This window comes from Granulicatella sp. (genome assembly GCF_057274575.1).
Window position 1 is genome coordinate 110007 of record NZ_DBHISP010000002.1, and the last position, 57671, is coordinate 167677.

The following is a 57671-nucleotide window of genomic DNA, read 5'->3' on the forward strand; positions in this document are numbered from 1 at the left end:
ACTGACTTTTGGTCCTTTGCTTCCAGCAGCATAATTTGGGAACTCTTCAGCAATTTCGCTGTCCCAAGTTTGTCGAATCATATCTACATATTTCCAAGAAGCGGCAACTTCTTCCCAATGAGTGAAGTTTGTCATATCACCTTCGATACAGTCTAAAATTAAACGTTCATAAGCTTCTGGACTTCTTAGAGAGAATGTTTCATCAAAGATTTTTTCTAAATGACTCGTTTGTAGTGCAATGGTATTTCCGACTGCTTTCGAATTAATCACAAAACAGAAGCCCTCACGAGGAGTGATGTGAATTGAAATACGGTTTGAAGGACATCCTTCTACTCCACAGAATAATGGAGAACTTGCTTCCTTAAATACAACATCGATTATCGTTTCTTTGGAATTTAAGCTCTTCCCTGTACGAACATAGAAAGGAACTCCTTGCCAACGTTCATTATCAATTAATACTTTTCCTGCAACAAATGTTTCCATATTCGAATCATCTGCTACATTTGCATCCTCTCGATATCCCTGTTTCAATCCATCTTCGGAAGGTCCATATTGACCACGGACAAAGTTTTCCTTCACTTCTTCGGCAGTATATGGTCGAAGTTGTTCTAAAACTTTGATTTTATTTTTACGGATGTCTCCAAATGAAACAGGTGGCTCCATCGCCACTAAAGCAAGGATTTGTAAAATATGGTTTTGAACCATATCACGAAGTGCACCACTAGTATCGTAATAGCCTCCACGCTCTTCTACACTTACTTGCTCTAACAATGAAATTTGGACATGGTCAATATTTTCTTTATTCCATAATGCCTCAAAAACACGATTTGCAAATCGAACCGCTGAAATATTTTGGATCATTTCTTTTCCTAAATAATGATCGATTCGATAAATTTGATTTTCATCAAATGATTGACGAAGTTGATTATTCAACTCCTGTGCTGATTCAAAATCTTTACCGAATGGTTTTTCAATAATTAAGCGATTATAACCATTTGGTGTTAGTAATTGTTCTGCTTTCAAATGCTCTGTAATCGTCCCAAAGAAATTCGGTGCCATTGCTAGATAAAAGACCCGATTTCCATTGATTTGATAAGTCTCGTCTAATCTTTCAGAAAGCTCTTTTAAAACAACATAATGATGAGTATCATTCACATTATGCGATTGATAGTAAAAATGAGAAAGGAATTGCTTTAATTCTTCTTCTGTCTTCACTAATGACTGAACGGATTTTTTTACAACATCTCTGAAATACTCGTTAGTCCACTCTCTACGTGCTGTCCCAATCACTGCGAAATGATTTTTGATAAATCCTTTTTGAAATAAACGGAATAGCGCTGGATAAAGCTTACGGTGTGCTAAATCGCCTGTTGCTCCAAACAGTGTAATGAGTACATCTTGTTCGCGCATGAGTTGTCCTCCTTGAATCAATATGCAAGCTTATAGCCTGCTTAACGTTAAATACTACTTTTCTAGTTTAAGTTATAAGAATAGAAAAGTAAACTATAAAACGCCCTTCCTTAAGACAAAGAGAGCGATTCATTAGTTATTTTAGAATCGGCAACTTCACTTTAAAAACTGTTCCCTGGTCTAAACGGGATGTCAGACTGATACTTCCGTTGTATCCTTCTATCAATTCTTTTGCAATTGAGAGACCTAATCCATTCCCTCCACGTTCTCTTGAACGTGCTTTATCAACTCGATAGAATCTTGAGAACACTTTCTTTTTATCTTCCTCACTTAACCCCATTCCAAAATCTTGAATTCCAATTTCCACTTGATCCGCTACTGTTGATAAGCTAACGATAATTTCTTTACGATTCGTTGAATATTTGACCGCATTATCCAACAAAATAATAATGACTTGTTCAAAATGATTTCTATAGATAGGCGACAATAAGTCAGCTTTTGAATCAATATCCAAGACAAATGTAAAGTCTGGATACAATACTTTAAAATTAGCCACTATTTGGGTTAAAGTATCCACCACTTCTGTAGTCGCATCTTTATACTGCTCTCTTACTTGAGGGGCTCTAGACAAGTCGAGCATTTCTTGGACAAGTGTTTTCATACGTTTAATTTCTGCTAATGAAGCTTCTAAGGACTCTTCAAGTACCTCTGGATCATCCTTTCCCCATCGATTCAACAGTTTGAGATGCCCTTCGACAATCGCTACTGGCGTTCGTAACTCATGGGAAACATCCTCCACGAAATGTTTTTGCTGAGATATATAAAAACTAATTTTATCTAGTAATTCATTAAACTGTTGAGAAACTACTGCGAATTCATCATTTTTCTTAGGAATAATCAGCCGCTTACTATCAATATTTTCTTCATTAATGGACGCTATAATATCATGAATTTGTTCGATAGGTTTGGAAATAAGTCTAGAGATGAAATAAGCCAACCCAATAGCTACCAAAGCTTCCATAATCAACAATTGGATATATAATTTCTGCAATTGTTTTTTCATTTCTGTTAATTTTGCCATCCGATTAATAATTTGCAAATGACCAATTAGCAAACGATTCGTTCTCGATAAAATCGGCATTGTTACTTGAATGCTTTCTTCTCCTGTCGATAAAGGAACGAATTTGGTTTCTAGCGTACTAGATACTTGCAAAGGATCTTGCCATTGTTGCGTTTGGAAGATTAGTTCCCTACTTGTATCAAATACACGAATGTTTAATTCCTCATTCATTGGATAAAAGCTACTGTTCTTTTTATAGATACCGTTTTGTTCTTGTTCATACTGCTCTGCTTCATTTAAGATAGAAACAATATCCGAAGTCGTTAAATTTTCAAACTTTCTCGAAAGTAAGTCAACAACTACTTGAGCATAAACAATGGTTTGATTTTTTTCGTTTTCACGTAAAGTCATAATTTGACCTTGCATAAGAATAGTAGTTAATATTCCTAACAAGGCAAAAATGGTGGCTGAAATAACCAACCACCATTTTTTTGCTACAGATTTATGTTGATTATTTGAGTTCATAATCTTTTCCTCAACTTCTCATTACATAACCCGTACCACGGACTGTTTGAATGTAACTTTCCTTTCCAGGAATATCTATTTTATTACGGATATATCGTACATAAACATCGATAACATTCGTCTCAACTTCATTTTTATATCCCCAGACTTTTTTCAACAAGATTTCCCTTGATAAAACAATATCAATATTCTCCATTAATAGAAGAAGAAGTTCATACTCTTTTTTAGTTAAGTCAATAACTTCGCCATCTCTTCGCACTACACGATTTTCAACTTCAATGACTAAATCACGGTATTCTACTTTTGTTTGTTTTATATTACGAGATTGTTCTTCCATTTGTAGACGTCTAAATAACGCACGTAATCTAGCTAATATTTCTTCGATTTCAAATGGTTTCACAACATAGTCATCAGCACCTTGATCCAGCCCGACCACTCGATCCATCACCGAATCACGAGCCGTCATAATGATGACCGGTGTTTGTTTTACTTGTCGTAGTCTACGAACAACTTCTAATCCATTCATTTCTGGTAACATTAAATCTAATAAAATAGCATCCCAAGACTCATCAATAGCTGTTTGTAATCCAGTTCTTCCATCTGAGCAAACTTTTGTTTCATATCCTTCGTGCTGTAGTTCTAATTCTACAAAGCGGCTTAAATTTTTTTCATCTTCAATAATTAAAATTCGTTGATTCCCTTGCATCTTTAAACTCCCTTCCATTATTTTTCCTGACAAAATTATCATAACATATTCATGAGTTTCTTAACAGAATTTAATGAAATTTTCTATCACTTTTATATATTTTAATTTACTCTGATTACTTCAATCAAAAAAGTCCTAGCCACATTGGCTAGGACCTAGTCGTTTTTAATTATTGTTCAATTTCTTTTTCTTGTGCCCATTCAAAGTGGAATGTTCCTGGTTTGTCTACACGGTTATAAGTATGTGCTCCGAAGTAGTCACGTTGTGCTTGAATTAAGTTTGCAGGCAATGTTTCTGAACGATATGAATCATAGTATGCTAATGCACTTGAGAATGTTGGAACTGGAATACCAGCACGAACAGCCGTTACAACAACATCACGAACTGCATCTTGATAAGATTCTGTTACATATAAGAAATATTTATCTAATAATAGGTTCTTCAATTGAGGGTCACGTTCGAACGCATCTGTAATCTTTTGTAGGAATTGCGCACGGATGATACATCCAGCACGGAAGATTTTCGCGATTTCGCCGTAGTTTAATTCCCAATCAAACTCTTCACTTGCTACACGCATTTGAGCAAATCCTTGCGCATAACTCATAATTTTAGAGAAGTATAATCCTTTACGAACTTGTTCGATCAAGGCTTGACGTTCTGAATTTGTTAATTCAGGAATCTTCGTTACTGCTAATTCTTTACTTGCTGCAACACGTTCTTCTTTCAATGTAGAAACGAAACGTGCAAATACAGATTCCGTAATCAATGGAAGGGGTATCCCTAAGTCTAATGCGCTTTGTGAAGCCCATTTACCAGTACCTTTATTTCCAGCAGTATCCATGATTACATCAACCATTGGGCGACCTGTCTCAGGATCTTTTTTCGTTAAAATATCCGCTGTGATTTCGATTAAGTAGCTATCTAATTCGCCTTGGTTCCATTCTTTAAAGACTTCAGCGCATTCTTCTACAGATAGCCCACCAACACGACGAAGGATATCGTAACTTTCAGCGATTAATTGCATGTCCCCATATTCGATCCCGTTGTGAACCATTTTTACGTAGTGACCTGCTCCGTTTGGTCCAATGTAAGTGACACATGGAGCGCCATCGTCTGCTTTAGCAGAGATTTCTTCTAAAATTGGTGCTACTAAGTCATAAGCATCTTTTTGTCCACCAGGCATGATGGAAGGTCCTTTTAAGGCTCCCTCTTCTCCACCAGATACACCAGTACCGATAAAATTAATTCCTGAGTTTGCAAGCTCTTCATTACGACGAATTGTATCTTTGAAGAATGTATTTCCTCCATCGATTAAAATATCGCCTTTATCTAGATGTGGAAGCAAACTTTGAATGGTCTTATCTGTAGCTTCACCAGCTTTTACCATTAATAAGATTCTTCTTGGTTTTTCTAAAGATTGTACAAATTCTTCTACTGTATAAGTTGGCACTAATTTTTTTTCTGGATGTAGTGCAACAACCTCATTTGTTTTAGATGATGAACGGTTGAAAATTGAAACACTATATCCACGACTTTCAATATTTAACGCCAAGTTACGTCCCATTACGGCCATACCAACGACACCAATTTGTTGTTTTGACATGAAACTTCCTCCAATTTGATTTATTTAACATGTATATGTTATCAAAAAAAAAGTTCTTTTGAAAGGCTTTTGGCCCTTTTTCTTTTTATACGGATATTTTCATTTCAATAATTTTCATACTTCATCTAATATAGATAATATTTCAGACTAGTAATTCCATCTTTTTTACGGTAAACTAGTAATGAAAATAGATAAAAGGAGCGAGTTTGTTGGTCAGAAAAAAACGTAATCTTTCTACAGTTGAAAAGTTGACACGTGTCGTAGCAGTTCTAATGTTAATCGGTACCTTAGGAGTTATCCTCTTACAATTAGTTTTAACTGTACTTAATTATAAATAGTCCTAAAAAAGCTTAACAGTCTATTAACTGTTAAGCTTTTATTGTATCTATTTACTAACTTTAAATATATAATAATTAGAATTGTTTACTTTTTTATAAATAATGTAGGCATCATTAAGTTCAAAATTCTCTTTCTTTAAAGATAACTCAAAAATATTTTCTTTCTTACTGAAATCATAATACCTATCATTCATCTTTAAATATGCAAACTCAATCTCTTTATTTTCATCTTGAAACTCAATCGTATTAATTAGGTCCTCACTAATAGAAACCTCTTTTTTATCTGTTTCAATCATCTCTAAATGGTTATTAATTGGAGGATTCAGATGAACAGAGTCCATTTTTTCAGTTGCAAAATATTGTTCATGAATAGTGTATTCAGCTACTTCAAAAACTACAATATCTGGTTGAAAAATATTAAAATAATAATCAACATCAAATATATTTTCATAATTATGAACAGCCACGTACTCCTTAAATCGATCTGCTAAAAATTTCTCTCTCCCATTCAAATAACTTCCTTGAAAAACAAGTACATTGGGTAAGTTAGAAGACTCAGATTCATTCTTTATATAACTAAAATGATTTTGTTGATAGTCCCGTTTGACTAAACTATCAAATTCTTCAGTTAAATCTATATAATCTTTATTTTTCAACTCATAAACAGGAACCATTTCATTCACTTCTATTTTTGAAGTAGGTAAATATTGCTCAAATTCTTCGCCAATTGTGAAATCATCTTTATAATGTGGCCTCACTTTTGGAAAATTCTTTGAAATCCATTCTAAAAGATTATTTGTCCCGTAAAAAGCTCCATTATCATTCCAGTGGCCAACGTCATATTGCTTATTATAAACTAATTCTGTCTTCTTTTTTTCTTTTAAAATATCAATATTGTCTATCCATTGAATATTAGCTTCTGACAATCTGTTTTCCACTTGATCTAACCATAAACGATTATAATTGGTTCCTTTAGGTAATTTATCTGTATATACTGAAGTCTTCTCAGGGTTGATGAGAATATAGAATTTTGCTCCTCTAGACTCAACATACTTAGCAACTTTTTGAATTGTTTGAACAAATTTATCTGTATGTTCATTATAACTTTTTTGGTATATATCAAAGAAAATATAATCATCTTCTCCATAAATATAATCAGGGTGAACTAGTGTATGGAACATCTTTAAGTGTATGTCGCTATACCAAGTAATCATTTCTTCTCTAAATCCTAGACGGTCAGAAAGATACTTATTGAAAGTTTCGACAGTATCCGTATTAATAGTTTCTAGAGAAGGAAAATTAGTTAACTTACGATTATCAATTTTAGAAATAAAATCTTTTTCCCAATTAAAGAATGCTAGTGGTAACAATATCAAAACCATAAAAATAGTAATTACGATATTTTTGATTTTTTTCATAATAAGTATTTGCACCTCCTAAAATTGGAAATAAAGAAACGGAGTATAAGAAGAATTAACCATAAACAAGATTGCTAATACGAAAATTGTTAGTAACACAATTTCTTTAACTATCAATCCTAGATTGTTTTTCTCAGTCCATTCTTTAATATTTTTAAAGAATGTTGTTTCAGGAATTACGCTACATATCATTGCAACAATTAATATAACTATTAATTTAAAACTCAAAAAATATTCAAAATTGAAAAATATATCTCCAACGGGATATCCAAATATAGATTGAATATAAATTAGTAATTCCTGCGACGAAGGTAACATAAAAATAATCCATGAAAAGTACACGAAAAGCATCGTGATGATCCATTTTATCAGCTTAGGAGTATGAATGTACCATTTTTTATTTCTAATATATTTTTCAAGCATACTAATGATTCCGTGTAAGAGGCCCCAAATAACAAAATTCCAAGTAGAACCGTGCCAAATACCCGTAATTACAAATACTATAAAGAGATTTAAATACACATTTTTTTTGTTTCCCCCTAATGGAATATAAATGTAATTTTTAAACCATGCCCCTAAGGACACATGCCATCTTCTCCAAAATTCACCAATCGATGTTGAAATGTATGGATGATTAAAGTTTTCAAATAAATTAAACCCAAATATATTACTAATACCTATAGCGATATCTGAATAGCCCGAAAAATCATAATAAATTTGGAAAAAATAACAAAGTGCTCCAAACAGAGCTGTAGGTGAATCTATTCCAAAATTTAAATTATAAGTGATTTTTAGAACCGTAGCTCCTAAAGTATCAGCTATAATCGCTTTTTTTGCAAAACCTACCATTATTCGATTAATCCCTTTAAAAAAGAGCTCTGAACTATGTAGTCGTTTTTCTAGTTGAGGCGCAAAATCTCTCCACAAAACGATTGGTCCCGATAACACTTTTGGAAAGAAAAAAATAAATAAAAATACCTCTAATAGTGATTTTGATTTTTCTCGATTCGTATAAACATCAACTAAATATGAAATAGCTTCAAAAGTAATAAAAGATAGTCCTAATGGCATGGCTACAGAATCTAAAAAGTGATTGTTAAATACACGTGAGAAAAAACCAGTATATTTAAAATAACTTAAGAGTAAGACTAATGAAGCGATTTCTAAACCCAGAAGGCCCTTCGTTTTCTTAAATTCAAGGAGCTTTGCAAATAAATGTATAGTAGCAGTTAATCCTAAAACTAACACAAGTGGTCTAAGTCCCCCAAAAGAATAGAAAGCAAGACTTACTAATATCAAAATACTATTTTGAAGGGATATTTTTTTAAAGGGTATTGACAAATAATAGATGATAATCGATAGTGGCAATAACGCAAAAATAAACGGTGTACTTGTAAATGACATATTAATCTCCTATTCGTAATTTCTCTTACCAAAATATAAAACTCTAGAAAGGAAACAATGGTAATTCTTTATTGGTACGAAATCGTTATACCACCTTTGTTCTTTAGATGCAAAAAGATTAAAAAACTTCTCCCGTTATAGGTTCTAATTTTTCAGGAAATGGATATAAATATTCAGCTAATTCTTTATTAATAACTTCAATTTCTCTCTCATAATCAGTACTGCGGCTAAATATTCTTAAGTTGTTTATGGATTGATTTGGATTTAAATAGGCTTTTGGTAATGTATGATCATTTGAATCTAAATTCAGATAAGATTCTATTTTTGAAACTACATCATCATAATGGATAATCAAATCTTCAAAATTAATTCTTAAACAATGTCCCTTCGTTTCTATCTCTGATTCACGAACAGCTCTGTAATATTTACAAAAATCATGTACATCTAAAGGATAGGGCACCTCACTCCCCATGGGTGCCCAATAGTATTTATTAGAAATATATACATCTCTAGGATCTCTTTGAACAAGTATAGGGAAAACATTTTCTATTTCATATTTCTCAAAGGAACTTAGATTATGAGGAAGTAACAGTTGGTCTAAAACGATGTCTTGATTATTGGTATTAATTTCATTAATAACATTTCTTATAAATTGTTTACTTTTTTCGTAAAATTCTTTTTCAGACAGAATACTTATTTCAAGTTTTTGTACATTCTTCTTTTTGGGTTGTATCTTCAAATTTAATAATTTAGATCCTCGATTCCTCAAAGACCTCATTAAATAAACTAGATAAGACGGTTTGTCATATATATACCAATTTCCTTCAAAACTAACTGTATTAATAGAATTAAGATATTCGTCAACTATTTCCAGAAAATCTTTCGACACCGCATGATTATATCCTGCTGGCCACCAACCTCGATATACAAATAAGTTTCGCATTAAACTTCTAAATGTCTTTATAGCCTCATCGCTTCGAATGGCATTATTATTATGTAATAATTTCTGTTCTAAATCAAAAAGTCCTCCAGGAGCGTGCAAAAAAATATATTCAAAATCTGCGTTTTTGGTGTTTAAACATGGATACTCACGCAATAAATCCGTAACTGCTGAAGAACCGCTCCCCATATATCCTGTCGGAATAATGATTTTATGCTCACTCATTGTCATTGAATCCCTTCTAATATTTCTTCAAATTTCTTTACTTGCTCGGAAACATCAAATTTACTCACTAGTTTTCTACAATTTTCTGGTTGGATTATTCTGTCCTCTTTACTCTTTGAAAGTTCTTTTATTAAATAATCTCTACAGTCATTTTTACAAGCAGAGACAAAACCACACTCTCCATTATTGGATAATTCCATTGTTCCTCCAACTGGCGTGCTCACAAATCCTACTCCTAATGATAGCCCCTCAACAAATACTGTTGGAAACCCTTCAGCATGAGATAGCATAACGATAAAAGATGCAGATTTGATATAAGGATAGGGATTAGAAACATAACCCAGAGGAATTAAATTGTTTTCTAGCGAGTGCTCTTTAATAAAACTTTGAACATACTCATCTAATTCTCCTGATCCAAGTAAATAGAGTTTTTTATTTGGAAAACGATCCACAATACCTAAAAATAAATCCAACAATTCAAGGATTCCTTTACTTTTTTCCACTCTGCCGAGAAACAAAAGGCTATCTTCTTCAATAGAAAACTCGGGAGATTCATTTGATTTTAAAGAAATCTCACTAAAATCATATCCGTTGTTCAACAAAATCATTTTATTTGTATACATCGGAAACACTTTCTTCAGTGAATCATAAGTAAGATCAGATATTGCAACAATTTTATTCACATTTTTTAACGAGGCTATCATCTTTTTTTTATTTCGTTCTTCTTCGAGAAGATTATAGACACTCCCATGATTCCAAGCAATTGTCTTTGCATCTTTACTTAAGCAAAAAACAGGGTATAGGTAATTGAAAGCAATCTCATAATCATACGTCTTATTTTTTGTTCGCATAGCTCTCAAAATAAATGGTGCATACTTTAGAAATTGCCATTTTATAAAATTAACTATTTTGTTGTCTTTAAAAGAATTCATAATCGGTTTTAATATCTTTGTATTCGAATGAATTTTTTCAGTATGGTTTCCAAATTTTCCAATTTCTAAGATATCAATTTCATATTCTTCTTGAGGTAGCGCTCGAGTAAGAGTAGAAAGCATTTTTTCTGCTCCTCCCCCCATACTAAATGTCCAAGTAATAAATAAAATTTTTCTCATAATTACTTACCTCAAAACTTTAGTTAATAAACTTAATATAAACTTCAATCGATATTTGATACAATAAATCAACATTCTTCTTGAAAAGCTAATTTTATTGAAATATTTGTTTTTGCTCCATTGGGGGAAAAAATCATTTAAATAGCTAAGATAGTCCTCTAATAACTGGGCATTAGGATTAATTCGAAAAACATCCATATAATTAACATAAAGTAAGTTATGAATACCCCAATATTCTAACTCAGCTTTAAAATCCTCAAATGCAAAAGAAGCACGATAATCATTCAAAACATCATTAAAGACATCAAAAATTTCTTTACGTCTATCTAAATTTGTGTTACGCATAATCGACCCATCAGTCAGATAATACTTATAAATAGATATCTTATAAGTATAAATTTGTGATGCAGCTTTTAAAATTTTTAAATTCCAGTTAAAATCTTCATATAATTTATTTGTTAAAAAATAAATTCCTTGCTGTTTTAAGAAACTTGTTTGAAACACAAAATGCCAGCTAGCTGTGTCTTGTAATAATAATTCTTTATTCTTATTTAAACTAGTTTTTAATTCTTCTTGCACACAATCATTATTAGTAATAAAACGTCCTTTACTATCAAATGTTCTGTAATTAAAGACATTAATTTCCCCTAGTTCTAGCGAAGATAAGTTTTTGAGCGAATCTTCTTCTAATTCATCATCAACATCAATCATCCAAAGATAATCCGTATCACATAGTTCAATTGATTTATTTCGTACAGACGAAAGTCCACCATTTTCTTTATCAATAATTTCAATATAATCATAAACGGAATAATCATTTAATATCTCTAAACTGTTGTCTTTTGAACCATCATTGATTGCTAAAACTGTTAATTTGAAATTTGAATTGTCAACATTACTATAAGCTTTAATGATGGAGTCTAGGCAACGTTTAATATATGGACTTCCATTGTAAATTGCTATACTAATTGTTAAGTTCATAACTTACCTCCAGAATTATATCACTTAATTCTACCGTAATATTTTTTAATTGTCTAATCTTGATTAATCAAGATTAGATAATTCTGGTTAAAAAGTACGTTCATTACAATGAACGTACTTTTTTTAACCCACAAATCTTTTTACAAATGAAAGAATCTCTTTTACATCCTCTTTATGAATAATATATGTAACAGTAGTGATAACAATAACTGCTACAATAAATACACCTATACCTAAACCAATCCATTGAAAATAACTATAAATCACAATATCTTTCATTAAATACAATAAGGAAGCAGATGTTGCAACAATCGTGGAGATAAACATTATCATTCGTTTTAACGTTGGAGTTAATATTCCTTTAATTAAATATTTATTTACGTAAAGCAAAAGATCCGTATTTCGGTATAAATAAGCTGTAATCGTTCCTAGCAAAATTCCGTATACCTTAAAAATCGGAATTAGGGCAATTGAAACAACAATATTAATTGTGGCCTCTGCCAAAGCTCTAAATTGAGTTTGCTTATAATGTCCTGCGGCAGCGACTACTGTTACTGTTGGGATTCTAATTCCCTGACAAACTACAATTATCGAAAAAAGAACAACAAATCCAAAATTGATATAATTGGCATCTGTAAAGCTAGCCGTATAGACTTGAATAAAAGGTCCTAACAATACTGTAAAACAAATATAAATAATAGAGATAATGTAAAAAGTTATAAGCTCAAATTTTCTAAAAACACTTTTTATTTTTGTTTCATCTTTACTTACTAATAAATCTCCAAAACTTGCTTGTACTCCAGAAGTGATAGAACTTATGATATTAATGACAGATAACGCTATTAAATTATAAACACCGTAAATGCTTACTTCTACTAATGAACCCGCCCCCATAAATACTGTAATTAAAAATAAATCTGTATTGTAGAGAACTACTGAAGAAATTTGATGGTACAAAACTCCCCAACGTTGTGGTAAATCTACTTTTTCTTTACTTCTACCAAATTTAAGTTGTGGATAGGTCTTTCTAAAATATAAATACACCATCAGTAATCTTGCTGCAATAACAACTGCGCCCATTGAACGAACTATCAAATAATGGACATTATTTTGAATTAAGAACAAAATAACTACGGTACTTACAATTTGAGACACTGCTTGTAGCATATCTAAAATATATATTTTTTGATCAGCAATTAAAAGTACCTTGTATTTGGAGAATAGAAAGAATTCAATCACTCCACCCGCAGATAATACAATAATTAACAATCTAACTTCTGTTATAGGAACTTGTTGTGCAACCAAATAAGGATAGAAAATAATAATTAATGTTACTAAAAGTAAATATATAAAGCCAGATTTAATAAAAAATTTCCTGCTGGAATCTAATATATCCTCAATTTTCTTATAACTCCTGTCTTGAAGTGGTGCATAAAGCATAGCTACAGATGCTGCGCTAATTCCACCTTCGACAATTGCCAAACTTGAAATAATTTGGTCAACAGCGCCTACTAATCCATTCACAGTAGAACCATATACTTCAATAAAAATATTTTTTACTAGAAAGCCACACAGCATTACAGTAAGTTGCAACAATACCCCCACGAGAATATTGACAATTGATTTTTGTGTTCGCATAATATTTACCTTTCAAAGATGTTAATCTAACCTATTATATCAGAAGACTAGCGTGAATACAGTAATCTTACTATTAAGAATTCATAAAAAAGAACATGCATCTGAACTAAACCTATTATCGGTTTTTCAAATGCATATCCATTTTTTGATGAATTTATTTTATTTTCTATCAAAACTTACATTTGTAGATAATAAATAACCTAACATAAAGTATAAGAACATTTGTTGATAGTCATTATTCACAAAAATAGAATCTAAAAAGGCGCTGGCAACAATTAAAGCAACTAATCCCATAAAAATAAAATTAATTTGGATATTATCACGAACTATTTTTCTGGAAAGATAGAAGAATGCATTAATAAACCATATTGCTAAAGCTACGAAACCAACTGCTCCAAAACTGAAGAATAAGTGAACAAAACTATTGTGAAAAGCTCTTCCCGCCTTCATTTCAGGCACATTAAGATTAGGATACCTTGACGCTGCTTGCTTTTGCATCGCTGGTCCAAAGCCAAACAATGGAGAATTCATGGAAAGATGTAATGCATCCTTCCAAATTGTGAATCGTCCATTCCCAAATTCCGTAGAAGAATCTTCCTTCGCTAGCGATGTATTCTTTTTAATTTGATTTAGATTAAGTGAAATTTCATTTAAATTATCAACATACTGCTTTAGAATCTCTTTTTCTGAGGTATCATTTAATTTTAGAAATGTATTTGTCTTATTAATGATCAAAATTTTGGTAGGATTATTTTGCTCTAGTGCAACAAAAGAAGAAAATTTAAGTGCTTGAATTAATGTCATAAAAATTAATGAAAAAGCTCCTAATTTAAAAATAGTTCTTCGTGCCAGTTTACTTTGTTCTTTGTGAAAAATCATTTTAACAATCATTAAAATAACATAGAAAATAACACTAGTATAAAATGCTAATTCTGCCCCTCTAGAATTGCTTAAGCTAAACATCGTTAATTCTACAATTATGAAAATTGAAAGACAAACTTTCTCAACCTTAGTTTTAAGCCCTACCTTATACCAAAGGAAAAATCCTAAGAATAAGAAAGTTAAACTATAGACAGCCGCATAATTCGGATCACTATAAAGTCCATATAAAAGAAGCGTAAATTTCTTTGATTCAAGTTCTACATATCTAACTCCTGCATAATAAAGTACATTATTATCACCAATAATAAATATACTAATATTAAACAAATACATAATGACCGAAGCTAAACTAATAAAGAATTTAAAAATAAATGAAGGATAAAAAATCCATTTGAATATTTGAGATTCTTTATACTTTTTCGATAATAATTGATATGCTGGCAAAAATATTACCATTACAAATATCGTAAGAGCACTAGTTTTAATAGACTCTCCCGAGATATACTGAATATTGTATAAAACGGTAGTTATTATGGCAGCAAAAAATCCTATTAGTATCAAATATACTTTATTCTTAAAAAAGTTGTACATAAATTTATAATGATACAAGGCTATCAAAATACCCCATATCATTAAAACATAGTGAAAATATTTATAAAACACAACTATGTTAGGTACAAAAAATTCTATTTTCGGCTTCAATGAAAAGAGAAAATATATACTAAAAAATATGACTGGATTTTTTAGTAGTATTTCCTTAATCCTTTCAAACATTTAATCACTCCTATTGTATTTTAATATGCTTATCAAACTAATTGTCTACTCATTTGCAATTCTGTTATTCGTTTGTTTTAAAACAAATCTATAAAGCGATTCATTTAAATTCAATAATACTAATGCCACTTTAAGCTTTTTATGAACTTTAGAAAAAATAATTTTTCTACTATTCGAACGAAAATACGATTTAATATATTTATAATCTGGTAATTTCTTATATTCTTTTACCTCCAAAATTTGGTTTAAAATGGATAAATACGCTAAGCATTTTCTCTGTTCCATTAGCTGTATATATTCAGGAAAGTTATTATGAACATATTTTTCAAGCTTATCGACAATTTCAATATAATCCATATCCTTATGAGAAAATGGTTTAGTAGTAATGCTGCCTTCTCTTATAAAATAAAAATATAATGAATCGCTAATTATGACAATTTTTTTAAGAATTTTTATCAAGTCTAAACTATAATAAGCATCCTCATATATTTTCCCTACAGAAAATTTAACTTTTCTAGCAATATCTGCTTTAATCAACTTACACCATGCTGAACCATATACTCTTTGATTTAGTAAATACTCTTCTAAATATTTTTTAGCATCCACTTCCATTTTAAATGGATTTCCATTATAAAAATCAATGGTTGTATTCTTATATACCCTTGTAACTGTACACTCAGACATATCTGCGTTTGATGTTATAATAGCGTTTAATAATTTTTCATACATCAATTCATGTACATAATCATCACTATCCACAAAACCAATATATTCACCATTTGCTTTTTCAACACCATAATTTCTAGCGTCAGAAAGTCCACCATTTGGTTTATGAAACACTTTTATTCTTTCATCTTTTTGTGCCAATTCTTCACATAGAGATCCACTCGCATCTGTAGAACCATCATTTATTAATAATATTTCAATATTTCGGTATGTTTGTTTCACTAATGTGTTCACACAATTTTCTAAATATTTTTCGACATTGTATACTGGAACAATGACACTGATTAAAGGTTCGTTCATCTCTATCTCCTATTTAGTTTTTCAATATATTTTTTTAACACTATCTTATATAACCCAATATTTATATCAATTAAAATGACACATAATTTTCTAGCTTTTGTAATATATGGGTTTCTAATTAGTTTAAATATATTAGCCTTAAAATATCGATGATACTTAGGAAAATGACTATTTCTTTTATATTCTTTTTCCTGAATGATAGCATTAAATACTGAAAGATATGCATACATTTTTCTACATTCCGCTTCTTCAAGCAATTCTGGATAGGATTCCTGAACATAAAGATAAATTTTATCAATGATTTCGGTTAAATCGAGCATTCTTTCAGAAAAAGAAGAATTAGTAATGCTACCCTCTCTCATATAGTAATTATACAAGGGGGCATCACAAATAACATACTTATTAGCAGCTTGGATTAAATCTAATGAATAAAATGTATCTTCATATAGTTTGCCCACGGGAAAAAATATTTTTTTTGCTATATCTTTTTGAATCATCTTAGTGCAAACTGATCCAAATAATTTATGCATTGTTAAATATTCTTTCAAATACTCTTTTCTATCTAAGACATCAACATATTTTTCCTGAGAAAAAAGTTGTACATGAGAGGGATAGCATATTTTCATATTACATTCTGAAACTTCTGCATTATTTTTTTTAATTATTTTATACAAAACTTCAATCATGGTTTCTTCAATATCATCATCACTGTCAACAAACGTTATATAATTGCCAGTAGCTTTGGCAACTCCGAAATTTCTAGTATCAGACAAACCGCCATTTTCTTTATGAAACACCTTTATTCTATAGTCCATCCTAGCGAACTCATGGCACAACTGAAGACTCTTATCTTTTGAGCCATCATCAATAAGCAAAATTTCTAGATTAGAATATGTTTGTTTTATTAGCGAATTTACGCATCTTTCCAGATGTTGCTCCATATTATAAACTGGAACAACTATACTAATTTTATCTTCCATATGCTCCCCCACAATAAATCATTTATGGTATTGTTAGATAATATAAGTCCTCTCTTTGTTGTAAAAGAGGATATGTTTTCACTGCTGATTTTTCAAGCAATTTCCTAATAGAGTTGCTTGTCTTCAACAACACTTCATCAGTTGCATAAGAATAGTATACTTCTTGACCTTCATTATTCTTTAATAAAAGTTGTCTTTCATCCATAAAGGCTTGACTAAGGTTTTCACTTGTTAAAGCTGGACCATAGGTATTTTTAAGAGCCATAACTTGACCAATAGGTACATCTGTTTTTACATTTTTACTAACAGCATTCATCAATTGTTCAAAATTTGTAATTGAACTAAAGCTCATTAATTTTTCTACTAATTTTTCTATAACTATTCTTTGACGTTTTTGTCGTCCGTAATCTCCATCTGGATCATCGTACCTCATACGAGCAAAACGTAAAGCACTTTCTCCATCTATTAATTCCGTTTTACCTTCAATAAAAGTACGATTTTCATAAGTAAATGTTAATGGACTAGTTACCTCAATGCCACCAACAGCATCAACGAATTCAATCAAACCTTCCATATTAATTTGTACATAAAAATCAATAGCCGTATCGAACAACTTCTCTACAGAATTAATAACCATTGTCGCTTTACCATATGCATAAGCATGATTTAATTTATCATAAATCTTAGCTCCTACAATTTCAGTATAGGTATCTCGAGGAATACTAAGTAATTGAGATTTCTTTTGAGTAGGATTAATAGTTAATAACAGCATTGTATCTGAACGTCCATCTTCTTCAGTACGTCCATAAGCTCCATTATCAATTCCTAATAATAAGACATTAATCGGTTTTGCATTTTTTATAATCTCATTTGCTTCTTGTTCAGTACGATTTCCAACACCTTGAGTAATTAAATTAATTGTATGATTGATTTTACTCGCATAATAAGTCCCTACTATGGCAATAATAGCAAAAAGAAAAATTAAAATAAAGGTAATTCGCCCTTTACGTTTTTTCTTTTGTTGACGTCTGCGACTTAATCTACTCCATTCGTTAGTTTCGTTCATATTATCTCTCCATTACTTCTTTTAAGGTTTTGGGTCAGTCGAGGGTTGTGCAGGTGCAACTACTTCTCTTGTAGTTGGTATTTCTTGCGTAGTTGGCACTTGAGTTTTCGGCAACTCTGGAACTGCAGTCACATTCGGTAACTCAGTTACAGGTGCTTCTGTTGTGTTTATAGTAGTAGGATTTTGTTTCGTAGGAGAAACTGTTGTCTCCTTCTCATTTGGTCTAATTGGAGTAACATTTGGCTCTACATATGTTTCACCTTGTTCTTCTACATCCGTATTTCTTTGTGGAGTATTTTGTTCAATATTGACTGAAGATTGAACTTCTTTTGTTTCAATATGTTTTAATACATCTATCGTTTCTAAGTCCAAAGATTTACGTAAAACATTAGAGATTCGCAATTTTTCTTGTTCTGGGATAACAAAATAATAAACACCATTTATCATTGCTCCATTTCCACTAATCGTATGAGAGTCAAAATGTTGCAATGCTTCTTTATGTGTTTGAGCTACTTGAAACAATTTTTCAACTGTAAAATTAGTTTTAACAGAGTTTTCGAGAGTTTGAAGAATCTCTTCATATTTCGTAATTGAATTTAAAGACAATAATTTTTCAACCAATTTCTGTATAATATATTGTTGACGTTTTTGACGACCAATATCGCCTTCTGGATCATCATATCGCATACGAGAATAACGAAGTGCTGCTTCACCATCTACATGGCGAATGACACCTTCCTCAAAATATTCTTCTTCATAAGTAAACGTAAGATTTGGAGTGATTTGTAATCCTCCAACAGCATCGACAAGTCCAATTAATCCATTCATATCAACAGTTACATAATAATCAATAGGTACATTCAACATGTTTTGTACACTATTAATAGAAAACTGTTCTTTCCCAAAAGCATATGCATGGTTTAATTTGTCAAAAGTTCCATAGCCAATAATTTCTGTATAAGAGTCACGTGGAATACTAACCATTGTTGTTTTCTTCTGTTTTGGATTAATTGTCACTAACAACATAGTATCAGCACGACCTACTTCAGTGTCACGTCCATATGCTCCATTATCGATTCCCAGAAGAAGTACAGAAATACTATCCATATCCGTAACTTCCTTTTCACGAAGTTGTACGGTTTCTACTTTTTTATGAATCGCATCCTCTGTTTTAGAAATTCTACTTAAGATAAATACAGTTCCTGCAACAAGTATAGAAAATAGAGCAAAAAATGTAGCAAAAATCATTTTTCTTCTTTTTCTATTTTTTCTTTGTTTTTTTCTATTTGATAATTTTTCTTCACTGACTCTCATAAACATACACTCCAATAATTATTACAATTAGTTTATTATATCATAAATCCAATAAAACGAATGATTTTTTATAGATTTTTTAACTTATCGTCATTCAGAAAATAATTTTTTTTAAAATCAAATCCAAATATCCAACCTTTAATTGTTCCAATGCCATATGCAAAATGAATTGAAATCATAATGAAAGGAATTAATAACAAAGTTGAATTAAATCTCTGCCTAGAAATTTCAAAAGCAGACAACCCAAAAACAGCAATTAAATATAACGAAAATATCGTTATTAAAGGAATAAAACTAACACCTGTTAGCATCATTAAAACTAGTAGTAAAGAAACAAATATTCCCGGTGCAAAATGAAATATTGACAAACATTCTCGACAAACATGCGAAGTCAATCCAATCCAATAGCCGTTTGCAAATTTTTGTTGAATCATCTTTGTCAATGTTGGACGAATATATTGAAAAGACTCGATTGAAGTGTCGTACCAAATTTTAAATCCATTTTTACGAATACGGTAGTGATATTCGTTATCTTCTGTACGCGTTAATTTCTCGTCAAAATAACCGACGGTATCGACTACATCACGATGATACATTCCTTGAAAAACAGAATCAACGTAACGACTGGTATCCCCTTTTCTGTAGTTAGCAATACTGCTTCCAAGTGCAGATTCTTCAACAATATGTAATGTTTTTGAAAAATTATCTTCCGCTTGGACAATCGTTGGTCTTTTGCCTCCACAAACTTTTTGCCCTGATTCAATCACTTTGACATTGGCTTCAATAAAGTTTATAGGAATTTGTGAGTGTGCATCTACTTTTAAGAAACACTCTCCCTCTGAATTTTTAAATCCTAAGTTCAATCCGGTATTCAGTGTTTTTCTTGGATTATCAAGAATCTTCACCCCATAAAATAAGTGCTCGTTTTCATTTTTAAATTGATCCATTAAGGTACGAGTATTGTCTGTAGACATCGCATTTACTAACACTACTTCAATATTTTTTAATGGATACGTTTGTTTTGTTAAACTGTCAAAAATTTCAGATAAGTAATCTTGCTCATTATAAGCACTAATATTTACGGAAACTAACATTTTTCCACCTCTTTGTATATGATAAAAGGATTGAGATAACTATCCCAATCCTTTATATTTTATTTCTTTTTATTCGCAATATCAATCAATTCATCGTGTAATTCTTGTTCAGAATAACTTTCAAAATTTTCAATGAAATTATACACACGATTAATCTTAGAATTATCCGCAATTCCGATGTGAATCTTTGGAAAGACTTGTTTTGGATTTACTTCACCTTCGTTTAGTAACTCTTCATACATCTTCTCTCCTGGTCGTAATCCTGTAAACTTAATTTCAATATCTCCTTCATTGAACCCTGAAAGACGAATTAAGTTTTTTGCTAAGTCCACAATCTTCACTGGTTGTCCCATATCTAATACGAAGATTTCTCCACCACGAGCGAGCGAACCTGCTTGAATCACTAATTGAGCTGCTTCTGGAATAGTCATAAAGTAACGAACAATTTCCGGATGCGTTACTGTAATTGGTCCACCTTCAGAAATTTGCTTCTTGAAGAGCGGAATTACTGAACCACGAGACCCTAACACATTCCCGAAACGAACCGCTACAAATTTAGTATATTCACTACGTGTTGCCATGTCTTGAACAATCATTTCACATAAACGTTTCGTAGCTCCCATGATATTTGGTGGGTTAACGGCCTTGTCTGTTGAAACCATTACGAATGCTTTCACTCGTGAATGACTTGCTGCTTCAGCTACATTTCTAGTCCCAAGAATGTTATTTTTAACTGCTTCACGAGGGTTAATTTCCATTAACGGGACGTGTTTATGAGCTGCTGCATGGTAAACCACATCAGGTTTGTATTTATCCATCACTTCAAAGATTCGTTTACGATCTTGCACATCAGCAATCACTGGTGTAATCGTGAAGTGTTGGGAGTATTTTCCAACTAATTCCATATTTAATTGATAAATACTATTTTCACCATGTCCTAAAATAATGATTTCTTTTGGTTTGAATTTTGCTACTTGACGGCAAATTTCTGAACCAATCGATCCACCAGCACCCGTTACAAGAATCTTCTTACCACGAAGTTGCTTTTCAATCATCGTTTGATCCAATTGAACAGGATCACGACCTAATAAGTCTTCAATTTCAACATTTCTTAGTTGTTGTACGTGTAAGTTCCCACTCATCACATCATCAATGTTAGGTAATATCACACATTCCGCACCTGTTTTACGAGCGACATCATACACTTCATTTAATTTCTTAATTGGAAGAGATGGCATCGCAATAACAACTTTAGTAATCCCCATCGTATCAACAATACGTTCGATATCTTTGATAGCCCCTAAAATACGAACTCCGTAAATATCTTTGCGTAATTTATCTGGGTCATCATCCACAAAGGCGATTGGGTCCATACGCATTGCAGGGTGCATCAACATTTGACGAACTAATAACGTTCCGGCTGCACCAGCTCCAACGATTAACGTTGGTTTTGCATTTTCCATCACTGTGCTATCCGCAAAAAATTCACGGAATACACGCATCGATAATCGAACTCCGCCAATGGAAATTACCAGTAATAACCAGCAAACAATTAGAAATTGCCATGTTACTTTCGTATCGAAGAAGGCTAATCCTGAAATAGTCGAAACAATCACTGTTGCCGACACACATTTTACAACTGTAATTACTTCATAGACACTTGCATATTCCCAATCTCTCCAATAAAGATTAAAGAAATAAGAAAAAACATAATAGGCTACTAAAGATAAAATCGCTGTAATGGTTAACCCATGAATATTACGGATTAATCCTTCTGTTACTAATCGAAACCCAAGAAATACTGAACCGACAACAAGTAGCGAGTCAACGATGAATAATAATAAAATCCTTAATCGATTATTCATTTTATTCTCCTCTCTAGTCTATCCAAGCTCTTCTTGAATCACTTCTAAGTAGTTTTGAATAATATAATCAACATCTTCATCACTTAATAAGCCGTGTAGTGGTAATGTCACTTCATTTTCGAAGAAGCTATAAGCATTTGGATAATCTTCCATGCGGAATCCCATATTTTGGTAAGCCGTTAATAGTGGAAGTGGCTTGTAGTGAACATTACATGAAATTCCACGTTCAGCCATTTTAATAATAATTTCGCCACGTTGATTATAGGAAGCACCTTTAATACGAGTGATATATAAATGCCGTGAAGACTGATAGTTTTCACCTTCGTGCTGTAATACTTGAATACGTGAATCAACTGCTAATCCGGCATCTAATCGTCGAACAATTTCTTTTCTACGCTCTAGTAATTGAGGGTAACGTTCTAATTGACCTAATCCAATAGCCGCCATCACATCAGCCATATTGCATTTATATCCTGGAATGACAATGTCATATTCCCAAGAACCTGGTTTAATTTTTGCTAAAGCATCTTTCGTTTGGCCATGTAATGAATATACTTGGAATTCCTTGTACATTGCTTCTGAATCCAACTCATTCGCTGGATTCCAAGTAATACATCCACCCTCAGCTGTTGTTAAATTTTTAACTGCATGGAAAGAGAATGATGCAAAGTCTGCTAATTGAGCTACGGAAACACCATCACGAGTTGTTCCAATCGCATGTGCACAGTCTGAAACGACAACAATACGATTGAAGTGACGTTGTAAGTTTGTCTTTGGCTTAAACAAGTTTCGTTTAGATTCAACCACTTCAAAAATACGACGATAATCACATGGGACACCTGCTAATTCTACAGGAATAACCACTTTTGTATTTTCAGTAATTGCTTCTGCAAGAGCATCATAATTCATTTCAAAATGATCTTCTTGAATATCCACCATTACTGGTGTTGCCCCAACGTGTTCAATAACGCTACAAGAAGCTGTATACGTAAATGCTGGAACAATCACTTCATCTCCAGGTCCAACGCCTAGTACACGTAACGCTAATTCTAAAGCAGCTGTTGCTGAGTTTAAGCACACTACTTTTTCTGTTCCCATATACTCTGCTAATTGACGTTCAAATTCTTTGGTTTTTGGGCCTGTTGTAATCCAACCAGACTTTAATACCTCGATAACATTATTAATTTCCTTTTCTGAAATATCAGGCGGTGAAAATGGAATATTTCTAACTTTCATGTTGTTCCCTCCAAGTTATTTTAAAACAGCAATCACAGTTTTTACCATAATTGCGATATCATTTTTTAAACTACATTCACTTAAATAATCAATATTGTATTGCATTTTTTCAGGTAAGATATGTTGGATGTATGCTTCATCCACACTCAACCCTTGCTCAGTCCACTTTGCAATTTTTTCAGCTTCATGTCTAAATTCAATGGCAGCCATTGAGGTAACTCCTGCCGGAAGCAAGAGCGTTGTTTGCATTTCTGGAGTATAAGCATCTACATATTTTTGAACTTCAGGTCTAGCTCCTACAAAAGACATATCTCCAATTAATACATTCAGTAGCTGAGCTACTTCATCAAGACGATAATTACGAACACGATGTCCAACCTTTGTAATACGTGGATCGTGGTCTTGTGTGACAAGCGGCCCTACTTTATCTGCATTAAGCACCATCGTCCTGAATTTAAAAATTTTAAATATCCGCCCATTTGTCGTAACGCGTTCCTGTCTATAAAACACAGGTCCACCATCTTCTAATTTGATTGCAATTGCAATGACTATAAATACAATTGATAAAGGGATAAGTAGGAACAATGAAACTACAATATCAAAAATTCGTTTTGAAATCAGATAGCCTTTTCGCTGTTGAATCTCCTTCTGTGTTTTAATTACGAGTTCATTTCGCATAAATTCTGGCAATGAAATATTCTCGTCCATAAAATCTCCTTTCATGCCTAGTTGACCTTTTCCATTATACCATATTTTCTTAAATTGCGGTAAATTTCTCTGTAAATCTAAAAATTATTTTTAGAAAAAAACAAACCAATCTAACAAGCTTGTTAAATTGGTCTATCATTCTTTTCTTTATTCACTATTGAATAACATTTGTATCCAATAAAGACTTCCAAATTCCAAGAGCCAAATCGTCTTTTGAGCACTCTGGAAGCTGGATTTGTTTTCCACTTTTTGTAATAATGGTTACTTCATGTTTATCTGCATTAAAGCCTATTAGTGAACTAGAAACATCGTTTGCAATAATTGCATCGGCTTTTTTCTTTTCTAATTTAACTTTAGCATATTCAAGTACTTTTTGAGTTTCTGCCGCAAAACCAATCACAACTTGTCCTTCTTTTTTCGAATGAGCTAGCCCCTTTAAAATATCTGGATTTTCTGCCAAATCTAGTTTTAATCCTAATTCATTGTGTTGCTTTTTAATTTTTTGTTCTGAACAATTGGCAACATAGTAATCAGAAACAGCTGCTACCATCACGGCTACATCCGTTGTTGGAAAATGAGAAGTGACTACCTCTTCCATTTCGCGAGCTGATTCTACATACGTTACCTCTACTCCAAACGGAAGTTTCAATTGTTTTGTCGTTGATACTAATTGTACCTTAGCCCCTAGAATCGATGCAGCTTTTGCGAGTGCATACCCCATCTTTCCAGAAGAGTCATTTGAAATATAGCGAACTGGATCAATTCTTTCTTTTGTTCCGCCTGCAGTGATTAATACTGACTTTCCTTTCAAAGGAGACTTACTTGTTCTTCTGCTTTCCAGAAAAGTAATTTGTTCAAAAATTTCTTCAGGTTCTGGTAAGCGTCCTTTTCCGTTATATCCTTCTGCTAAAAATCCAGAAGCTGGTTCAATGACTACTTTCCCATCTGCTTTAAGCTGTGTCACATTACGGACAGTTGCAGGATTTTCCCACATATGCTCATTCATTGCAGGAGCGATATAAATCGGAGCCGTTGTTGCTAGTAAAGTACTTGTAACGAAATTATCAGCAATTCCATTTGCCATTTTGGCAATAGTATTAGCTGTTGCAGGAACTACCACCGCCACATCTGTGTGATCCGCCAAATGAATATGTTGCACCTTGTTCGCTTCATCTTCTTCAAAGGTATCTAAATAAACTTTATTTTTGGTTAGTACTTGAAAAGTTAGAGGTGTAATAAACTCACATGCGCTTTTTGTCATCGCAACGGAAACTTCTGCCCCTTCTTTTACAAACAAACGGACAAGTTTAGCCACTTTATACGCTGCAATTCCACCAGTGATCAAGACAGTTACTCTCTTATTTTTCCACATACACTATCCTCTTTTCTTAGAAACCAATAGTAAAACAGATGCAATAATCGGTGTCATAATAGAAGCCGCTATTGCTTCTGCAATTCCATTTGACATTACAATCCCCATGAGAATCAGTGGTAATTCAGCTACTGTTTTTCCTGTTAATTCTGCATATTGTCCTGCCATCAGTAGATAAATCAAACCTAAAACCAAAATTGTATTCATCAAGCTCCCTAAAAAACCTGATAAAGCCATTCTTAATTTGTCAGAAGTAATTGTTTTATTTGTTTTATGATAAAACAAGGCAATGAGTCCTCCCATTAACAACCTTGGAAGTATTGAAATGAAAGGATTTGTAAATATCATAAAAGTTATTGCACTTCCTGAAGTAAATGCCCGTAAAAAAGAACTGAATCCCCACGAGAATCCAAGAAGAAAACCTGCTTTAGGCCCTAAAACAATTCCTCCAACAATAACGGTAATATGGATAATGGTAATATCCAAAATAAATAAGGGTAAGTTCCCTAAAAATGGTACAAAACTTTGCAAAATAATAATGGCAATAAACATCGCACTTAATACCATTTGAAAAGTTTTTTCTCTTTTCATATTGTCACCTCTAGTCTTAATGATTGTATTATACTAAGCTTTCTACTCCCAATCAACGCAAAAAAACTGAAAATAGCTTCAAAATTCATATTATTTCAGCTATTTTCAGTTTTTTTAAAATGCATTATATATAAAATCATTGACAGAAGTAAAATCCGTAAAAATACTGTATAACAAAATAGACCTAATGATAACAAAAAAAATAATTGTTCAACTAAACAGATTATCCAATTTTTGAACCCATTTTTCAATTCTTTTTTTCATTGAAAGGACCCCTTATAACCCCTATCTTTATTTTCTACTTGCAAAGTATATCACATTCCCGTGCCGATAAATATACTCTTAAAAGACTTTTAATAGATTTATTACCTTTTTATAGAATAAGTTCAATATAAAAAACACCTGAGGTTTCCCTCAGATGTTCAGGCTATCTATTTATTAGATTTTTGATAAAGCTTCTTCAACTAATGCTTCAACTTCTTGAACAGTTGCACATTCGTTAATGGCTTTAGCTGCTAATGCTTGCATTTCACTTAATGTTAATTTAGAAATCAAGCTACGTGTTTTTAGAACACTTGATGCAGACATTGAGAACTCGTCTAATCCAAGACCTACTAATAGAGGCACAGCTGTTTGATCCCCAGCCATTTCTCCACACATTCCAGCCCATTTGCCTTCTTTGTGTGCTGAATCAATAACGTGTTTGATTAACGTTAAGATTGATGGGTTATATGGTTGGTATAAGTATGAAACGCGTTCGTTCATACGGTCAGCAGCCATTGTGTATTGGATTAAGTCGTTCGTTCCGATACTGAAAAAGTCCACTTCTTTAGCGAATTGGTGAGCTAAAACTGCTGCTGCAGGAATTTCAATCATGATACCCACTTGGATATCATCGCTGACTGCAACACCTTCTGCGATTAATTTAGCTTTTTCTTCTTCTAATAATGCTTTAGCACCACGGAAATCATTTAATGTGGCAATCATTGGGAACATGATACGTAATTTACCGTATACAGAAGCACGTAATAACGCACGTAATTGTGTACGGAACATTTCAGGTTCGTTTAATGAAATACGAATTGCACGATATCCTAAGAATGGGTTCATTTCGTGTGGTAATGGTAAGTATGGTAACTCTTTATCCCCACCGATATCCATTGTACGAACGACAACAGGTTTTCCATTCATGCCTTCTAAAACAGCTTTGTAAGCTTCAAATTGATCTTCTTCTGTTGGCATTTCGTGAGAATCCATATATAAGAATTCTGTACGGTATAAACCAACACCTTCTGCACCATTGTTTACAACACCTTCTAAGTCTTTTGGTGTACCAATGTTTGCAGCCAATTCAACTTGATGGCCATCTTTAGTGTAAGTTTTTGAATCTTTTAATTTTTCCCATTCAGCTTGTTGAGCCGCAAATGCTTCCGCTTTAGCACGGTATTCAGCAACCACTTCTTCAGATGGGTTAAGGAATACATCTCCTGATAAACCATCCACGATAATGATATCTCCGTCTTTAGCAATTGAAGTCACTTCTTTAGTACCAACGATTGCTGGAATTTCTAAAGAACGCGCCATAATCGCTGAGTGAGAAGTACGTCCACCAATATCAGTAACGAAAGCTTTAACGTATTGGCGATTTAATTGAGCTGTATCGCTCGGTGTTAAATCGGCAGCTACGATAATCACTTCATCTTTGATAGTTGCTGGGCTAGGAATTTTAACGCCTAAAAGGTGAGCTAAGACACGTTTAGATACGTCACGAATGTCCGCAGCACGTTCTTGCATATAAGGGTTATCTTCCATTCCTGCAAAAATAGAAATAAACATATCTGTTACTTCTTTTAATGCAGATTCCGCATTCACTTTGTTAGATGTAATGCTATCTTTTACTTGTCCAATTAATTCTGGATCGCTTAAAACCATTAAGTGAGCATCGAATACTTGTGCTTCTTCTTCACCCAAGTTTTTTAAAGCTGTTTCCTTGATTAATTCGACATCTTTGATTGACGCTGCTAATGCATCATCCAAGCGTGAAACTTCTTTTTCTGAATCTTCTACAGTCACTTTTGTCACTGTTAAATCTGGTTCAGTCAAAGTATATACTTTGGCAATTGCAATACCATCACTAGCAGCAATCCCTTGTAATGTTGGTTTCATATTATTCAGCTAATCCTTCTTTTTTCATTGTTTCGTCAATTCCTGCTAATGCTTCTGCTTCGTCAGCACCTTCAGCAGTAATCACTACGTCAGCACCTTGGCCAACACCTAATGACATAACGCCCATGATTGATTTTAAGTTAACAGATTTTCCTTTGTATTCTAATTGGATATCTGAACTATATTTGCTTGCTGTTTGAACTAATAAAGTTGCTGGGCGAGCGTGGATTCCTGTTTCTGCGATTACATGATATTCTTTCTTTTCCATATTGAAAGTCTCCTTTGAAAGTAAATTTTGTTTTAAGAAATGTACATTCGAGAGCATGTAGTCCTCAAAAATACAACCCTTTCATTTAATAAGGTTACCATTTTTTTTCGATTTTAACAACTATTTCAATATATTTTTTAAAAGCACTTTCATCTTACTGAGAGCAAGCTATTCATCCTTTTTCAAAAAAATTAAATTTTCAAAAAAAGAGAGATGAAATAATATTAAAAACGCTGTATAATAATATTAATATTCGACATAAATAAAGGAGGCTGTGTCTAAAATGAAACTTATCGATATTACTAATTCTCACTCTCAACTTGTCAATGAACAGTTAGCTAACACGGATGCTTTCTATATCAAAATATACTCTCTTGGCCAAACAACTGTTTTCTATGCTGACGCTGCCACTCACCGTGATATTGTCATCTTAAATAAAAAAAGACGCATTAAAGATGTTGAAATTGAATTTGTCGTTCATCGTTTGTTCCATATGGAACCTGACGGCCTTGATATTATCCATGCAGATAACTTTGTTGAAATTAGTATCCCTGTGGAGAAAAAACGACCCTCATTTAATTAATGAAAGCAATCAAAAACCGCTAATGAAGCAATTTCATTAGCGGTACTCTTTTTTATATTGAGCCGAAAAAGACCATATATGGTCTTTTATGCTGATTTAGATTCCAACCATGTCTAAATAGAGGCGATGTGAATAACTATCTGTCATCCCTGAGATAAAGTCTGTTGCTAAAAGAAGACGTAAGTATAATTTTTCTACTTCACTCTTTCCTTTAGCAAAATAATGATACGAGCGTCTCTGACTTTCAGAAATGATACCAATCTTCTTCAATTCTACATAGTCTAATTGGCGATTTGTGTCATACGCAACTAAAGAAGGCACGAAACTATCTAATAAATAGGTCAACGTCGTATAGCCTGCAATTTCTAGTCTCAAAATCCCTTTATGATCATAAATTTGTTCTTCAGAAAGTTTTCGAAGGATGAAATATAAATCTTCAGCCCAAGAATTTTTGAATAAATCTTGGTTAAACGTTCCTTCCATAATTTCATCATAATGATTCACAAAATTATGACGTGCTCCATCGATTAATTTATCTCGTAAATCCACAAAGAAACGATTCACACTGAAAACTTCTTCATCGATAGTCGTTAATATTTCACGAGTATGAACGGAATGTGGTGCGTTATATGCATCATTACTCAAATTAGCTAGTAGAAATTCTCGCACATCTCTAAAAGAAATCACGCCTTTCCCAATCGCATCTTCCATATCTGCAACCAAATATGCAATGTCATCTGCTGCTTCTAAAATAAAGGTCAGTGGATGTCGATTAGTGCCTGTTCCCGTAATTTCCGTCACTGTTTTAAACGCATCTTCTTCTGAATAGAAATACCCAACTTTCTTAGAAGTTATTTCCTTTGTTTTTTTATAAGAAGAGGGGTAAGTATATTTTAAAATCGTATTTAAAGTAGCCACTGTTAAATCCAAACCTTCAAATTTTCCTTTGAAATCATGAAGTTTCGAAACAATACGTAGGGATTGAGCATTCCCTTCAAAACGATAAAAATCATTTACATATGGACTTGATAAAAACTCATCCGCAACATCACTTCGTTCTCTCAAGATATTAGGAAGATTTTTCTTAAACCATTGACGGATAATATCTTCTCCAAAATGTCCGTACGGAGGGTTTCCTAAATCATGAACTAAACTCGCACATTCAACAATTTTCAAGACATCTTCTTGTCTATCAATCATTTCTTGACGACTGCTATCAGGTTGCTTTTTAACTTCTTCCTGTAAAAGAATCACAATTTCTTTAGCCAAGGACCTCGCCACCATAGCAACTTCTAATGAGTGCGTCAGTCTCGTATGGATAAAATCAAGTCTTTCTAAAGGAAATACTTGCGTTTTATCTTGCAAACGTCTAAAAGCCGGACTCGTTACAATGCGCTTGTAATCATCATCAAATTCATTGCGATGAGTTGCTTTTTTCCCAGAAATACGTTTTGTTGATAATAATTTAGACCATTCCATACATCATACCCCTTCCGTTACCTTTCACCATTATACCAAAAGTTCGTCCGCCTTTGGAATTTTGCGCATTTGGTTGAGATAAACTGTGATACAAATTATGAATGAAATAAAATCTGAAACAGGTCCTGAGAAAATAAGTCCATCGACTCCGAACAATGTTGAAAGGAGTAGCATCACTGGAAGGAGAACAAATAATTGACGTGTAAGAGATAAAATCGCCCCTAATTTCGCTTTTCCAATCGCTGGGAAAAATGTTGTCACAATAATGGTTATCCCATTAATGAAAGTGAAGAATAAGTAAGCACGCGCATATCGAACGCCAAATTCATAGTAGAGAGCGTCCCCGCTACCAAACATTTGAATGAGTTGGAGTGGGAAAACTTCGAATAGTATCCATAGTATTGTCGATAAAATCAAAGTCACTTTTAATAGCAAGTTCATTGTTTCATGGACACGTGAATATTTCTTTGCACCATAGTTAAATCCTAAAATCGGTTGTGCTCCTTGATTTAACCCGATCACAACAGCAATGAAAATAACGAAAATTTTACTTACAACACCCCCGACTGCAATCGGAATATCACTACCGTAAACTGATTGTGCACCATACGTACGAAGTAAGTTGTTCGATGTGATTTGGACGATGGTCGCAGATATTTGGAAGATGAACGATGTTAACCCAAGGGACGCAATGACTTTTACATCTTCAAAGGATAATTTAAAATCGCTTTTCTCAAAATGAACCGATCTAAACCGTGGAATGTACGCCACTAATACGAGTGCTGAGACAATTTGACTGATGACCGTTGCCCAGGCAGCTCCAGCAATCCCCATATTAAATCCAAAAATAAATAAAGGATCTAACACTGTATTTAACAACGCTCCTATAATAATCGCCATCATCGAATAAGTAGCTCTACCATCTGCACGAACGAGTGGATTAAACCCAATTGAAAACATAAAGAATGGAATCCCGAGCGCTGTAATGCCAGCATATTCACTGGCATACCCTAAAATTTGATCGGTTGCACCAAATAAATTCAGTAAAGGTTGCAAGAACAAGAGTACAATGCTCATAATCATTAATCCAGCTGTTAAAAGTAACACAACTGCCGTTCCTGTCACTTCACGCGCATGTTTATCTTCCTTTCGTCCTAGCGCCAAGTTAAAGTTCGAAGCTGCACCAATTCCTACCATTAATCCAATCGCCATACAGATTGTCGTAATTGGAAAAGCAATATTTGTAGCCGCATTCCCTAAATACCCTACCCCTTGTCCAATAAATACTTGGTCAACGATATTATAGAGGGCGTTTACCACATTCGCGACAATCGCAGGAATCGCCATTTTCCGAACCAATGTAGTAATTTTTTCAACCCCTAACGGATTTTGTTTTTCTTCAACTACCATTCAAACTCTCCTTTTCAATCAGTTATATATACGCATAAAAAAAGTCCCTCCACACGCGGAGAGATCTACCAATACATTTATCTTAACTTTGCAACCTAAATTTGTCAAACATCCACTCCCGCTATTTCGGTTTCAGAAACTCCAGCGGACACTCCATAAAAAAGCAGCAACGGACGCTACATAAAATAAGCACTCACGGACGCTCCAATTTTAGCGATAACTAATTTTTCGCAAGACTCGTCTTTTTTATCCGCATTTTGATTTATGGCGGTTTAAGAAGCAGCGTTCACTTTATAAAATATACGAATAAAATTTTTAAACGCGTTCTGAAGAATCATGCGGATGTTTTCATAAAAGTAGTAATGGGGAATGATATCAAAACGAATTAGCGGGAGTTAGGAATTTATTCCTTACTCCTGCTTTTGAGGCTTTGTAGGTGAGAGACCTAAGGCTCGAACCGGTATCCCATTACAACTTTTATGAAAACATCCGCATTGATTCGAAAGAACGAGACCACTATAAAAAGACAAATCCCTTATATTTTATTAAGTAGCGATCAGATTCTTCTTAAACCATCCAGCCATAAATCAAAACCTTCGGTTTTATATTTATATTTAAGCACAAAAAAGACTCGTATTGCTACGAGCCTTTGAAAAATTAGTCTTCAAGCGGACGAGAGAAGTTTGCAATCTCACGTTGTACTAACTCTAGATATGCTTCTACAGTCATTGATTTAGTTTCTTTAGAACCATAACGACGAACTGTTACTGTACCTTCTTCAACCTCTTTGTCCCCAATTACTAATTGATAAGGAATCTTTTGAGTTTGAGATGCACGAATCTTGTAACCCATCTTCTCATTACGATCGTCTAATTCAACACGTAATCCTAAACGAGCCATTTTTTCTTTTAACTCACGTGCAGCATCATAATGATGTTCCACACTTACAGGAATGATTGTTGCTTGAACTGGAGCTAACCATGTCGGGAACGCTCCTTTATATTCTTCGATTAAGTACGCTACGAAACGTTCTGCAGTTGAAACAACCCCACGATGGATAACCACTGGACGGTGAGTGTTATCTCCATCTTCCCCAACATAGGTTAAGTCGAAGCGTTCTGGTAATAAGAAGTCTAATTGGATTGTAGACATTGTCTCTTCTAATCCCATTGCTGTACGGAATTGAATATCTAATTTAGGACCGTAGAATGCTGCTTCGCCGATAGCTTCGAAGTATTCTAATCCCATTTCATCCATTGCTTCTTTTAACATTGTTTCTGCTTTGTTCCACATTTCATCATCATCGAAGTATTTATGTTTATCTTCAGGATCACGATAGCTTAAACGGAAACGGTAGTCTTTAACGTTGAAGTCACTATATACTTCGCGTATTAAGTCTAAGATACGTTTGAATTCGTCTTTAATTTGGTCTGGACGAACGAATGTATGTCCATCGTTAAGAGTCATTTCACGTACACGTTGTAAACCGGATAGTGCACCTGATTTTTCATAACGGTGCATCATTCCTAATTCAGCAATACGAATTGGTAATTCACGGTAGCTGTGGATGTGGTTTTTATAAACCATCATGTGGTGAGGACAGTTCATTGGACGTAATACTAATAATTCGCCATCACCCATGTCCATTGGTGGGAACATATCTTCTTGATAGTGAGCCCAGTGACCTGAAGTTTTGTAAAGACCTACATCAGCCATAACTGGAGTGTACACGTGTTGGTATCCAAGGCTGATTTCTTTATCCACAATGTAACGTTCAATTGTTCGACGGATTGTAGCCCCTTTTGGTAACCAGAATGGTAATCCTGAACCAACTTCTTGGCTAATCATAAATAAGTCTAATTCTTTCCCTAGTTTACGGTGATCACGTTCTTTGGCTTCTTCACGCATCTTCAAGAATTCTTTTAAGTCTGCTTTATCGAAGAATGCTGTACCGTAAACACGTTGCATCATCTTGTTGTTAGAGTCACCTCTCCAGTAAGCTCCTGCAAGTGATAATAATTTGAAGACTTGAATACGTCCTGTTGAAGGAACGTGGATACCACGACATAAGTCAACGAAATCTTCTTGTTGGTAAACAGTGATTGTTTCGCCTTCAGCTAAACCATTAATTAACTCTACTTTATAAGGGTCATTTGCGAAGATTTCTAGTGCTTCCTTACGGCTTACTTCACGGCGAACGATTGGGTAGTTTTCTTTAACGATTTTCATCATTTCAGCTTCCACTTCTGGGAGAGCATCTTCTGTTAATTGATTTGGCATATCAGTATCGTAGTAGAATCCTGTTTCAATCGCTGGTCCTACCCCAAAGTGAATTCCTGGGTATAAACGAGTTAATGCATGTGCTAATAAGTGTGCTGTTGAGTGACGTAAGATTCCTAATGCATCTTCGTGATCTGGTGTAACGATTTCGATAGAAGCATCTTCTTCGATAGCGCGATCGAAGTCTACTAATTCTCCGTTCACTTTACCTGCTAATGCTTTTTTAGCTAAGCTTTTACTAATGCTTTCTGCAACTTCTTTTACTGTAATTCCTTTTGGAAACTCTTTAACTGCACTATCCGGAAAAGTAATTTTAATCATTGACATTTTCTTCCTTCTTTCCTTTTGAAAATTCTAAACCAAACAAAAAACCCCATAGTCTGCTACTGCAAACTATGGGACGTCATTCTCTACGTGGTTCCACCCAAATTCATTTGTCTCTCATTGACAAACCTTAAACGGACTAACGCTCCGATACGCCTTACTCTACTCATTTCAAGTAAGGATTCAAAAGTGGTAAAACTATTCCGGACAAAGTGTTGCACCAACCCACTTTTCTCTAAAATGTAACCAAGAGATAGTTTCTTGTCTTTTTCATCATTTTCAAAATATTTAGTTCATTAGTATTTAACCACTAATCTATTTTATTTTCAAGCATTTTAGTTAAGATGGATTTCTGTGGTTAATACCATCTACAAAATACTCTTTTGCTAAGAAACGAATCCGTTCTATTAAACGTTTTGCTTTAAGAAGTTCTTGGTCTCCTTTGTTTGAATGCGCAAAGTGGACTTCTAATTCATCAATCGTGAAGTTCGATGTGAAAAACGTTGGTAATTCTTGCAACATACGATGCTGTAAAATCACCATCAATACTTCATCTCTAAACCATGCACTATTCATTTCGGCACCGATATCATCTAAAACTAAAATAGGTGTGTTTTTAATCGTCATTAGTTTTGATTCAACCGAATTTGTCGCAATCGCCTGTTTAATTTCCGAACTATAAGTTGGAACATTGACTAAAGTCGTTTCAATCCCATGTTCAGACAACTCATTCGCTAATGCCCCCATCATATAAGTCTTTCCAACTCCAAAAGGTCCTGCTAAGTATAAACCTTTTTGATAATGGGTATCCTCTGGTTTGTATCCTTCGATGAATTTCAATAATTCTCCAATGACCTCTTGTCGTTCTTGCGTAAGCGCCGTATCTGAGAAACGTGCTTCTGCAATATTCTTCGGCATATTAATCGAGTGAATCAATCTTTTACGTTTGCGTTCTCTTTCCTGGCGAATCGCTTCTTCTGTGCGACTATAGTTGACTAAAATAAAACCATTATGCACTTCAAGTGACGGTTCTAACCCTGGAGCTTTTACGGCTTGGTGATTTTTTCTGGCATCTCTTTCCATAATGAATTCTAACAACGCAGAGGTTCCTTTACGAACGGCTTGCGGATCTAATTCATTTTTATGACAATCTAAAAACGATTGAACTTCTTCATCAGAGAATATTTTTTCTTCGATGGCTTTTAAATTAGGAATCCTTTGATCCGCCTCTCTTTGATTTAATAATCCTTTAAAACCTTCCATTGTGGTCACCTCCATTATTGTTGTTCTTTTTGTTGACTCGTTTTTAATTTTGCAATTTGATCGGCCAAATGATTTGAAACTTGTTCTGGTTGGCTCTTACTTGGTGCAGGCGTTTGTTTTTCCTTTGACTTGGACTCTTTCGCCCACTCTGGTAATTGCTCTTGATAACCACTATTTTTTCTGTAGTTATTCTTACCCGCATTATGCAATTGCTGTTTCCGCTTAACCTCTCTTTGTAAATCACGGTTCCTTACAGCATCTATCGCCTCTTTAGCGCTTTGAATCCCTTTGGTTGCCCAGTCGTTAGCAATCGCATCTACAAAGTTCCTTGCAAGCGTCGCATGATCCAACTGAACTAGCGTATAGTGGAATAAAATATTCAACACTTCATTTGGCAGACCACTCACAGAGACAAGATCAAAAATTAATTGTCTCTCCGCTTTAGAAACATACCCTTTTTTCTGCGTCTTTATACTTGAGACAAAATCAATGGGGGATAATTCTTTTGAAGCTTGAATTAACATCCCGATTGCATCATCTTCTACCGAAGAGACTTCCTCAGGCTTTTCAGATTTTTCTTTCATTTCTTCTGTGACAGAATGATTTTCCTTCTCTCTCATTAGGTTCACTTTATTTTGAGCAGCTTCTTGACCTAGTTTCAGTAAGAATTCTTCATCAATCACTTTAGTCGATAAATCTGATGCAATCACTAGGAATTGAGCGATTTCTGATTCAGAAAAGCCATACGCTTTATACAATACATCAACGATTCTTTTGACTTCCTTTGTTAAAGAATCCAAATCAACAAATTCCGTCTTCAACAGTCCTTCAATCAAGTCCCAATCGACTTCAGATGAAAATTCCATTGGCGATTGTTGTTTTACATCCATCACCATTCTTTTTTCTTGAGAGAGATTTCTGGTATAAGACTCCATATTGTACGGAAGGCGGTACACTTCTTCAAATTGAGCGCTTGTTGAATCTCCTAAATCTCCTACATTAGTAGCTAAAAATCTCTGCTTCAGTTTTTCAAACCGATGATTTCCCACCTGATTCAATAATAAAGTGGACAGAAGCGCATCTTTAAAAAAGAGTCTTGGAGAAGTTGGCGCTATCAATTCCATCGTATAGGTTTGAGGACGAGAAGCAGTAGGTTCTTTATGATATGACTTCAAAAGTCCTATGCCTTCTAGTCTAGATTTAGCTAAATGAAAGTCTGGCATCCCTAAATTTGTCATGGATAGTAATTCAGAAATTGAAAATACTTCGCTCTGATAGGCAGATGGAGATAATTCACCGTATAAAGTAGCATACAAAAGTGTGGCTTCTTTTCCAATAAACGGAGCATATAATTGCATTAAAAATTGTATTTCTCTTTCAGTAATCCAAACGGGTTGAATGACTAAAATTCCGTCCATTGGTTTATATTTGGACCACGGAAATTCTTTTGACTGCATTCCTTCAATTCCTTTCTTTAATCTTTATTGTCCATTTCAAAAGACATACGTTCTAATTCTTTTAAGAACATTTTTCGGTCTGTAAACTGACGGTACACGCTGGCAAAACGAATATAAGCAATATCGTCAATTTTAGATAAATGATCCATGACCATTTCCCCAATTAAAGTGCTGGATACTTCATTTTCCCCTTCTTGGTTAATCGAACGTTCAATTTCATTAACAATGGTTTCTAACTGTCCCAACGAAACAGGACGTTTTTCAGCTGAACGAACTAATCCATTTAATAATTTTTCACGACTAAATTCTTCACGATTGCCATTTCTTTTGATGACGAGTAATGGTGCTTTTTCTAAACGTTCAAAAGTCGTAAAGCGGTAGCCACATTCTTCACACTCTCTTCTTCTACGAATCGAACGTCCATCATCTGCTGGACGACTATCTACTACACGAGAACCATTATTTTTACATTTTGGACATTGCATAAAAAACACCTCTCCTTATTGTGCTTATTCGATTAATTATATCATTTTTGTCGGAAATTTTCGAGTAGCCACTGATGAACTCTAGCTTCTAATTCTTCAATGGACCCTTCATTAGTCCAAACAATATCCGCCTTTTGAACCTTTTCTTCTAAAGTCATTTGAGATTCTATTCTCTTTAGAGCTTCCTCTTTAGATAATCCATTGCGATTTTTTAGGCGTTGAATCTGAGTTTCCACTGAAACAGCCACTACGATTATGTCATCACAGAGAGTCTCATAATGCATCTCAAATAACAGCGGGATATCTAGAATAATGAGCGGGTGGTTTTGTTTTTTTGCCTCTTGTATTTGAAGTTCAATTTCCGTTCTAATCAGAGGTTGAAGCAAGTCGTTGACCTCCTTCAAAACAGAAGCATCACTGAACATTTTTCTGCCTAATTGCGTTCTGTCTAATGAACCATCGTCTAGTAAAATAGAGTTCCCGAATCGTTTTGTAAGAGATATCAGTCCTACTGAATCTTTTTCAACAACTTTTCTTGCGACGACATCTGCATCGATAATCGGAACGCCAACTTTTTTAAATATATTCGAAACGGTTGATTTCCCACTAGCAATCCCACCTGTTAATCCGATTACTCTCATCTTTTCCCTCCAATAGTTCTTGTAAAACCTATGTTAGTTCAAAACGGCCATTGTCGCAAGTTCTTTTCACGTCAAAACTTGAAAAGATACAAAAAACCGCACCCTCGCTTGGAGAATGCGGTATGTCTATTATAGACGTTCGTTTAATTCTTTTGCTAAGTCTTCGAATCCTGGTTTTCCAAGTAAAGCAAACATGTTTTTCTTGTATGCTTCTACCCCTGGTTGGTCAAATGGATTTACACCATTTAAGTAACCAGAAATTCCAACTGCGATTTCGAAGAAGTAGATTAAATGTCCTAATGTGTAAGCTGACATATCAGGAATGTTCACTACAAAGTTTGGAACTTGACCATCTGTATGCGCTAGTAATGTTCCTTGGAAAGCTTTTGTATTGACGAAGTCCATTGTTTTTCCTTGTAAGTATCCTAATCCATCTAAATCTTCTTCTGTTTCAGGAATTGTTACTTCTTCATTTGGTTTGCCCACTTTGATTACTGTTTCGAAGATGTTACGACGACCTTCTTGGATGTATTGTCCTAGTGAGTGTAAATCCGTTGAGAAGTTTGCACTTGAAGGATAAATTCCTTTGAAGTCTTTCCCTTCAGATTCACCAAATAATTGTTTCCACCATTCAGAGAAGTATTGTAATGTTGGTTCGTAGTTAATGAGTAACTCAGTCACTTTTCCTTTTCGGTATAACACATTACGTGCTACAGCGTATTGGTAAGCTTCGTTTTCTTTTAAGTTTGGTGAGCTATATGCCACACGTGCATCTTCAGCTCCTTGCATTAATGCATCTACATCTGCACCAGTAACTGCGATTGGAAGTAAGCCTACAGCTGTTAACACTGTAAAACGTCCACCGACATCATCAGGAATTACAAATGTTTGGTATCCTTCCACATCTGCTTCAGATTTTAATGCTCCACGAGCGCGGTCAGTTGTAGCGTAAATACGATTTACAGCTTCTTCTTTACCATATTTCTTAATTAATAAATCTTTAAATACACGGAAAGCAATCGCTGGTTCTGTAGTTGTACCAGATTTAGAAATGACGTTCACTGAGAAATCACGATCTCCAATTAAGTCGAGTAACCCTTGTAAGTAAGTTGAGCTAATGCTGTTTCCTGCAAATAATACTTGAGGAGTTTTACGTTTGTCACTTGGTAAGTAGTTATAGAAAGCGTGATTTAAGAAATCAATCGCTGCGCGAGCTCCTAAGTATGAACCACCGATACCAATCACCACTAATACTTCAGATTCTTCTTGAATCTTTTTAGCAGCTGCTTTAATACGAGCAAATTCTTCTTTGTCATAGTCGCGAGGTAAGTTAATCCAACCTGTGAAGTCGTTTCCTGCTCCTAATCCTTCTCTCAAGTCTTTATCTAATGCAGTCACAGTAGATTGCAAGTGATCGATTTCTTCTTGATTAAAGAAACCTAATGCTTTTGAATAATCAAATGAAATATGTCCCATTTGAATGCCTCCTTAAAATTTTTTATATTCGTCAAACAGATTGTTAAAAAAACGAATCTATTAACTCTTATTTTTATCTTTTACAAATTTTTCTTGAGCTTCTTCAATCCATATTGGTAGTTTCTTGGCTAAGCTAGAAAAACCAATCGATGGAGTGTAACGTTTACGATTTTTCTTAATGCGCTGTGGAAAGTCCGGTACATCTAATTTTTCAAGTGCTCGAATCGATAAACTAATCTTATTTGAGAATTCATCGACGTCAATGACTTTCGCTGTCACTTCCTGTCCTACTTTCACAAAATCATGCACATTATCCATATATCCATGCTTACACTCAGAAATATGAATCAATCCTTGCGTATCTTCGTCTAGCTCTAAGAAAACTCCGTAATTTTGTACACCTGTTACTTTTGCAGTAACAATGTCACCAATTCTAAAAGTTTTATTCATAGGACCTCCCTACGCGTTAACTTCCATGGATTCAATCACAACATCTTCAAGTGGACGATCTTGTCCATTTCTTTTAACGCCCTCAATTTTAAGAACGGTATCCATTCCTTCAACAACGCGACCAAAGACAGTATGACGATGATCTAACCATGGTGTACCACCAATTTTAGCATATTCTTCAACGATTTCTTCAGGCCAACCGCCATCTTTTAATTGTTTTAACATTTGAGCTGGTACTTGTTTTGCTGTAACGATGAAAAATTGTGATCCATTTGTATTTGGACCCGCATTTGCCATTGAAAGAGCTCCATATAAGTTAAACGCTTCTCTTGAAAACTCATCCTCAAAAGTACGGCCATAAATCGACTCGCCACCCATCCCTGTTCCAGTTGGGTCGCCCCCTTGAATCATGAAATCTTCAATAACACGGTGGAAGATTACTCCGTTATAATAGCCATTTTTAGCGTGTGTTACAAAGTTTTCTACCGTTTTAGGCGCAATTTCAGGGAATAATTCCAATTTGAAATCTCCATGATTTGTATGCACCGTTACAAGTGGATTACTTGTATTTAATTCATTTAATTGTGGAAATTGACTCATTCTTCCATCTCCTTTTACTTCATTATGATGAATTGCTCATCTAACCTCTTCTATTAAACCACAAAAGCCAAACCGGTGCAATTTAGCCTTTATACAAAACTTAAGAAAAAAATCATTTCATTCTACAAATTTCCTTAGTGATTTTGATGAATTCATGGTATAGTAGATTAGTATAAAAAAAGAAAGAGTGTAGTTGAATGACAATATTTCAGAATTATCCATTAGTCGCTTCTATTTGTTCGATTCTGTTTGCACAATTTGTTAAATTTCCTATTGCCTATTTTTCAAAGAAACCAGATGCTCATGTTTCTTTAGTAACGAGTACTGGTGGAATGCCTAGCTCTCATTCTGCAGCAGTTAGCTCTTTGATTACTGCTTTAATTATCGAATATGGATTCACTTCTCCTTTAGTAGCTATTGCCACTACTTTTGGCTTAATCGTTATGTTCGATGCGATGGCGGTAAGACGACAAAGCGGTGAACAAGGGATTTTATTACAAAAATTATACGAAGAACATTTGCGAGAAGAGTCTAGTTTTCTAAAGCATGTTGAAATTGAATCGGAAGACGATCCCATCAATATTTTCGACACAGAAGAAAATAAAAAATTAATCATTAAAAAGTATTTAGGTCACAAACCAGTAGAGGTCTTTGCCGGGGTATTAACAGGAATAATAATGGCCTTTATTTTAAGAATGTTTTATTAATCGGAGGTACAAGGTGACTCAAGAGATTGTTGATATTATTATTATCGGCGGTGGGCCTGTCGGGCTTTTCACCGCTTTTTACGCTGGTCTACGCCAAGCTTCTGTTAAAATTATAGAAAGTTTACCGGAATTAGGCGGACAACCATGGATGTTATATCCTGAAAAAAAAATCTATGACATCCCTGCTTTCCCTGAAATTCAAGCAGGAGCATTAATTGAAAACTTATTAGCACAATTAGAAAGATTCCCAAACACTCAGTACTGTTTAGAAGAAGAAGCTCTTGAATTAAACAAAACTGAGTTTGGCTATGAAGTAATCACTTCAAAACAAACCCATTTAGCAAAAACGGTGATTATCGCCTGCGGAAATGGAGCCTTTCGACCAAGAAAACTAGAAATTGATGAAGCTTTACAATATGAAGGTAAAAATTTACATTTTTTTGTCAATAACCTAGAACGCTTTAGAGACCATACTGTCGCTATCTGTGGAGGTGGAGACTCTGCTGTAGACTGGGCGCTTGCCTTGGAACCCATTGCAAAAAAAGTTTCTATTATTCATCGTCGGCCTCAGTTTCGAGCTCAAGAACATAGCGTAAAACAACTTGAAGAATCGAGCGTTGAAATGTTAACCCCTTATCTTCCTGAGCAAATAATCGGGAATGGTGAGAAAATTCAATCCGTTGTACTAAAACACGCTAAAGGCGAAGATCAAATCGAAATTCCTGTTGACGATTTCATTGTGAACTATGGCTTCTCTTCTTCTATCGGGGGCATGAAAAATTGGGGATTTGAAGTTCAAAGAAATTGTATTGTGACAAATAGCCAAATGGAAACCACACTTCCTGGTGTCTTTGCGGTTGGAGATATCGCAACATATGACGGCAAAGTAAAAATCATTGCTACTGGATTTGGTGAAGCACCCGTAGCCATTAATGCTGCGATGACGTATGTGAACCCAAATAGTCGACCAAGCACGATTCACAGTTCATCCATGTTCTAACCGTTTACAAAATTTTAAAAAACGCTCAATTCATTTGGGCGTTTTTCTTTTTTTGTGTTAAAATAAAAAGCTACTCTTTTTAAAAGGGTTTCATAATTAATAAAAAGGAGGATTTTTATGAAAAGCCCAAAAGAATTACACGAACGTTCTTTAGAATTGTTATCTGAACGTGGTGTAGACATAGAACAAATTGCTGATTTAGTTTATTTCTTACAAGAAAAATATGTTCCAGGTTTGACAAAGGAAGAATGCCTAAGTAATGTTCACAGCGTTTTAAAGAAACGTGAAGTACAAAATGCTGTCATTACAGGAATTGAAATGGATAAACTTGCTGAGGAAAAGAAATTACATCCATTATTAAACGATGTCCTATCTGAAGACGAGCCACTATATGGAGTCGATGAAATCTTAGCATTATCAATCGTGAACGTATATGGTTCTATTGGATTTACAAACTATGGTTATATCGACAAAGTAAAACCAGGAATTCTTAAAAACTTAGATGATAAATCAACTGGTAAAGTAAACATCTTCTTAGATGACTTAGTAGGAGCTATCGCAGCCGCTGCAGCAAGCCGTCTAGCACACAGCATTCCAGCAAAAGAAGAATTAGACTAATCATGCAAACATGCAAAAAGGATGAAACACAGCACTTCATCCTTTTCTATAAAAATAACGTTATACCGTATACGGTATAACGTTATTTTTTTACACTATTCTCCTAAATGAGTCCAGCAAATTATTCAACTTTCAAAGTATCCATTTTACTATATTTTAAAAGAAAAATTAGTACGCAGACTGATAATACGGAAATGAGACTTCCGACTTTCAGCCCTGGCGGATTATACGCCCAAACAATTTCATGTTCACCTCTCGTCAGTGTAACGCCCATAAACAAATCTAGTGATTTTTTCACCTCTTGTTTTTTTCCATCAACCAATACACTCCATCCAGAATGATGAGGAATCGTAAAGGTCGCAAATCCTTGATTCGAATCTGTAACTGTTACATGTGCTTTAACAGTCGAATTAGAGTAAGAATCAATCGTAATAGAATTTTCTTTTTTGGTTTGTTCTAAAGCATTTGCGAGTGTTGGAATATCCAGTTCATAAAATTTAATGTCTTGAACATTCCATTCTTTGACCTTTCCTTTTTGAAAAGAGAAATTTAAGGATGAAGCAAGATTTCCATTTCCAATTGGCCAAAGCTGATTCGAATGGAAGCGAACTTCATAAGAATAATTCGTCCCTTCAAGCATCACTTTAGATTTATTAATATTTCCTGATTGCGATACAGGGATTTGAACAAAATAAAGTTTATTTGGATTCATCGGTATCGTCCACTGTATTTGTGTCTCTTGTCCTTCATTAATCGCAGTAAACTTTTCTCCAGACTGTTCTAGATTTTTAACAATTGGTTTAGGGGTCGTGATTTCCTTGAGAGCTGAAGTGGAGTTTAATTCAATGACTTCCAATAATTGATTGAGATTCGAAACTGGAGCATTTTGATTGAAGTGAACATTTCTTGCCTTCGATTCATTGGTCAAAAAGCCTAAGGAGAAAACATAAGGATTATGATAGACTGTATATTTTTCAAATGTATCTTCTTTTAAATACAGGCCTCTCATATCAGGGAAAGCCGTTTTCTCATCTCCTGTCATCATTACTCTAGAAACACCGAGCATTGAATCGAGAATGACATTTCGATTGCTATAATTAGCGACTGATTGAGAAGTAGCCAAGCCTAATTGTCCCAACTTTTGAATCAACGAATACTCTAAGCTAGAAGTAAAGTGAGAGCCTCCATTGTAACCAAACGCAATTGGAAAATTGGCATAGGACAGACCTTTATGAATTTCCATTCGCTGAAAATCATAGCGAGATTGTCCATATTTTTCGTCAAACTTGGAGGCTAGTGTCATTTGCTCTTGTATACTATCGCGATTGACAAAATAAGGAACTCTTCTTAAGCCAATAAAGGCGTTTAATGCGAGTTCAAGCAACACAATTCCACTCAATAACTGATATCTTCTTTGAATATTAATTTTTGGAATAAAAACAATCATTAAAATGACTGTCCAGATGACGAAAGCGAGTATTTTTTGTGAGGCATCCACAATTTTTAGAGAAGTCATCACAGAAGCGACTAGGATACTCCCAAATCCGACAGATGTCACTATTACATGAGTCCAATTAAATTCGGCTTTCCATTTTATTAAGCTCTCTGAAGCAAGTACAAATAGAAACGAATTAGCAATCCAAGAATTTCTAAAATAAAATCCTACTGGTCTTTGGCCCATATGCCAAAGTTGATCTAATCCTTGAATATGAAAAGACAATATCATAGTAACTAGCACAATGGACGCTATGATTTTTTCCCTTAGGGTAATTTCCCTGCAGGCATAAAAAGAGAACAGCCCAAATAATCCTAGACTCCCTACAAATAGCTGAGGAAGTGCTTGTGGATCTCCCCATTCTTTTTCCCCGAAAGATCCTACGATAAATTTTTGACTCATTGAAACTAAGTCATTAACCGCTTTAAAGGACCATTCAAATGTATTACTAGCGCTGGCTTTACTTTCTAATAATGCACTAAAAACAGGCAACAACCAAAAAGAAGCGATCCCTACACCAATGAGAGAAAAAAGAGCTACTCGCATGATTTTTGCAAAAATTTCTTTCCATGATTTTTCTTCAGAAAAAGCGATATACATTGTGTATAGAATAATCAAAAGACACATCATATATCCTGTATAGAAATTGGTAATCAAAATCAATGCTAAAAATACCGGAAGTTTAATGGATTTCTTTCCATAAACAACATCCTCAATCCCCAAAAAGATAAAAGGTACGTACACCAAATTATCTAAAAAATTAGGATTATAATGCTGAGAAATGATAAAACCACTTAAAGCATAAGATGTACATAATCCAACAGCGAGCCAATATCGTTTCGATACAGCTTGATATTTTTTCTCTATAAAATAACCAAATACCACTCCCATAACTCCAAAACGAATTAAAGGAATGATATAACTGATGACATGAAAACTCGAGATAGGAAAAAGGACATATAATAAAGTGAACGGACTTAAACTATTAAATCCCCACACACTCGGCATTGCCCCTCCTAATGATTTTTCAAATGACCAAAATAATCCGCTAAAATCGCCATTCCAAAACATTTTATGTAATCCTATGTATAATGGAAAGTATTGCGAAAGAAAATCTCCACTATGAATAGAATTTTTTGAAAAAGGGGTCAAACCTAAACATAGGAAGACCCCAAACATCAATATAAATGGAATAAAAAATAACGAACTATACTTTAATTTCAATTTTGAAATTGTCATTACAGTCTACTCCTACTGGATTAAATCCACTTTTTATAAATTGCAACTCCGTAAATTACGATAGAAAAAACAGAAATAATTAAGCCTGCCATTAAGCCATCTGGTAAATAGGTCATCTCAATAGTATGTTCCCCAGAAATAATTGGGAAGGCTAATAAACTATCCCAAATTTTCTTAGTTCCAACTACTTTTCCATCTACCTTCACTGTCCATCCTCTATCATATGGAATACTTGTCATCATCCAAGTACTATCATCCGTAATCCTTACAGTTCCTTTAAAACTACTTTGATTCCAGTGTTCTACTTGTATGCCTTGGCGTTGTCGTTCTTCAATAACGCGATTGGCTAAAGCGCCATTCGTTCTTGCTAGACGTAAACCTGAAAGATTAAACTCTTCATTCGAATCAATTTCAATCGTTAAATCTACTGCTTTTCCAAGTGAGTTGTGAGCAATTTGAATTAATTGTGCTTGCTGGAATTTATTTTGGAAATCATAACTATTTCCATTCAGCAAAATTCTAACATTATTTTTATTCGAATGAGAAAGAATCTGAGGAATCGATACCCAATAATCTTCAGAAGACTGTGGAATTAAATGATACGTAATTTTTCCTGGTTTTGAGGAATCAATTCGTCGATACGTTTCAGGTTTTGAAGAATCAAACACTTCCATGTTTTCCAATTTCACATCATTAGCTGCTAGAATAGTTAAATAAGACTCACTAGTTTGTCCCATTGCTTGAACAATTTTATTATGATTTTGAATAGGTTGATGATTTTGAAGTTTAACCTTCGTCGTTTCATCATTCACCCCAAAAGCAATCGGTAAGATTGGACCTCCTTGATAAGTGATCGTTCTAGTTGCTTCAAACACAGGTTCTTTAGTCGTAATATCTTTTCTGGTCACCATATTTCCAAAAACATACATTTTAGAGGTATCCGGATATTCTTTCGTATATACAGGTTTTGGAGCCACTAAATATTTCACAGAGAACAAAGCATCTTGGAAAGGCGTTCCTTGATAATAAGTGGTCGCGTTAATTCCGTTATTTCCTAATCGATCAAATAAATCTCTTGTACTATTTTCTAAGTTAGAACTAAACACAGATAAACCTGGATAGTCCACCATAAATGGATCATTTTTACTTAAGTTAAATGATTTATTAATACGATAAAAATCAGAATGATCCGGCCTAATCGGATTAATCGCTTCTTTTAATTGAAGTACAGCATCATGATACTTATAGGCATCTGTATACCCGACTCTAGACTGGACGATAGCAGCATTTGCCGTCAGTTCAACTACCGTGAGAGCTGCAATAACGACCCATGGTTTCTTTACCTTTGTCCAGAACAAAGCCAGAAGGATAAACATATAAATTCCGATTGTGGCTATGCGTTGCCAAACCGTCAAGAATGAATGAGTTTGATACTGGACAATCACAAAAATAATGGCTATACCGACAAATAAAATACTCGCTTCTTTTGGAGTAAAGCGTTCCATTTCTCTTAAACTTAAATAAGAAAGATAGATCAAGAAGAAAGCAATAATCCATGAAAAACGATAAAAGAATCCGGCAGGGTTTTGACCCATATGCCATAATTTACTTGTAAACTCATGAGCACATGAAATGAGGAAAATAGTTAATACAAATCCTGCTGCAATCTTGCCCCATTTTGTAATTTTATTAGAAATAAAATAGTAAAGAGTTCCCAGAATTCCTAAACTTGCAACATAAATATTTGGTAAGTTTGGTCCTGCTGGCCAAGATTCATTGTCGAAAGCGCCTAAAAATAATTTAGCCAAAATTTCTAAAGGATTGATTTGCAAAGTCCATTCAAATTTCAAAGAGCTTTGTAATCCACCTTTTGTAGAAACTAAACTAATAATAATCGGTAATAGAATGACTGCAACCATCCCTACTGCAATAATGGAAGCACTCGCTAATTTCAACAAACGTTCAAACGTAATTTTAAAGTTCGTAAACTCTTTAGAACGGATAATATAAAAGAATGCATAAATCACCACAAAAATGCAGGTCATATATCCCATATAGAAATGAACAAACAATGCAAGAGCAAGCATTCCAATATAGCCCTTAGGAGATTCATTATCTAAAACTTGTTCAACTCCGATTAATACAAGTGGCAAGAGAATCATGCCATCGTAAAAAATAGGGTTCATTTGATAACTAACATTAAACCCATTTAATGCATAGATTGTCGCTACAATTGGTAATAAATAGGCTTTTTTCTTTAAGCCATCATATCTCTTTACTAAAAAGTGCGTCATTGTTAGACCCATCGTTCCATAACGTAAAGCAATGGTCACAGGAACAACCCATTGAAAATTCTCTTCAGAAAACAATAAAAACAGAAAATTAAAAGGACTCAATAAATTAAATCCCCAAATTCCAAGCATTCCTCCACCAATCGACTTAGAGAACGAATAGAAAAAACTGCTCCAATCTCCATTTAAAAATAAATGTTTGAAATAGGCATAAAGACCAATGTATTGTGCATTAAAATCAACCGCCATTAATGATTTAGCACCAAAAGGGAAAAATCCATCTATGATCCAAGCTACGAGCATAATCAGCATCGGAGCTAGGAAACTAGCTAAATAGACTTTTTTCTTAGTTGTCATTTTGCTCTCCTTTCTGTGTCATGTTGGTTTGATCGACAAGATAATGAGGGCGTTTTTTTACTTCATAATAAATTTTTCCAATGTATTCGCCTAACACTCCAATAGAGATCAGTTGAATCCCTCCAAAAAGAACTACTGAAAAAATAGTTGTGAAATATCCACTAACCATTGTGTCAGGGGCCACAAAATACTGTACAAATGACCATAATACATAAGCGACTGAAATCATTAAACAGAAAAGCCCTAAGTTAATACACATTCGCAATGGTTTATCATTAAAAGATAAAATCCCTTGAATGGCATAATTTAACGAAAACCTCAATGAGTACTTCGTTTCTCCAACCGTACGAACTTGATTTTCATATTCAATTACTTTTTCTTTGAAACCAATCCAAGAAAAAATCCCTTTAGAAAAACGATTATATTCTTGTAAAGATAAAATGGCACGAACGGCTTTACGACTGAATAAACGGAATTCTGATACTCCATCCATTAATTCAATGTCCATCATTTTATTTGCTAATTTGTAAAAATGTTTTGCTAAAAACGTACGATGCGGTTTCTCTCCTGTACGCGTACGTCTCGCGCTAACAACATCATATCCTTCTTGATAAGCCATAATCATCTTAGGTAATAATGCAGGTGGATGTTGTAAGTCTCCATCCATTAAAATCACGGCTTCTCCGGTTGCATATTCAAGACCCGCTATTGTCCCAGCTTCTTTACCAAAATTTCTACTAAAACTAATATACTTTACGCGAGAATCTGCATCTGCAATAGCAAGCATCTTTTCAAAGGTACGATCTTTACTCCCATCGTTAATAAAAATTAACTCAAATTCAGCTTGTGTGATTTGATTAATTTCTTTTACTAAAGCATTATACATTTTTTGAATCATATTCTCTTCGTTATAAAATGGAATTACAATCGATAATTTCATTGATTCATTCACCAATCCTTAAAAAATTCGCTATGTTTATCATATCATTTTTTCATGTTTAGTGCTTCCAAAAATGAATATTTTTATAAAAAAAGAGAAGCGACCTTCAATAAAAGGTCACTTCTCGTATAAAAAGACTAGATTTCTTTTAAATTTTTAATCAATAAATTGGTTCCCAATAACCCGAGTAGTAATATGCTAAAGACCACAATAAAGCAAACCATAAAAAATTCTTCTGGCAAAGCTAAAATAATAGGATCTTTCTTGGGATCAAAAATCCAAGCATCATTGTTAAAAAAGAGCTCATGAAATTTAATAAACAATGTATTAAAAAAACTTGCAATACCAACACAAACGAAAATCGGAACAAGAACTAGCCATCGAATTGGCCTTCTCAAAAGCCAAGTTAGACGCCTTTGTTTTAAGAACCGAATTCCAAAAAAGCTGACTAAACCTGAAGAAAGGAATATCGCAAAATTAATAAAGAATAGCCTTTTTACTTCAAAAAAATGAAATACTCCTTGCTGAGAACTCGTAAAATTACTCATCACCAGTGAATCATTCAACGGATTCGTCAAATATCCTATCAGTTCATGATAATTTGTTTTAAGAACATCCGCACTGTATCCAGTCATTTTTTCTACTCCAAACCACTGAATGGACCAATGGTATAGTGGTTCGAAAAAGATCACAAAGGTAATTCCTAAACTTAAGCAAAATAAAAATAGAGCAGTAGCTATCCCCCATTTTTGAACTCGATAAGGTCTCATTAAATGTTCCATTTACTCAAATCCTCTACTAAATGGGTTGGTTGTTCCTCTACGTTCAACAACGTTTCTCTTGTAGAAAATCCTGTTAATACCATAATTGTATCCATTCCATATTGAATGCCTGCTTGAATATCTGTTTGGTAATTATCTCCGACCATGGCAATATCTTCTTTGGTGAAATGTGAGTTGGGGAACTTCGCATTGAGATACTCTAATGCAGATTCCATAATGACACTACTAGGTTTACCAATAACAATCGGTTCCGCTTGAGTCGCCACTTTTAAGAATCCTGTTATTGCTCCTGAACCAGGAACAGGGCCTTTTTCACTTGGTAAATTGGAATCGATATTTGTAACAATATAAGTGGCTCCACCTCTAATGGCTACAGTCGCTTGTTCTAAATCTTTATAGGTAACACTGCGATCTAGGGATTGTAGGACTAATTCAGGATTTTCAGAATCCAGTGTAAAGCCAGCTGATTTGACTTGATTCTTAATCGCATCTTCTCCAATCACCATCATGCGTTCTACAGGATAGTGTGCTTTTATATAATCTACTGCAGCAACACCACTTGTATAGACTTCTGAGGCTTCAATATTTGTCCCATAATTTTCACGCAAGTTTTGAGCCACTTGTTCAGGAGTTTTCGTCGCATTATTTGTTACAATTAAAAACGGGATATTGGCTTCCTGTAGTCTTTTAATAAAAGCTTCAGCTGTAGGAATACGTTCCTTTCCCTTATACATGGTTCCGTCTAAATCAATAAAATATGCTTTATACATTTATTTCCCTCTTTGTTGGTTTTCTCTAATATGGAATCCTTTTTTCTGAGGATTTTTAACGACACTTTTCTTCACCTTGCTACTTGAAGATTTTTCAACTTCTTTCATTGAGAAATGTTGCGAATTTGATTTCTTCGTTTTAGGTTTAAAAGTTTTTTCTCCATATTCCTTCATTGTCTCTTTTGGAATAAATTCTTTCAAATTAAAATCTTGTTCTTTTTTATTGCGTGGATTTGTTTCATTATTGTGACGCTTTTGACGATTTTGAGATTTCTCTTTGAACTTACGATTTTGTTGATTTCTCGCAAGGGAATCTAAATCTACTGGACTAAATACATGCTTTCGTCTTGGATTATTCTGGCGTTTTCTTTGAGAATTTCCTTCTCGTCTTGGCCGTTGTGGATTTTCTTCCTCAAGAACAGGTTTGTGTTTTGCACCTGGATCTCTTTCTAATACAAAATACTGACAGCCAAAATTGCAATATTCCAAAATATATTCTTGTAAATAATCAATATTTCTATCTGGAGTTGCTAATTTATGAGAATGTTTAAAGAAGCCCTTTAAGCGTAATTTTTCATGGCCCCAATCCCCTACAATATAGTCATAACGCTCAAAAATATCGTTATAGCGTTCATTGAAGGCTTCAATATTAAATCCGTTTCTATAATCTTCAATGATTTGGTAATGTACCTCATCGACCAAAATCGTTTTTTCGTCCACTACCACCGCTCTTTTTGGTTCCTCATCAGGACTCGTCACAATTTCTTGCAAAACTTGACTCAATTCATCTGAAAGCGTCTCTATGGTTTTCTCAGTCATGATAGTTCCTTTCTTTAAAAATTAATTCTTTTTCAATAATTGTTCTTAATAAATCTGGATATAAAATTTGGTTAACCCCTTTTTCTTCAATCATCGGAAAAAAAGGGACAAAACGCATATGGTCTGGGCACACAAATGTAATGATTTCATCATCTCCTAAAATTCTTCCATCGACGATAATTTCTTCACCCTTTTTAGAAAAACCAGTATATAAGATCTCTCCAAATAGTTTACCACGAAAACCATATCCGCGAATAGCTTTTTCTAGTAATTCTGGTTGTTGCTCTTCAAAAACTCGGAGTAATCGTTTAAAATTTTTTAAAGAAAATTGACTTTTATTTAAGTGAATCGGATGAGGCATACAGTTATGTAAATCAAACTTCGTTAATGCCCCCTTCATAAACTCATGTACAAATAGTCCAGTATATGTAAATGCAATCGGAATTCCTGTTTGCCTAATCATGGCTTCAAGGGAAAGTTGTGCCAAGTCTCTTACTGAATAATTTGGAATCTGTGGAAGAACAATATTTTCTTTGAGTAATTTGATTCCTTCTTCTAGGTAGATTTTTCCTTCATCAGTGGCAGAATCCTCTTTTAGCGTTTCAACTTCAATCATTCTTTCTTCTAAGGGAATGAGCTTTTCTTTCTCGGTTTTTAAATGGAGCTCTCCAATGTAAGCACCATATTTAAACCCGCCTGTTAAGAGTGTTTGGTTCACCCTTTTTCCTTCTTTAAACAAATGATGTGTGTGTGCTCCAAAAATCACTTGAATTTCTGGATACGATTCGGCTATCAAGGTATCCAACTCAATGCCCAAATGGGATAAAAGGACAATTTGATGTCCCTCACTAGCGAGTCTAGGAACTAATCTATCAAGCGTTTTTAAAGGTTCTTCAATCCAATATCCATTTGGTTCGTAACTTTCTGGATAGGAGGCTGTCAACCCTAGTATCGCAATGCTACATTGTTCAATTATTTCGAATTGGATTTCAGTTGCATAAGGCGGTGTTTCCCCTGTAGATTGCCACTTCACATTAGAGATAATGACTTTAAAATCCCTTTCCTTATAAGCTCCCTCTAATTCTTTTGGAGTATAAGCAGTCCCCTCATTATTTCCTAGTGTTATAAAATCTATTTTCTGTTGATTTAAAAGGGTTGACGCAATTTGCCCATTTTTCGCTTCCACTAAAGGATGAACTCGATCAATTAAGTCGCCTAAATCAACTGCCCAAACAATGTGTCCTAATTCTTCAAGTTCTTTTCTTCTAGCCTTCATAAAACTCGTTTGCGTTTTTAACAAATGAAAATTCGAGTGCATATCATTCACGTGAAGAATCGTTACATCACTCATCTATTTCCTCATTAACAACATTATTAAATAAGGTTGCTTCGGTCATTTTTTGTAAGTCTTTCGGTGCCAACTCCATTTGCAAACCAAGCTTTCCTGCAGAGATGCGAATGGTCTTATGTTGCATCGCGCTTTCCTCTATGAAAGTTGGAAATTTCTTTTTCATTCCGATTGGAGAGCAGCCTCCGCGAACATACCCAGTAAGAGGTTCGAGCTGATCAAGAGATAGTAATTCAACTCTCTTATTCCCTGAAATTTTTGCCACCTGTTTTAAATCTAATTCCTTTTGAGCTGCAATACAAGCAACTAGATGCCCTGTTCTATCTCCTGTTAACACAATCGTTTTATACACTTCTTCAACAGGAATCCCCATTCCGTCTGCAGCATGAAGCGCATCTAAATGAGCTGTGTCTACATCATACTCATGAATAACATAGGGGATCTTGGCTTGTTCTACCATTCTTACAGCATTTGTTTTGATTACTTTTTTCTTTTTCACGTGATATCACTCCTTCTTTTATTCTACCATAAGGAGCTTTCTAAATAAAATTCCGTTTGACATAAAAAACAACATCCCCTAAGAAAAAACTTAGAGGATGTTAGATTAACCTAGTAAGTTTAATCGACGAATAAAATCGTCATTGGACTTTGTTTCTTTCAACTGTTTCACTAGTTGCTCACTCGTCTCAAGCCCATCACCTTTAATCGAATGACGCACTTTCCATATTACATCAATGATTTCTTTTGAAAGTAACGTTTCTTCTTTACGCGTTCCTGAGCGCTTAACGTCAATCGCAGGAAACACTCTTCTTTCTGCAAGTTCTCTTGAAAGATGGATTTCTGAATTTCCAGTTCCTTTAAACTCTTCATAAATGACATCATCCATTCGACTTCCCGTTTCAACTAAAGCAGTCGCTAAAATCGTCAAACTTCCGCCTTCTTCAATATTTCTAGCAGAACCAAAAAATTTTTTAGGGCGATAGAATGCAGCAGGATCAATCCCACCGCTTAAAGTTCTTCCTGAAGGGGGAATCGTTAAATTATATGCTCTAGCTAATCGCGTCAAGCTATCCATTAAAATAATGACATCTCTCCCGTCCTCCACTAGTCGCAAAGCACGTTCTAATACTAATTCACTAATCTTAATATGATTTTCCGGCAGCTGATCAAACGTTGAATAAACCACCTCAGCGTTTACTGTGCGTTCAATATCCGTTACTTCTTCTGGTCGTTCATCAATTAATAAAATAATCAACTCAGCATCTGGATGATTTGTCGTAATTCCATTAGCAATTTCCTTTAATAGACTGGTCTTCCCTGCTTTTGGTGGAGCAACAATCAAGCCCCTTTGTCCAAAGCCAATCGGACAAATTAAATCAAGCATTCTAGAGGCGATTCGTCCTCTTGTTGTTTCCAAAATCATTTGCTTTTCTGGATAAAGTGGTGTAAGTCCTGGGAAATGATCTCTTTCTTTTGCCTCTTCGGGATCTTTTCCATTTACAAATCCCACTTGCATCAACCCATTGAACTTCTCTCCTTGGCGAGGAGGACGTGCAGTTCCACTCACTAAATCTCCATTTCGAAGATCAAAGCGTCTGATTTGAGAAGAAGAAATGTAAATATCTTCTTGGCTACTTGAGTAGTTGATGGGTCTAAGAAATCCAAAACCCTCTGCACGATTAATATCCAAGACCCCTTCTACTTGAAAAAATCCTGTAGCTTCTTCTTGGGCGCGAATAATCGCAAGTGCCAATTCCTTTTTATTCATCTGACCGTAATAAGGAATTTTATAATGTTTAGCAAAGCCGTACATCTCTTTTAAAGTCTTTTCTTGCAAACTTTGCAAGGTTACAGTTTCTACTTGTTCTGGCATATTGTCCCTTCTTATTCTTCAATCATCGTAATATCAGCACCTAGAGCTTGAAGTTTCTCAACAATATTTGAATAACCTCTAAGAATATGTTCAATATTAGAAATCTTAGTCGTTCCTTCAGCCATTAATCCCGCGACTACAAGTCCAGCTCCAGCACGAAGATCACTTGCAGCAACTTCTGCACCTACTAGAGGCGTTGGTCCTTCAAATGTAATAATATCTTCAATCACTTTTCCATGGGCTCCCATACGATTTAATTCTGGAACATGCCCAACACGTTTTGGATAAATGGTATCTACAATCATTGCAGTCCCATTTGCTTTCATAAATAATGGCGTAATCGTTTGTTGCAGGTCTGTAGCAAATCCTGGATACGGCATGGTTTTAATATTCACTGCCTTAAGATTTGTAGAAGGATAAACATAGATATCATCCTCTCCAACTTCCATCTTGACGCCCATCTCATCCATCTTTGCAATGAGACTTTCTAAGTGTTCAAAAATTACGTTTTTAACGCGAACCCCTTCTCCAACTGCTGCGGCAACTGATAAATAAGTTCCTGCTTCAATGCGGTCAGGGATAATTGTATGACTACATCCGTGGAGTCTTTCTACCCCTTCCACACGAATCATACTTGTTCCTGCCCCTTTAATATTAGCACCCATTTTATTTAACAATGTGACCACATCGATAATTTCTGGCTCACGAGCAGCGTTCTCAATAATCGTTTTTCCTTTAGCACGAACAGCGGCTAATAAAACGTTAATGGTCGCCCCCACAGAAACGACATCCATATAAATTTTAGTACCTACTAGACCTTCTTCATCAGTTGATAAATAGATTGCCCCATCATGATCTTCTACTTTTGCACCTAAAGCGTTGAATCCTTTTAAATGTTGATCGATTGGTCGTGGTCCTAAGAAACACCCGCCAGGAAGTCCTACCACACCTTCTCCAAACTTCGCAAGAGTTGCTCCCATAAAATAATAAGAAGCTCTCATACTTTGGATTTTTCCTTTTGGCATTGGGATGGATTTCATTTCCGTTGGATCAATGGTTAATGTGCCATCTACATATTCTGTTTTCACGTTAAAATCGTTTAAAATTTCAATTAATGCAGCAACATCTTGGATATCAGGTACCCCTTCTAATACTACTGGTTCTTCGGCGATAATAGCAGCCGGAATTAAAGCTACTGTACTATTTTTTGCTCCACTAATGGTTACTTCACCTTTTAGCGGTTTACCACCGTTAATGACTAATTTTCTCATACTAAAATTCCTTTCACTAAATCTTCTCAGTTATTATACCATGTTCATATAAGAATCTGCTATATTTTAAATATTTCTATCTATTGTTAACCTTCGTTAATTTGTCAGTTGACAATCGAATTAAATCTGTTACACTTAAAAACATGAATATTGACGAAAGGAGGCCATTATGAGTACTAAACAGGAAGTTTTACGACTATTATATAGCACCGTAGACAAACCCCTTTCTGGACAAGATATCGCTGACCATTTGAATCTTTCTCGAACCGCAGTTTGGAAAGCCATTCAGCAATTAAAGAAAGACGGTTACGAAATTACCTCAAGCACAAAAGTAGGTTATCAATTATCCAGACAGACGGATTTGTTAACCCTTGAAGGCATTCGGACTCATCTAGGTGAACATTTACAAGATTGGGATATTCAAGTCTTTGAGACAACCACTTCAACCAATGATTTAGCTAAAAACTATGGCGCTTCAGGAGCAAGAGTTCCAACCTTCTTTATTGCCGAAGAGCAAACGGCTGGACGTGGCCGTCTAGGAAGAACCTTCCTCTCACCTCCCAAATCTGGTTTATACATGAGTATCTGTATTTTTCCAGAAGGTGATTTGGATAGCATTTCTTTAATCACTTGCGCTACAGCAGTTGCCGCAACGCGTGCAGTAGAATCTTTCATTCATGAAACAGTCGGAATTAAATGGGTGAATGATCTTTACTACCACGATAAAAAGATTGCTGGCATCTTAACAGAAGCAGTAACAAATATTGAAGCTCAAAGGGTGGATGCGTTGATTGTTGGCATGGGAATTAATTTGCATATCGACGACGCCATTATTCCAGAGGACTTAAAACCGATTATCGGCTCCCTCTTTTCTCCGCAAGAGATTCCAAAAAATTTTAGCCGCAACGAGTTTGTAGCTCGTTTCCTTAAAGAATGGAATCAATGCTACGAGGCCATCAATTCTGGTAAGCGTGACTTCATGGAAGAGTATAAATCTCATTCGATTATTGT

The 57671-nt window shown here is 34.4% G+C and carries 49 protein-coding genes and 1 other annotated feature (2 of these 50 cut by a window edge); of the genes, 6 read left to right on the forward strand and 43 right to left on the reverse strand.

All coding sequences use genetic code 11. The annotated features are described in order from the left end of the window. The 4 genes from zwf to gndA all read right to left on the reverse strand — a co-directional run. Positions 1-1410 carry the 5' portion of a glucose-6-phosphate dehydrogenase gene (gene zwf / locus ACO5V7_RS01895; protein WP_485484833.1) on the reverse strand. The gene continues 48 nt to the left of window position 1, outside the view, so the window shows 1410 of its 1458 coding nt (coding positions 1-1410); it begins with the start codon at positions 1408-1410; its stop codon lies beyond the left edge, outside the window. A gap of 136 nt (positions 1411-1546) precedes the next feature. Next, positions 1547-2995, reverse strand: coding sequence for a sensor histidine kinase (locus ACO5V7_RS01900; RefSeq protein ID WP_485484834.1), 1449 nt, complete (start codon positions 2993-2995; stop codon positions 1547-1549). Positions 2996-3005: 10 nt separating this feature from the next. Then, a complete protein-coding gene (locus tag ACO5V7_RS01905) occupies positions 3006-3701 on the reverse strand; it encodes a response regulator transcription factor (protein ID WP_298645860.1) in 696 nt (231 codons plus the stop codon). A 169-nt stretch (positions 3702-3870) separates the two neighbouring features. Then, positions 3871-5304 (reverse strand): NADP-dependent phosphogluconate dehydrogenase, encoded by a 1434-nt coding sequence (gene gndA, locus ACO5V7_RS01910; protein WP_485484835.1) that lies wholly within the window; start codon positions 5302-5304, stop codon positions 3871-3873. Positions 5305-5513: 209 nt separating this feature from the next. Between gndA and ACO5V7_RS01915 the strand changes: the two genes are divergently transcribed. Then, positions 5514-5642 carry a DUF4044 domain-containing protein gene (locus tag ACO5V7_RS01915; protein WP_298645864.1) on the forward strand — a complete coding sequence of 43 codons (129 nt, stop codon included), beginning with the start codon at positions 5514-5516 and terminating at the stop codon, positions 5640-5642. A gap of 47 nt (positions 5643-5689) precedes the next feature. Here the strand turns inward: ACO5V7_RS01915 and ACO5V7_RS01920 are convergent, their stop codons facing one another. The 19 genes from ACO5V7_RS01920 to ACO5V7_RS02010 all read right to left on the reverse strand — a co-directional run bounded on the left by ACO5V7_RS01920 (position 5690) and on the right by ACO5V7_RS02010 (position 28702). Continuing rightward, the gene (locus ACO5V7_RS01920) at positions 5690-7060 is read right to left on the reverse strand and encodes an alginate O-acetyltransferase AlgX-related protein (protein WP_485484836.1); all 1371 of its coding nucleotides are present in this window, start codon (positions 7058-7060) and stop codon (positions 5690-5692) included. A gap of 18 nt (positions 7061-7078) precedes the next feature. Next, positions 7079-8464 carry an MBOAT family O-acyltransferase gene (locus ACO5V7_RS01925; protein ID WP_485484837.1) on the reverse strand — a complete coding sequence of 462 codons (1386 nt, stop codon included), beginning with the start codon at positions 8462-8464 and terminating at the stop codon, positions 7079-7081. Between the two features lie 118 nt (positions 8465-8582). Further along, a complete protein-coding gene (locus ACO5V7_RS01930; protein ID WP_485484838.1) occupies positions 8583-9635 on the reverse strand; it encodes a hypothetical protein in 1053 nt (350 codons plus the stop codon). After that, on the reverse strand, positions 9632-10741 hold the full coding sequence (locus ACO5V7_RS01935) for a glycosyltransferase (RefSeq protein ID WP_485484839.1): 1110 nt from the start codon (positions 10739-10741) through the stop codon (positions 9632-9634). Before ACO5V7_RS01935 ends, ACO5V7_RS01930 begins: the two co-directional genes overlap by 4 nt. Positions 10742-10747: 6 nt before the next feature. Beyond that, positions 10748-11722, reverse strand: a complete 975-nt coding sequence (locus ACO5V7_RS01940) for a glycosyltransferase (protein ID WP_485484840.1) — start codon at positions 11720-11722, stop codon at positions 10748-10750. A gap of 123 nt (positions 11723-11845) precedes the next feature. Next, positions 11846-13315: a lipopolysaccharide biosynthesis protein gene (locus tag ACO5V7_RS01945; protein WP_485484841.1), complete on the reverse strand. Its 1470-nt coding sequence runs from the start codon at positions 13313-13315 to the stop codon at positions 11846-11848. A gap of 204 nt (positions 13316-13519) precedes the next feature. Further along, on the reverse strand, positions 13520-15016 hold the full coding sequence (locus ACO5V7_RS01950) for an O-antigen ligase family protein (protein ID WP_485484842.1): 1497 nt from the start codon (positions 15014-15016) through the stop codon (positions 13520-13522). A 45-nt stretch (positions 15017-15061) separates the two neighbouring features. After that, complete coding sequence (locus ACO5V7_RS01955; RefSeq protein ID WP_485484843.1) at positions 15062-16042, reverse strand: glycosyltransferase family 2 protein; 981 nt, start codon at positions 16040-16042, stop codon at positions 15062-15064. Positions 16043-16044: 2 nt separating this feature from the next. Further along, on the reverse strand, positions 16045-17022 hold the full coding sequence (locus ACO5V7_RS01960) for a glycosyltransferase (RefSeq protein WP_485484844.1): 978 nt from the start codon (positions 17020-17022) through the stop codon (positions 16045-16047). Between the two features lie 22 nt (positions 17023-17044). Beyond that, the gene (locus tag ACO5V7_RS01965) at positions 17045-18088 is read right to left on the reverse strand and encodes an LCP family glycopolymer transferase (RefSeq protein WP_485484845.1); all 1044 of its coding nucleotides are present in this window, start codon (positions 18086-18088) and stop codon (positions 17045-17047) included. A 21-nt stretch (positions 18089-18109) separates the two neighbouring features. Then, complete coding sequence (locus ACO5V7_RS01970) at positions 18110-19402, reverse strand: LCP family glycopolymer transferase (RefSeq protein WP_485484846.1); 1293 nt, start codon at positions 19400-19402, stop codon at positions 18110-18112. 68 nt (positions 19403-19470) lie between these two features. Next, a complete protein-coding gene (locus tag ACO5V7_RS01975) occupies positions 19471-20496 on the reverse strand; it encodes a glycosyltransferase family 2 protein (protein ID WP_485484847.1) in 1026 nt (341 codons plus the stop codon). Positions 20497-20555: 59 nt separating this feature from the next. Beyond that, the gene (locus ACO5V7_RS01980) at positions 20556-22361 is read right to left on the reverse strand and encodes a polysaccharide biosynthesis protein (protein ID WP_485484848.1); all 1806 of its coding nucleotides are present in this window, start codon (positions 22359-22361) and stop codon (positions 20556-20558) included. Between the two features lie 18 nt (positions 22362-22379). Continuing rightward, complete coding sequence (locus ACO5V7_RS01985; protein WP_485484849.1) at positions 22380-23597, reverse strand: DegT/DnrJ/EryC1/StrS family aminotransferase; 1218 nt, start codon at positions 23595-23597, stop codon at positions 22380-22382. Between the two features lie 15 nt (positions 23598-23612). Then, the gene (locus ACO5V7_RS01990; protein WP_298645920.1) at positions 23613-24305 is read right to left on the reverse strand and encodes a sugar transferase; all 693 of its coding nucleotides are present in this window, start codon (positions 24303-24305) and stop codon (positions 23613-23615) included. A 154-nt stretch (positions 24306-24459) separates the two neighbouring features. Then, positions 24460-25677, reverse strand: a complete 1218-nt coding sequence (gene coaBC / locus ACO5V7_RS01995) for a bifunctional phosphopantothenoylcysteine decarboxylase/phosphopantothenate--cysteine ligase CoaBC (protein ID WP_485484850.1) — start codon at positions 25675-25677, stop codon at positions 24460-24462. A 3-nt stretch (positions 25678-25680) separates the two neighbouring features. Continuing rightward, positions 25681-26268, reverse strand: coding sequence for an ECF transporter S component (locus tag ACO5V7_RS02000; RefSeq protein WP_485484851.1), 588 nt, complete (start codon positions 26266-26268; stop codon positions 25681-25683). A 438-nt stretch (positions 26269-26706) separates the two neighbouring features. Beyond that, complete coding sequence (ptsP, locus tag ACO5V7_RS02005; RefSeq protein WP_485484852.1) at positions 26707-28434, reverse strand: phosphoenolpyruvate--protein phosphotransferase; 1728 nt, start codon at positions 28432-28434, stop codon at positions 26707-26709. A gap of 1 nt (position 28435) precedes the next feature. Further along, positions 28436-28702 carry a phosphocarrier protein HPr gene (locus ACO5V7_RS02010; protein ID WP_039849104.1) on the reverse strand — a complete coding sequence of 89 codons (267 nt, stop codon included), beginning with the start codon at positions 28700-28702 and terminating at the stop codon, positions 28436-28438. A gap of 283 nt (positions 28703-28985) precedes the next feature. On the opposite strand from ACO5V7_RS02010, the gene ACO5V7_RS02015 reads away from it, so the two are divergent. Next, a complete protein-coding gene (locus ACO5V7_RS02015; RefSeq protein WP_485484853.1) occupies positions 28986-29285 on the forward strand; it encodes a DUF1827 family protein in 300 nt (99 codons plus the stop codon). 96 nt (positions 29286-29381) lie between these two features. Here ACO5V7_RS02015 and ACO5V7_RS02020 read toward each other — a convergent pair whose 3' ends face one another. The 10 genes from ACO5V7_RS02020 to ACO5V7_RS02065 all read right to left on the reverse strand — a co-directional run bounded on the left by ACO5V7_RS02020 (position 29382) and on the right by ACO5V7_RS02065 (position 41150). Continuing rightward, positions 29382-30764: a deoxyguanosinetriphosphate triphosphohydrolase gene (locus ACO5V7_RS02020; RefSeq protein ID WP_049555020.1), complete on the reverse strand. Its 1383-nt coding sequence runs from the start codon at positions 30762-30764 to the stop codon at positions 29382-29384. Between the two features lie 30 nt (positions 30765-30794). Continuing rightward, positions 30795-32174, reverse strand: coding sequence for an MATE family efflux transporter (locus ACO5V7_RS02025; RefSeq protein ID WP_485484854.1), 1380 nt, complete (start codon positions 32172-32174; stop codon positions 30795-30797). A gap of 657 nt (positions 32175-32831) precedes the next feature. Beyond that, on the reverse strand, positions 32832-34775 hold the full coding sequence (gene thrS / locus ACO5V7_RS02030) for a threonine--tRNA ligase (RefSeq protein WP_485484893.1): 1944 nt from the start codon (positions 34773-34775) through the stop codon (positions 32832-32834). Positions 34776-34847: 72 nt separating this feature from the next. After that, positions 34848-35061, reverse strand: a binding site (T-box leader). A 56-nt stretch (positions 35062-35117) separates the two neighbouring features. Further along, a complete protein-coding gene (gene dnaI / locus ACO5V7_RS02035; RefSeq protein ID WP_485484855.1) occupies positions 35118-36041 on the reverse strand; it encodes a primosomal protein DnaI in 924 nt (307 codons plus the stop codon). A gap of 14 nt (positions 36042-36055) precedes the next feature. Continuing rightward, a complete protein-coding gene (locus tag ACO5V7_RS02040) occupies positions 36056-37498 on the reverse strand; it encodes a DnaD domain protein (protein WP_485484856.1) in 1443 nt (480 codons plus the stop codon). A gap of 17 nt (positions 37499-37515) precedes the next feature. Continuing rightward, entirely contained in the window at positions 37516-37983 is a 468-nt protein-coding gene (gene nrdR, locus ACO5V7_RS02045) for a transcriptional regulator NrdR (protein WP_005606839.1), read from the reverse strand. 41 nt (positions 37984-38024) lie between these two features. Then, positions 38025-38624, reverse strand: a complete 600-nt coding sequence (coaE, locus tag ACO5V7_RS02050) for a dephospho-CoA kinase (RefSeq protein WP_485484857.1) — start codon at positions 38622-38624, stop codon at positions 38025-38027. Positions 38625-38753: 129 nt separating this feature from the next. Beyond that, positions 38754-40100, reverse strand: coding sequence for a glucose-6-phosphate isomerase (locus ACO5V7_RS02055; protein WP_485484858.1), 1347 nt, complete (start codon positions 40098-40100; stop codon positions 38754-38756). 60 nt (positions 40101-40160) lie between these two features. Continuing rightward, on the reverse strand, positions 40161-40550 hold the full coding sequence (locus tag ACO5V7_RS02060; protein ID WP_485484859.1) for a CvfD/Ygs/GSP13 family RNA-binding post-transcriptional regulator: 390 nt from the start codon (positions 40548-40550) through the stop codon (positions 40161-40163). Positions 40551-40559: 9 nt separating this feature from the next. Further along, the gene (locus ACO5V7_RS02065) at positions 40560-41150 is read right to left on the reverse strand and encodes a peptidylprolyl isomerase (RefSeq protein ID WP_298645966.1); all 591 of its coding nucleotides are present in this window, start codon (positions 41148-41150) and stop codon (positions 40560-40562) included. Between the two features lie 197 nt (positions 41151-41347). On the opposite strand from ACO5V7_RS02065, the gene ACO5V7_RS02070 reads away from it, so the two are divergent. The 3 genes from ACO5V7_RS02070 to ACO5V7_RS02080 all read left to right on the forward strand — a co-directional run bounded on the left by ACO5V7_RS02070 (position 41348) and on the right by ACO5V7_RS02080 (position 43475). Beyond that, the gene (locus ACO5V7_RS02070; protein ID WP_485484860.1) at positions 41348-41857 is read left to right on the forward strand and encodes a divergent PAP2 family protein; all 510 of its coding nucleotides are present in this window, start codon (positions 41348-41350) and stop codon (positions 41855-41857) included. Between the two features lie 13 nt (positions 41858-41870). After that, positions 41871-42857 carry an NAD(P)/FAD-dependent oxidoreductase gene (locus tag ACO5V7_RS02075; protein WP_485484861.1) on the forward strand — a complete coding sequence of 329 codons (987 nt, stop codon included), beginning with the start codon at positions 41871-41873 and terminating at the stop codon, positions 42855-42857. Between the two features lie 117 nt (positions 42858-42974). After that, the gene (locus tag ACO5V7_RS02080; RefSeq protein WP_263089834.1) at positions 42975-43475 is read left to right on the forward strand and encodes a phosphatidylglycerophosphatase A family protein; all 501 of its coding nucleotides are present in this window, start codon (positions 42975-42977) and stop codon (positions 43473-43475) included. A gap of 121 nt (positions 43476-43596) precedes the next feature. On the opposite strand, the gene ACO5V7_RS02085 is transcribed toward ACO5V7_RS02080, so the two are convergent. From ACO5V7_RS02085 to ACO5V7_RS02130, 10 genes are all read right to left on the reverse strand, one after another. Beyond that, a complete protein-coding gene (locus tag ACO5V7_RS02085; RefSeq protein ID WP_485484862.1) occupies positions 43597-46209 on the reverse strand; it encodes a YfhO family protein in 2613 nt (870 codons plus the stop codon). Positions 46210-46229: 20 nt separating this feature from the next. Beyond that, entirely contained in the window at positions 46230-48857 is a 2628-nt protein-coding gene (locus tag ACO5V7_RS02090) for a YfhO family protein (protein WP_485484863.1), read from the reverse strand. After that, on the reverse strand, positions 48847-49797 hold the full coding sequence (gene pgfS / locus ACO5V7_RS02095) for a glycosyltransferase PgfS (protein ID WP_485484864.1): 951 nt from the start codon (positions 49795-49797) through the stop codon (positions 48847-48849). Before pgfS ends, ACO5V7_RS02090 begins: the two co-directional genes overlap by 11 nt. Before the next feature lie 137 nt (positions 49798-49934). After that, positions 49935-50579 (reverse strand): TIGR01906 family membrane protein, encoded by a 645-nt coding sequence (locus ACO5V7_RS02100; protein ID WP_485484865.1) that lies wholly within the window; start codon positions 50577-50579, stop codon positions 49935-49937. Further along, the gene (locus ACO5V7_RS02105) at positions 50567-51349 is read right to left on the reverse strand and encodes a TIGR01457 family HAD-type hydrolase (RefSeq protein ID WP_485484866.1); all 783 of its coding nucleotides are present in this window, start codon (positions 51347-51349) and stop codon (positions 50567-50569) included. The genes ACO5V7_RS02100 and ACO5V7_RS02105 overlap by 13 nt, the downstream gene beginning before the upstream one ends. Next, entirely contained in the window at positions 51350-52168 is an 819-nt protein-coding gene (locus ACO5V7_RS02110; protein ID WP_485484867.1) for a YutD family protein, read from the reverse strand. After that, on the reverse strand, positions 52161-53519 hold the full coding sequence (locus ACO5V7_RS02115) for a metallophosphoesterase (protein WP_485484868.1): 1359 nt from the start codon (positions 53517-53519) through the stop codon (positions 52161-52163). Before ACO5V7_RS02115 ends, ACO5V7_RS02110 begins: the two co-directional genes overlap by 8 nt. Continuing rightward, a complete protein-coding gene (ybaK, locus tag ACO5V7_RS02120) occupies positions 53512-54015 on the reverse strand; it encodes a Cys-tRNA(Pro) deacylase (RefSeq protein WP_485484869.1) in 504 nt (167 codons plus the stop codon). Before ybaK ends, ACO5V7_RS02115 begins: the two co-directional genes overlap by 8 nt. 105 nt (positions 54016-54120) lie before the next feature. Then, positions 54121-55389 carry a transcription termination factor Rho gene (rho, locus tag ACO5V7_RS02125; protein ID WP_070437985.1) on the reverse strand — a complete coding sequence of 423 codons (1269 nt, stop codon included), beginning with the start codon at positions 55387-55389 and terminating at the stop codon, positions 54121-54123. Positions 55390-55400: 11 nt separating this feature from the next. Further along, positions 55401-56660: a UDP-N-acetylglucosamine 1-carboxyvinyltransferase gene (locus ACO5V7_RS02130; RefSeq protein ID WP_070437982.1), complete on the reverse strand. Its 1260-nt coding sequence runs from the start codon at positions 56658-56660 to the stop codon at positions 55401-55403. Positions 56661-56829: 169 nt separating this feature from the next. Here ACO5V7_RS02130 and ACO5V7_RS02135 point away from each other — a divergent pair, with 169 nt between their 5' ends. Beyond that, positions 56830-57671, forward strand: partial view of a biotin--[acetyl-CoA-carboxylase] ligase gene (locus ACO5V7_RS02135; protein ID WP_485484870.1) — the 5' portion only. The gene runs 151 nt beyond the window's last position; only the first 842 of its 993 coding nucleotides appear in the window; the start codon lies at positions 56830-56832; its stop codon lies off the right edge, out of view.

Coding starts and splice junctions, on each gene's coding strand:
- ACO5V7_RS01925 (WP_485484837.1), bottom strand. CDS start 8,464: ATGTCATTTACAAGTACACCGTTTATTTTTGCGTTATTGCCACTATCG.
- ACO5V7_RS01900 (WP_485484834.1), bottom strand. CDS start 2,995: ATGAACTCAAATAATCAACATAAATCTGTAGCAAAAAAATGGTGGTTG.
- ACO5V7_RS01930 (WP_485484838.1), bottom strand. CDS start 9,635: ATGACAATGAGTGAGCATAAAATCATTATTCCGACAGGATATATGGGG.
- ACO5V7_RS02010 (WP_039849104.1), bottom strand. CDS start 28,702: ATGGAAAAGAAAGAATATCATGTAATCGCAGAAACAGGAATCCACGCT.
- ACO5V7_RS02080 (WP_263089834.1), top strand. CDS start 42,975: ATGAAAAGCCCAAAAGAATTACACGAACGTTCTTTAGAATTGTTATCT.
- ACO5V7_RS01960 (WP_485484844.1), bottom strand. CDS start 17,022: ATGGAAGATAAAATTAGTATAGTTGTTCCAGTTTATAATATGGAGCAA.
- ptsP (WP_485484852.1), bottom strand. CDS start 28,434: ATGAAACCAACATTACAAGGGATTGCTGCTAGTGATGGTATTGCAATT.
- ACO5V7_RS01990 (WP_298645920.1), bottom strand. CDS start 24,305: ATGGACGAGAATATTTCATTGCCAGAATTTATGCGAAATGAACTCGTA.
- ACO5V7_RS02085 (WP_485484862.1), bottom strand. CDS start 46,209: ATGACAATTTCAAAATTGAAATTAAAGTATAGTTCGTTATTTTTTATT.
- thrS (WP_485484893.1), bottom strand. CDS start 34,775: ATGATTAAAATTACTTTTCCGGATAGTGCAGTTAAAGAGTTTCCAAAA.
- rho (WP_070437985.1), bottom strand. CDS start 55,389: ATGCCAGAACAAGTAGAAACTGTAACCTTGCAAAGTTTGCAAGAAAAG.
- coaE (WP_485484857.1), bottom strand. CDS start 38,624: ATGAGAGTAATCGGATTAACAGGTGGGATTGCTAGTGGGAAATCAACC.
- ACO5V7_RS01985 (WP_485484849.1), bottom strand. CDS start 23,597: ATGAAAGTTAGAAATATTCCATTTTCACCGCCTGATATTTCAGAAAAG.
- ACO5V7_RS02020 (WP_049555020.1), bottom strand. CDS start 30,764: ATGGAATGGTCTAAATTATTATCAACAAAACGTATTTCTGGGAAAAAA.
- ACO5V7_RS02105 (WP_485484866.1), bottom strand. CDS start 51,349: ATGTATAAAGCATATTTTATTGATTTAGACGGAACCATGTATAAGGGA.
- ACO5V7_RS01975 (WP_485484847.1), bottom strand. CDS start 20,496: ATGTTAGTTTCCGTAAATATTAGTGCTTATAATGAGCAAGATTACTTA.
- coaBC (WP_485484850.1), bottom strand. CDS start 25,677: ATGTGGAAAAATAAGAGAGTAACTGTCTTGATCACTGGTGGAATTGCA.
- ACO5V7_RS01970 (WP_485484846.1), bottom strand. CDS start 19,402: ATGAGAGTCAGTGAAGAAAAATTATCAAATAGAAAAAAACAAAGAAAA.
- ACO5V7_RS02110 (WP_485484867.1), bottom strand. CDS start 52,168: ATGACTGAGAAAACCATAGAGACGCTTTCAGATGAATTGAGTCAAGTT.
- gndA (WP_485484835.1), bottom strand. CDS start 5,304: ATGTCAAAACAACAAATTGGTGTCGTTGGTATGGCCGTAATGGGACGT.
- ACO5V7_RS01955 (WP_485484843.1), bottom strand. CDS start 16,042: ATGAACGAACCTTTAATCAGTGTCATTGTTCCAGTATACAATGTCGAA.
- pgfS (WP_485484864.1), bottom strand. CDS start 49,797: ATGAAATTATCGATTGTAATTCCATTTTATAACGAAGAGAATATGATT.
- ACO5V7_RS01935 (WP_485484839.1), bottom strand. CDS start 10,741: ATGAGAAAAATTTTATTTATTACTTGGACATTTAGTATGGGGGGAGGA.
- ACO5V7_RS01980 (WP_485484848.1), bottom strand. CDS start 22,361: ATGAATAATCGATTAAGGATTTTATTATTATTCATCGTTGACTCGCTA.
- ACO5V7_RS01965 (WP_485484845.1), bottom strand. CDS start 18,088: ATGAACGAAACTAACGAATGGAGTAGATTAAGTCGCAGACGTCAACAA.
- ACO5V7_RS02025 (WP_485484854.1), bottom strand. CDS start 32,174: ATGGTAGTTGAAGAAAAACAAAATCCGTTAGGGGTTGAAAAAATTACT.
- ACO5V7_RS01940 (WP_485484840.1), bottom strand. CDS start 11,722: ATGAACTTAACAATTAGTATAGCAATTTACAATGGAAGTCCATATATT.
- ACO5V7_RS02090 (WP_485484863.1), bottom strand. CDS start 48,857: ATGACAACTAAGAAAAAAGTCTATTTAGCTAGTTTCCTAGCTCCGATG.
- ACO5V7_RS02055 (WP_485484858.1), bottom strand. CDS start 40,100: ATGGGACATATTTCATTTGATTATTCAAAAGCATTAGGTTTCTTTAAT.
- ACO5V7_RS02130 (WP_070437982.1), bottom strand. CDS start 56,660: ATGAGAAAATTAGTCATTAACGGTGGTAAACCGCTAAAAGGTGAAGTA.
- ACO5V7_RS02070 (WP_485484860.1), top strand. CDS start 41,348: ATGACAATATTTCAGAATTATCCATTAGTCGCTTCTATTTGTTCGATT.
- ACO5V7_RS01920 (WP_485484836.1), bottom strand. CDS start 7,060: ATGAAAAAAATCAAAAATATCGTAATTACTATTTTTATGGTTTTGATA.
- ACO5V7_RS02040 (WP_485484856.1), bottom strand. CDS start 37,498: ATGCAGTCAAAAGAATTTCCGTGGTCCAAATATAAACCAATGGACGGA.
- ACO5V7_RS02060 (WP_485484859.1), bottom strand. CDS start 40,550: ATGAATAAAACTTTTAGAATTGGTGACATTGTTACTGCAAAAGTAACA.
- dnaI (WP_485484855.1), bottom strand. CDS start 36,041: ATGGAAGGTTTTAAAGGATTATTAAATCAAAGAGAGGCGGATCAAAGG.
- ACO5V7_RS02115 (WP_485484868.1), bottom strand. CDS start 53,519: ATGAGTGATGTAACGATTCTTCACGTGAATGATATGCACTCGAATTTT.
- ACO5V7_RS01950 (WP_485484842.1), bottom strand. CDS start 15,016: ATGTTTGAAAGGATTAAGGAAATACTACTAAAAAATCCAGTCATATTT.
- ACO5V7_RS02000 (WP_485484851.1), bottom strand. CDS start 26,268: ATGAAAAGAGAAAAAACTTTTCAAATGGTATTAAGTGCGATGTTTATT.
- nrdR (WP_005606839.1), bottom strand. CDS start 37,983: ATGCAATGTCCAAAATGTAAAAATAATGGTTCTCGTGTAGTAGATAGT.
- ACO5V7_RS02100 (WP_485484865.1), bottom strand. CDS start 50,579: ATGGAACATTTAATGAGACCTTATCGAGTTCAAAAATGGGGGATAGCT.
- ACO5V7_RS02065 (WP_298645966.1), bottom strand. CDS start 41,150: ATGAGTCAATTTCCACAATTAAATGAATTAAATACAAGTAATCCACTT.
- ACO5V7_RS01905 (WP_298645860.1), bottom strand. CDS start 3,701: ATGCAAGGGAATCAACGAATTTTAATTATTGAAGATGAAAAAAATTTA.
- ACO5V7_RS02015 (WP_485484853.1), top strand. CDS start 28,986: ATGAAACTTATCGATATTACTAATTCTCACTCTCAACTTGTCAATGAA.